This is a genomic window from Streptomyces iakyrus, from assembly GCF_000717055.1.
GTDB classification, from domain to species: domain Bacteria; phylum Actinomycetota; class Actinomycetes; order Streptomycetales; family Streptomycetaceae; genus Streptomyces; species Streptomyces iakyrus.
Genome location: NZ_JNXI01000014.1, coordinates 1 through 55,496 on the forward strand (window position 1 = coordinate 1; position 55,496 = coordinate 55,496).

At 73.7% G+C, this 55,496-nt stretch carries 55 protein-coding genes and 3 pseudogenes (1 of these 58 running past the window's edge); 34 read left to right on the forward strand and 24 right to left on the reverse strand.

Going from position 1 to position 55,496, the window contains the following annotated elements:
- The first annotated feature begins 245 nt into the window (after positions 1-245).
- Positions 246-974 carry an Ig-like domain-containing protein gene (locus OO68_RS21255; protein ID WP_033310010.1) on the forward strand — a complete coding sequence of 243 codons (729 nt, stop codon included), beginning with the start codon at positions 246-248 and terminating at the stop codon, positions 972-974.
- On the opposite strand, the gene OO68_RS21260 is transcribed toward OO68_RS21255, so the two are convergent.
- Positions 968-1,456, reverse strand: a complete 489-nt coding sequence (locus OO68_RS21260; RefSeq protein ID WP_033310011.1) for a hypothetical protein — start codon at positions 1,454-1,456, stop codon at positions 968-970. The two genes, OO68_RS21255 and OO68_RS21260, sit on opposite strands and share 7 nt — an antisense overlap.
- A 48-nt stretch (positions 1,457-1,504) precedes the next feature.
- Positions 1,505-1,879, reverse strand: a complete 375-nt coding sequence (locus OO68_RS21265; RefSeq protein ID WP_033310012.1) for a DUF6479 family protein — start codon at positions 1,877-1,879, stop codon at positions 1,505-1,507.
- Positions 1,880-1,932: 53 nt separating this feature from the next.
- Here OO68_RS21265 and OO68_RS44230 point away from each other — a divergent pair.
- Positions 1,933-2,114 (forward strand): annotated as a pseudogene (locus OO68_RS44230) (hypothetical protein); the annotation flags it as partial.
- A 129-nt stretch (positions 2,115-2,243) separates the two neighbouring features.
- Positions 2,244-2,657, forward strand: a complete 414-nt coding sequence (locus tag OO68_RS21270) for a DUF5994 family protein (protein WP_033310013.1) — start codon at positions 2,244-2,246, stop codon at positions 2,655-2,657.
- A gap of 1 nt (position 2,658) precedes the next feature.
- Here OO68_RS21270 and OO68_RS21275 read toward each other — a convergent pair whose 3' ends face one another.
- Entirely contained in the window at positions 2,659-3,021 is a 363-nt protein-coding gene (locus tag OO68_RS21275; RefSeq protein WP_033310014.1) for a DUF1304 domain-containing protein, read from the reverse strand.
- 114 nt (positions 3,022-3,135) lie between these two features.
- On the opposite strand from OO68_RS21275, the gene OO68_RS21280 reads away from it, so the two are divergent.
- The 7 genes from OO68_RS21280 to OO68_RS21310 all read left to right on the forward strand — a co-directional run bounded on the left by OO68_RS21280 (position 3,136) and on the right by OO68_RS21310 (position 10,254).
- Complete coding sequence (locus OO68_RS21280) at positions 3,136-3,777, forward strand: ATP-binding cassette domain-containing protein (RefSeq protein WP_280922519.1); 642 nt, start codon at positions 3,136-3,138, stop codon at positions 3,775-3,777.
- A 155-nt stretch (positions 3,778-3,932) separates the two neighbouring features.
- A complete protein-coding gene (locus OO68_RS21285) occupies positions 3,933-5,189 on the forward strand; it encodes a serine hydrolase domain-containing protein (protein ID WP_033310016.1) in 1,257 nt (418 codons plus the stop codon).
- A 73-nt stretch (positions 5,190-5,262) separates the two neighbouring features.
- On the forward strand, positions 5,263-7,188 hold the full coding sequence (locus OO68_RS47175) for a hypothetical protein (RefSeq protein ID WP_051814746.1): 1,926 nt from the start codon (positions 5,263-5,265) through the stop codon (positions 7,186-7,188).
- A 153-nt stretch (positions 7,189-7,341) separates the two neighbouring features.
- Complete coding sequence (locus OO68_RS21295) at positions 7,342-7,893, forward strand: tellurite resistance TerB family protein (RefSeq protein ID WP_033310017.1); 552 nt, start codon at positions 7,342-7,344, stop codon at positions 7,891-7,893.
- Between the two features lie 351 nt (positions 7,894-8,244).
- A complete protein-coding gene (gene bla / locus OO68_RS21300; protein WP_033310018.1) occupies positions 8,245-9,216 on the forward strand; it encodes a class A beta-lactamase in 972 nt (323 codons plus the stop codon).
- Complete coding sequence (locus OO68_RS21305) at positions 9,213-9,575, forward strand: DUF952 domain-containing protein (protein ID WP_033310019.1); 363 nt, start codon at positions 9,213-9,215, stop codon at positions 9,573-9,575. The genes bla and OO68_RS21305 overlap by 4 nt, the downstream gene beginning before the upstream one ends.
- Positions 9,576-9,582: 7 nt before the next feature.
- Positions 9,583-10,254, forward strand: a complete 672-nt coding sequence (locus tag OO68_RS21310; protein WP_106974390.1) for a DUF4328 domain-containing protein — start codon at positions 9,583-9,585, stop codon at positions 10,252-10,254.
- Here OO68_RS21310 and OO68_RS21315 read toward each other — a convergent pair.
- Complete coding sequence (locus OO68_RS21315; RefSeq protein ID WP_033310020.1) at positions 10,248-11,099, reverse strand: putative RNA methyltransferase; 852 nt, start codon at positions 11,097-11,099, stop codon at positions 10,248-10,250. The genes OO68_RS21310 and OO68_RS21315 overlap by 7 nt on opposite strands.
- 282 nt (positions 11,100-11,381) lie before the next feature.
- Between OO68_RS21315 and OO68_RS21320 the strand changes: the two genes are divergently transcribed.
- Positions 11,382-12,353, forward strand: a complete 972-nt coding sequence (locus OO68_RS21320) for a cytochrome c oxidase assembly protein (protein ID WP_051814771.1) — start codon at positions 11,382-11,384, stop codon at positions 12,351-12,353.
- A gap of 10 nt (positions 12,354-12,363) precedes the next feature.
- Here the strand turns inward: OO68_RS21320 and OO68_RS21325 are convergent, their stop codons facing one another.
- Genes OO68_RS21325 through OO68_RS21340 form a run of 4 tightly spaced genes read right to left on the reverse strand, consistent with a single transcriptional unit; the run spans position 12,364 to position 14,378 of the window.
- Positions 12,364-12,891, reverse strand: coding sequence for a hypothetical protein (locus OO68_RS21325; RefSeq protein ID WP_033310022.1), 528 nt, complete (start codon positions 12,889-12,891; stop codon positions 12,364-12,366).
- A complete protein-coding gene (locus tag OO68_RS21330; RefSeq protein ID WP_031113208.1) occupies positions 12,875-13,366 on the reverse strand; it encodes an RNA polymerase sigma factor in 492 nt (163 codons plus the stop codon). Before OO68_RS21330 ends, OO68_RS21325 begins: the two co-directional genes overlap by 17 nt.
- Positions 13,363-13,977, reverse strand: coding sequence for a class F sortase (locus OO68_RS21335; RefSeq protein WP_033310023.1), 615 nt, complete (start codon positions 13,975-13,977; stop codon positions 13,363-13,365). The genes OO68_RS21330 and OO68_RS21335 overlap by 4 nt, the downstream gene beginning before the upstream one ends.
- Positions 13,974-14,378 (reverse strand): hypothetical protein, encoded by a 405-nt coding sequence (locus tag OO68_RS21340; protein ID WP_033310024.1) that lies wholly within the window; start codon positions 14,376-14,378, stop codon positions 13,974-13,976. The genes OO68_RS21335 and OO68_RS21340 overlap by 4 nt, the downstream gene beginning before the upstream one ends.
- Positions 14,379-14,599: 221 nt before the next feature.
- Between OO68_RS21340 and OO68_RS21345 the strand changes: the two genes are divergently transcribed.
- From OO68_RS21345 to OO68_RS21355, 3 genes are all read left to right on the forward strand, one after another.
- The gene (locus tag OO68_RS21345; RefSeq protein ID WP_033310025.1) at positions 14,600-15,937 is read left to right on the forward strand and encodes a hypothetical protein; all 1,338 of its coding nucleotides are present in this window, start codon (positions 14,600-14,602) and stop codon (positions 15,935-15,937) included.
- A gap of 92 nt (positions 15,938-16,029) precedes the next feature.
- A complete protein-coding gene (locus OO68_RS21350) occupies positions 16,030-17,277 on the forward strand; it encodes an AAA family ATPase (protein WP_033310026.1) in 1,248 nt (415 codons plus the stop codon).
- 236 nt (positions 17,278-17,513) lie between these two features.
- The gene (locus OO68_RS21355; protein ID WP_051814748.1) at positions 17,514-18,794 is read left to right on the forward strand and encodes a vWA domain-containing protein; all 1,281 of its coding nucleotides are present in this window, start codon (positions 17,514-17,516) and stop codon (positions 18,792-18,794) included.
- 6 nt (positions 18,795-18,800) lie between these two features.
- Here the strand turns inward: OO68_RS21355 and OO68_RS21360 are convergent, their stop codons facing one another.
- From OO68_RS21360 to OO68_RS21380, 5 genes are all read right to left on the reverse strand, one after another.
- Complete coding sequence (locus tag OO68_RS21360; protein WP_033310027.1) at positions 18,801-19,439, reverse strand: response regulator; 639 nt, start codon at positions 19,437-19,439, stop codon at positions 18,801-18,803.
- The gene (locus tag OO68_RS21365; protein ID WP_209442604.1) at positions 19,436-20,626 is read right to left on the reverse strand and encodes a sensor histidine kinase; all 1,191 of its coding nucleotides are present in this window, start codon (positions 20,624-20,626) and stop codon (positions 19,436-19,438) included. The genes OO68_RS21360 and OO68_RS21365 overlap by 4 nt, the downstream gene beginning before the upstream one ends.
- 5 nt (positions 20,627-20,631) lie before the next feature.
- Positions 20,632-22,833 carry an MMPL family transporter gene (locus OO68_RS21370; protein ID WP_033310029.1) on the reverse strand — a complete coding sequence of 734 codons (2,202 nt, stop codon included), beginning with the start codon at positions 22,831-22,833 and terminating at the stop codon, positions 20,632-20,634.
- A gap of 113 nt (positions 22,834-22,946) precedes the next feature.
- The gene (locus tag OO68_RS21375) at positions 22,947-23,834 is read right to left on the reverse strand and encodes an amidohydrolase family protein (protein WP_033310030.1); all 888 of its coding nucleotides are present in this window, start codon (positions 23,832-23,834) and stop codon (positions 22,947-22,949) included.
- A gap of 113 nt (positions 23,835-23,947) precedes the next feature.
- The gene (locus OO68_RS21380) at positions 23,948-24,454 is read right to left on the reverse strand and encodes a hypothetical protein (RefSeq protein WP_033310031.1); all 507 of its coding nucleotides are present in this window, start codon (positions 24,452-24,454) and stop codon (positions 23,948-23,950) included.
- A gap of 112 nt (positions 24,455-24,566) precedes the next feature.
- On the opposite strand from OO68_RS21380, the gene OO68_RS21385 reads away from it, so the two are divergent.
- The gene (locus OO68_RS21385; protein WP_033310032.1) at positions 24,567-25,910 is read left to right on the forward strand and encodes a BTAD domain-containing putative transcriptional regulator; all 1,344 of its coding nucleotides are present in this window, start codon (positions 24,567-24,569) and stop codon (positions 25,908-25,910) included.
- Between the two features lie 243 nt (positions 25,911-26,153).
- Here the strand turns inward: OO68_RS21385 and pip are convergent, their stop codons facing one another.
- Positions 26,154-27,116, reverse strand: a complete 963-nt coding sequence (gene pip, locus OO68_RS21390) for a prolyl aminopeptidase (RefSeq protein ID WP_033310418.1) — start codon at positions 27,114-27,116, stop codon at positions 26,154-26,156.
- Positions 27,117-27,202: 86 nt separating this feature from the next.
- Between pip and OO68_RS21395 the strand changes: the two genes are divergently transcribed.
- Positions 27,203-27,682, forward strand: coding sequence for a MarR family winged helix-turn-helix transcriptional regulator (locus OO68_RS21395; protein WP_245237092.1), 480 nt, complete (start codon positions 27,203-27,205; stop codon positions 27,680-27,682).
- A gap of 179 nt (positions 27,683-27,861) precedes the next feature.
- Here the strand turns inward: OO68_RS21395 and OO68_RS21400 are convergent, their stop codons facing one another.
- Positions 27,862-28,212 (reverse strand): winged helix-turn-helix transcriptional regulator, encoded by a 351-nt coding sequence (locus OO68_RS21400; RefSeq protein ID WP_033310034.1) that lies wholly within the window; start codon positions 28,210-28,212, stop codon positions 27,862-27,864.
- 70 nt (positions 28,213-28,282) lie between these two features.
- Between OO68_RS21400 and OO68_RS21405 the strand changes: the two genes are divergently transcribed.
- Positions 28,283-29,215 (forward strand): NAD(P)-dependent oxidoreductase, encoded by a 933-nt coding sequence (locus OO68_RS21405; protein ID WP_078625395.1) that lies wholly within the window; start codon positions 28,283-28,285, stop codon positions 29,213-29,215.
- Between the two features lie 188 nt (positions 29,216-29,403).
- Positions 29,404-29,635 (forward strand): annotated as a pseudogene (locus OO68_RS44235) (Cif family virulence factor); the annotation flags it as partial.
- Between the two features lie 100 nt (positions 29,636-29,735).
- Here OO68_RS44235 and OO68_RS21410 read toward each other — a convergent pair.
- Complete coding sequence (locus OO68_RS21410) at positions 29,736-31,790, reverse strand: glycoside hydrolase (protein WP_033310035.1); 2,055 nt, start codon at positions 31,788-31,790, stop codon at positions 29,736-29,738.
- A 277-nt stretch (positions 31,791-32,067) separates the two neighbouring features.
- Between OO68_RS21410 and OO68_RS21415 the strand changes: the two genes are divergently transcribed.
- Positions 32,068-33,063, forward strand: a complete 996-nt coding sequence (locus tag OO68_RS21415) for a LacI family DNA-binding transcriptional regulator (RefSeq protein ID WP_033310422.1) — start codon at positions 32,068-32,070, stop codon at positions 33,061-33,063.
- Between the two features lie 130 nt (positions 33,064-33,193).
- Here the strand turns inward: OO68_RS21415 and OO68_RS46305 are convergent, their stop codons facing one another.
- A complete protein-coding gene (locus OO68_RS46305; protein ID WP_157852741.1) occupies positions 33,194-33,331 on the reverse strand; it encodes a hypothetical protein in 138 nt (45 codons plus the stop codon).
- Between the two features lie 23 nt (positions 33,332-33,354).
- Between OO68_RS46305 and OO68_RS21420 the strand changes: the two genes are divergently transcribed.
- Positions 33,355-33,621: a hypothetical protein gene (locus OO68_RS21420; protein WP_033310036.1), complete on the forward strand. Its 267-nt coding sequence runs from the start codon at positions 33,355-33,357 to the stop codon at positions 33,619-33,621.
- Positions 33,622-33,636: 15 nt separating this feature from the next.
- Here OO68_RS21420 and OO68_RS42370 read toward each other — a convergent pair.
- Both OO68_RS42370 and OO68_RS21430 read right to left on the reverse strand, forming a co-directional pair.
- Positions 33,637-34,852 (reverse strand): annotated as a pseudogene (locus OO68_RS42370) (DEAD/DEAH box helicase).
- Between the two features lie 152 nt (positions 34,853-35,004).
- Positions 35,005-35,208, reverse strand: coding sequence for a cold-shock protein (locus tag OO68_RS21430; protein WP_003991681.1), 204 nt, complete (start codon positions 35,206-35,208; stop codon positions 35,005-35,007).
- Between the two features lie 347 nt (positions 35,209-35,555).
- Here OO68_RS21430 and OO68_RS21435 point away from each other — a divergent pair, with 347 nt between their 5' ends.
- The 3 genes from OO68_RS21435 to OO68_RS21445 all read left to right on the forward strand — a co-directional run bounded on the left by OO68_RS21435 (position 35,556) and on the right by OO68_RS21445 (position 39,774).
- Complete coding sequence (locus OO68_RS21435; protein WP_033310037.1) at positions 35,556-37,763, forward strand: MMPL family transporter; 2,208 nt, start codon at positions 35,556-35,558, stop codon at positions 37,761-37,763.
- Positions 37,764-37,870: 107 nt separating this feature from the next.
- Positions 37,871-39,103 carry a sensor histidine kinase gene (locus tag OO68_RS21440; RefSeq protein WP_033310038.1) on the forward strand — a complete coding sequence of 411 codons (1,233 nt, stop codon included), beginning with the start codon at positions 37,871-37,873 and terminating at the stop codon, positions 39,101-39,103.
- Positions 39,100-39,774 (forward strand): response regulator transcription factor, encoded by a 675-nt coding sequence (locus OO68_RS21445; RefSeq protein ID WP_033310039.1) that lies wholly within the window; start codon positions 39,100-39,102, stop codon positions 39,772-39,774. Before OO68_RS21440 ends, OO68_RS21445 begins: the two co-directional genes overlap by 4 nt.
- Positions 39,775-39,783: 9 nt before the next feature.
- On the opposite strand, the gene OO68_RS21450 is transcribed toward OO68_RS21445, so the two are convergent.
- From OO68_RS21450 to OO68_RS21465, 4 genes are all read right to left on the reverse strand, one after another.
- Positions 39,784-40,950, reverse strand: a complete 1,167-nt coding sequence (locus tag OO68_RS21450; RefSeq protein ID WP_033310040.1) for a serine hydrolase domain-containing protein — start codon at positions 40,948-40,950, stop codon at positions 39,784-39,786.
- 96 nt (positions 40,951-41,046) lie between these two features.
- Entirely contained in the window at positions 41,047-41,760 is a 714-nt protein-coding gene (locus OO68_RS21455) for a response regulator (protein ID WP_033310041.1), read from the reverse strand.
- Positions 41,757-42,929: a sensor histidine kinase gene (locus OO68_RS21460; protein ID WP_033310042.1), complete on the reverse strand. Its 1,173-nt coding sequence runs from the start codon at positions 42,927-42,929 to the stop codon at positions 41,757-41,759. The genes OO68_RS21455 and OO68_RS21460 overlap by 4 nt, the downstream gene beginning before the upstream one ends.
- 85 nt (positions 42,930-43,014) lie before the next feature.
- On the reverse strand, positions 43,015-43,398 hold the full coding sequence (locus tag OO68_RS21465) for an ArsR/SmtB family transcription factor (RefSeq protein WP_033310043.1): 384 nt from the start codon (positions 43,396-43,398) through the stop codon (positions 43,015-43,017).
- A 97-nt stretch (positions 43,399-43,495) separates the two neighbouring features.
- On the opposite strand from OO68_RS21465, the gene OO68_RS21470 reads away from it, so the two are divergent.
- Positions 43,496-44,794 carry an MFS transporter gene (locus OO68_RS21470; protein ID WP_245237095.1) on the forward strand — a complete coding sequence of 433 codons (1,299 nt, stop codon included), beginning with the start codon at positions 43,496-43,498 and terminating at the stop codon, positions 44,792-44,794.
- A 126-nt stretch (positions 44,795-44,920) separates the two neighbouring features.
- Here the strand turns inward: OO68_RS21470 and OO68_RS21475 are convergent, their stop codons facing one another.
- Complete coding sequence (locus tag OO68_RS21475; protein ID WP_033310044.1) at positions 44,921-45,574, reverse strand: ScbR family autoregulator-binding transcription factor; 654 nt, start codon at positions 45,572-45,574, stop codon at positions 44,921-44,923.
- Positions 45,575-45,778: 204 nt separating this feature from the next.
- On the opposite strand from OO68_RS21475, the gene OO68_RS21480 reads away from it, so the two are divergent.
- The 10 genes from OO68_RS21480 to OO68_RS42375 all read left to right on the forward strand — a co-directional run.
- Positions 45,779-46,813 (forward strand): ScbA/BarX family gamma-butyrolactone biosynthesis protein, encoded by a 1,035-nt coding sequence (locus OO68_RS21480; protein WP_051814749.1) that lies wholly within the window; start codon positions 45,779-45,781, stop codon positions 46,811-46,813.
- Positions 46,807-47,937, forward strand: coding sequence for an acyl-CoA dehydrogenase family protein (locus OO68_RS21485; protein ID WP_051814750.1), 1,131 nt, complete (start codon positions 46,807-46,809; stop codon positions 47,935-47,937). Before OO68_RS21480 ends, OO68_RS21485 begins: the two co-directional genes overlap by 7 nt.
- Positions 47,934-48,737 carry an HAD family hydrolase gene (locus OO68_RS21490; RefSeq protein WP_051814751.1) on the forward strand — a complete coding sequence of 268 codons (804 nt, stop codon included), beginning with the start codon at positions 47,934-47,936 and terminating at the stop codon, positions 48,735-48,737. The genes OO68_RS21485 and OO68_RS21490 overlap by 4 nt, the downstream gene beginning before the upstream one ends.
- A gap of 83 nt (positions 48,738-48,820) precedes the next feature.
- Entirely contained in the window at positions 48,821-49,432 is a 612-nt protein-coding gene (locus tag OO68_RS45570; protein ID WP_051814752.1) for a TetR family transcriptional regulator, read from the forward strand.
- A 276-nt stretch (positions 49,433-49,708) separates the two neighbouring features.
- Positions 49,709-50,605, forward strand: a complete 897-nt coding sequence (locus tag OO68_RS21500) for a LysR family transcriptional regulator (protein WP_063739332.1) — start codon at positions 49,709-49,711, stop codon at positions 50,603-50,605.
- Positions 50,606-50,919: 314 nt separating this feature from the next.
- Positions 50,920-51,900 carry an NAD(P)H-dependent flavin oxidoreductase gene (locus tag OO68_RS21505; protein ID WP_033310045.1) on the forward strand — a complete coding sequence of 327 codons (981 nt, stop codon included), beginning with the start codon at positions 50,920-50,922 and terminating at the stop codon, positions 51,898-51,900.
- A 100-nt stretch (positions 51,901-52,000) separates the two neighbouring features.
- Positions 52,001-52,591 (forward strand): YciI family protein, encoded by a 591-nt coding sequence (locus OO68_RS44245; protein ID WP_051814755.1) that lies wholly within the window; start codon positions 52,001-52,003, stop codon positions 52,589-52,591.
- Positions 52,592-52,630: 39 nt separating this feature from the next.
- A complete protein-coding gene (locus tag OO68_RS21520) occupies positions 52,631-54,067 on the forward strand; it encodes an FAD-binding protein (RefSeq protein ID WP_033310046.1) in 1,437 nt (478 codons plus the stop codon).
- A gap of 32 nt (positions 54,068-54,099) precedes the next feature.
- The gene (locus OO68_RS21525; protein WP_033310047.1) at positions 54,100-55,032 is read left to right on the forward strand and encodes a hydroxymethylglutaryl-CoA lyase-like TIM-barrel protein; all 933 of its coding nucleotides are present in this window, start codon (positions 54,100-54,102) and stop codon (positions 55,030-55,032) included.
- A 17-nt stretch (positions 55,033-55,049) separates the two neighbouring features.
- Positions 55,050-55,496: the beginning of an alpha/beta fold hydrolase gene (locus OO68_RS42375; RefSeq protein WP_043458421.1), read on the forward strand. Its footprint extends 471 nt past the window's final position; the window shows 447 of its 918 coding nt (coding positions 1-447); the start codon lies at positions 55,050-55,052; the stop codon falls past the right edge of the window.

The window sequence follows — 55,496 nt, forward strand, 5'->3', positions numbered from 1 at the left end:
CCGGGGTGTCGTGCGGGTGCGGCGGGGTTGTGGCCGGGCGTGCAGTTCCCCGTGCCCCTTGAGGGGTGCTTCGCCGTGTCGCGTGTGGCTGCGGCGGGGTTGTGGCTTTTTGCGCCGTTTCCCCCGCCCCCCCGGGGGCGGGCGGGGGCGCGGGGGCTCGTGTGGCGTAGTCCGGGGTGCCGGGGGTGGGGATGGTCGGGAGGATTGTTCTGCCGACCGTGTCCGGACAGGGAGTTCCGACCGCCATGAACAGGTACAGCAGGACAGCAGCCGTGGCGGGGGCCCTGGTCGTGGGGGCGCTCGCGGTTCCGGGTGAGTCCGCGGCGGCCCGGGGCGGCGGTCTGTGGGGAGCCGCGACCATCGCACCCGGACGGGAGGGCATCGTCGAGGTCGCGGGCGTCCCGGAGACGGCCGCGGGCGCGACGCTGACACTGACCGCGCCCCGGGGCGCACGGGTGACCGGCACGCCCCTCGACGCGTCCGGCTACCGCGGCTCGGTCGCCGCCGACGGGCGCAGCGCGACGTACACCGTCACCGGCGGCGCGGCCCGGCAGGACCGGGTGTTCCCGTTCGTGCTGGCCGTCGCCGCGCACGCCGTTCCGGGCACCCTGCTGCGGGACTGCGCCCTGCGGCTCACCGACGGCCGGGGCGTCCCGCGGGCCGTCGGCCGGTGTGCCGTGACCGTGGGCCTGGCCGGCCCGACCCTGACCAGCCCGCTGTCGGGCGTACCGCTGGCCGCCCGGCCGGAGATCTCCGGCACCGCACACCCGGGAGCCCAGGTCACCGTCCGGGACAAGGACGACCGGGAGGCCTGCGCGACCACCGCCGCTCCCGACGGCACCTGGGCCTGCACTCCGGGGGACGGCCTCCCGGCGGGTGCCAACCGGCTCCAGGCGGTCGCCACGCTGAACGGCGTGAGCGCGATGAGTGAGCAGGTGGACATCTCGGTCGTCCCGGACGACGGGGCTCAGTAGCGGACCGCCCGGGCCACCTCGGTCCGGACCTCACCGGACAGGTCGTGGGTGCTGCGGGCGGTGGCCGTGGCGGACTGGCCGGCCTGCACGTGGTCCACCGTCACGATGACCGTGTCGGTCAACTGCCCCCCGGCGTCCCGGAAGTCGATCTGGACGGCGAAGGACCGGGACGAGTCGTCGGTGTTGCGGACGGTGACGTCCGTGCGGACCCGGCCGTCGGAGCCGGTGACGGGCTTCCCGGCCGTCACGTCGCCCTTGACGTCGGCGCCGTCCTGGATGTCGTCGAGCCGCCGGCCGGCCTCGGCCGAGGCGGACTCCACCGCCTCGGCGGCCTCCGAGGCGATCGACCCCACGGCGGACTCCGCCTTGCTCGCGACGTCCGCGGGGCTGTCGTCAGAGCCGCAACCGGCGAGCACCGCGGACAGGGCCAGCGCCGTGGCCGCCCCTCCCGTCGCCCAGCGCGTCCGGTGGCGGGCAGCCATGTCGCCTCCCTGGGGTCTGCCGGCCCTGCCGGCCCCGGCCCTACGGCCTCATGTGCGGCCGAGTCCGCCGCCGCCGAAGGATCCACTGGATCCGGGCGACCAGCGGCGCGGTTTCTGGTCCTTTCCGGTCCTGGTGCTCGCACGGTGGAGCTCGTGCGGCATGAGCCGCTGACCGTCGCGCGCCACGACCGGCACGTCGTCGGGCTCCCGCATCTCCCGCATCTCGCGGACCGGACCGGTGTCCGGCAGGTGCGGCTGCTCCTCCGGGGCGGGGTGATGGGTGTCCTTGTCCATGACCCGCATCCCGACCCGCACGGCCCAGATGAGCGCGCAGGCCACGATCAGCCCGCCGACGAAGGCGATGGTCACGGCGACCGCGTGATCTGACGAGGCCGCCAGTTCTGCATACGTTGCCGTATTCATGCCCCAAGTATCACCGACGGAATGCGATAAAGCGCCCGGAATGCCCCTCGGGCAACATTCACATCTACCTGCACGAGGTGCGGCACACCTTCGCCTCGACGACTTCTACGACTGGTCGCCGACCGGCCAGTGCGGCTTCCTGATGAAGGCGGGCAGCGCCGCGCAGATCACCGAGTTCGACCCGTGGATGCTGCGCGACTTCCGGCGCCATCTGAAGAGCCGCTACGGCCTGTGACCGAGCGGTGGGCGGTACGGGCGGCCCCGGCCTCCGTACCGTCCCACGGCGTACGGTGGATATGCCGAGGGTATGTCGCAACCGGTGGCCGAACCGGTCTCGCCGCCCCTCCGCAGCAGGAGCCCCTCGATGACGTCCGCCTCTTCGCCCCCGCCGCCCGTCCCCGCCCCGTCCGAGGTCCGGCTACGGATCGCGGACCAGGCACGCCAGGACCGCACGGCCCGCCGCATCGACGGGGCGTGGTGGCCCCGCTCGTACGACCTGGCCGCCGAACTGCCCGGGCTGCTCGGCGGGCTGCCGGCTGCCTGGGGCCGGATCAGCAGCGTCCTGGTCAACGGGGACACCTGGCCGGAGTGCCCGGAGCGGATGGATGTAGCGGGCCAGGCGGTGCACGTGGGGCGCACGGACTCCCCGACCGCCCCGCACACCGTGTGCCTGCTCGCCCCCGGCCGGGGGCGCTGGGACCTGCTGGTGGTGCCGCCCGCCACCGGCGAGGCGGAGGCCCGCCGGGTCATGGAACGGGCCGTCACGCAGGACGTCTGACTCAGCGCGCGAGCAGCACCAGGGCCAGGGCGGCCAGCGCCGGGACGGTCTGGACGAAGAGGATCTTCCTGCTCGCCGTCGCGGCGCCGTAGACCCCCGCGACCGCCACGCACACCAGGAAGAAGACCGACACCTGGAAGCCCACCGGGTCGGACGCCACCGCGCCCCACACCAGGCCGGCCGCGAGGAATCCGTTGTAGAGCCCCTGGTTGGCCGCCAGGGCCTTCGTCGAGGCGGCGAACTCCGCACTGGTACCGAAGGCGGCCCGGGCCCGCGGCGAGGTCCACAGGAACATCTCCAGCACCAGGATGTAGGCGTGGAGCGCGGCGAGGGCCAGGACCGCGACGGTGGCTAGCATCGACATGCGCACATCATCACAGACCCCACGGGCCCCCTCCCCACCGAACCACTCCTACCGGGCGGGAGGCCCTCGTCCCTCCCCGTTCGGGCCCGCCCCGGAGGCGGGGCGGTGGTGTGGGTGGCAGATTACGGCCAGAGGAAGGCCGGGTCCGGCCGTCGCGTCCCCGCGTGTGCCGCTCGGGAGCCGGGCCCGGTCTTCCCGCCCCCGACCACCAGCACGCCTAGGGCGCGATCGCCTTGCGCAGGGTGTGAGATCCGCTCGCGCCTGGCCTACGTCGAGCAGGACACCCCGGTGGTGCCCGGGACGATCCGCGACAACCTGCTGCTGGCCCGCCCCGGCGTGACTGACGGGGAACTGCGGCGCGTTCTGCGCGAGGTGCGGCTGGCCGAGAAGGCCGACGCTTCGGAGGAGGGCCTCGACGCACCCCTGTCCGGCGCGGCGGTCTCCGGCGGTGAGCGGCAGCGCATCGCCCTGGCCCGGGCCCTGCTGCGCACCCCGGACGTCCTGCTCCTGGACGAGGCGACGGCCCAGCTCGACGGGCTGACCGAGGCCGCCGTGCAGACCTGCGTACGCGCCCGCGCGGCGACCGGCGCGGTCGTCACCATCGCCCACCGGCTGTCGACCGTGATCGACGCGGACACCATCGTGGTGATGGAGGCGGGCCGGGTCCGCGCCCGTGGCGGCCATGCGGAGCAGCTCGCGACGGACGCGCTGTACCGGGAGCTGGTGGAGGCGCTGCGCATCACGGCGGACCCGTAAGCGGTGTGACGGGCCGTCAGCGGTCGTCGGCCGGTTTTCGATCATCCCTCCGAAGGATGTAAGGATCGTCCGCCGCCCAAGACGATGATCCCGACCTGTTCGAACACACGCGGTCGAAAAGCGACGCACTCGAACACCACGGAAGGGACAAGCAGTTGCGCATCGCACGGCTCCTCGGAACCGTCCTGGGCACCACCTTGCTGACCACCACCGCCGTCCTGACCGCGCCCGCGCAGGCCGGACCCGCCGCTCCCCGGGACGCCGTGTCCCTGGACGGACCCGCGCTGCGCGACTCGCTGGACGCCGTCCACGAGGCGGGCATGTACGGCGTCTTCTCGTCCGTCCGGGACGGCGGCGAGAGGTGGACCGGCGCCTCGGGGGTGGCCGACGTGGCCACCGGACGGCCCGTCACACCGGACATGCGCCAGCGGGTGGGCAGCATCAGCAAGACCTTCACCGCCGTCGGCATCATGCAGCAGGTGGAACGCGGCCGGATCCGTCTCGACGCGCCCGTCGGCGACTACCTCCCGGACCTGATACCCGGGGAGCGCGGTCGGCAGATCACCGTCCGCATGCTCCTCAACCACACCAGCGGCATCGGCGACTACATCCTGAGCGCCTTCCCCTCCCTCGCCAAGGGCTCGACGGACAGCCTCGAAGAGGAACGCTTCCGCTCCATACGCCCCGCGGAACTCGTCCGGATGGGCCTCGCCGCCCCCGCCACGGGACGCCCCGGCGCGGTGCCCGGCTCGTACTCCAACACCAACTACGTCATCGCCGGTCTGCTGCTGGAGAAGGTCACCGGCCAGAAGGCCGGCGCCTACCTCACCCGCCACGTCATCGACCGGGCCGGGCTGCGCCACACGTCCCTGCCGCGCACCCCGTACATCAAGGGCCCGCACCCGCGGATGTACGAGTCCTGGTTCGGAGTCCTCGACCCGCCCCGCGACTTCAGCGTCTACGACATGTCGTGGGCGTCCACCGCGGGCTCGGTCGTCTCCACCACCGACGACCTGAACCGCTTCTACCGCGCCCTGCTCGGCGGTAAGCTGGTCGGCAAGGCCTCCGTCGACGAGATGACGCGCACGGTCCCCGTCTCCGGCCTGGACTACGGCCTCGGCATCTACGCCCTCGAACTGCGGGGCTGCGGCCGCTTCTGGGGCCACGACGGGGCGGTGTTCGGAGCCGGCACGATCGCGCTGTCCAGCCGGGACGGCAAGCGCCAGGTGGCTCTCGCGCAGAACCTGATGAAGTACCAGGAGCTCGACGAGGACGGCCGCCCGAAGCAGCACCCGATCGACGATGCCGTCGCCAGGTATGTCGTCCGCGCGCTCTGTCCGGATGCCCCCGCGTCCGGAATCAACCCTTCTCGGTTGACCAAGAGCCTCAGGTTTGATCAGCTGTCCCACTAGTCATGTTCGATTCTTATCGAGCACTTCATGGCTCCCTGGGGGGGAGCTTGTGACGAGTTGGGGAGTCTCCTTGATGCATCACGGTTCCGCCGTGCCCCGCCGCGCCGGATTCCGGCGCGGCGCCGCGGTGCTGGCCTTCGTGGCCCTGTCCGCCGGCACCGCCCTGACGGCTGTGCCGGCCGCGACGGCCGCCGGCAGTGCGGCGCTCGCCGGGAAGGCGTGCACACCGACGGAGGGCTTCTCCGGCTGCCGGCTGTTCGATCCGACGACGGCCCAGCAGGAGTTCACGGTGCCGTCCGGCGTGACGGGCCTGGACGTCCGGGCCTGGGGAGAGGGCGGCGGCGGCAACTCCATGACGAGCGGCGGCGCGGGCGGCTTCGTCGGAGGCACCCTGAAGGTCAGCCCAGGAGAGGCGCTGAGCATCGCCGTCGCCGGGCCGAACGCCGGTGACGCCCGCGGCGGCAAGGGCGGCAGCAACCTCGCCGACCGCGGCGGCAACAGCAGCGCCATCCGCACCAGCGGCGGCTCGCCGCTGGTCGTCGCCGGCGGCGGTGGCGGCGGGGGCGGCGACATCGCCCACGGCCAGGCGGGCGCCGCCGGTGGCGAGTCCGGCCAGGACGCCTTGGAGAAGGGGCGGGGCGGCAAGGGCGCCACCGGCGCGCAGGGCGGTGCGGGCACCGGCAACGGCGCCGCGGGCGCGGACCACGCCAAGGGCGGTGCCGGCGGGGCCGGCGGGGCGGGCCGCTACGGCGGTGGCGGCGGCGGTGCCGGCTACGCGGGCGGTGGCGGCGGCACGGGTGCCGAGACCGGCTCGTCCACCGGCAACGACCCCACCACCGGCAGCGGTGGCGGCGGCTCCAGCTACGCCGAACCGGCCCGGGTGGACGACGCCCGGCTCGTCGTCGGCAGCGGCAACAAGGCACCGGAGAAGAACGACCCGTTCTGGGCCCCCTCCGGCGACCCGGTCAACTCCGGCGTGGCCGAGGGCGGCGCCAACGCGCCCGGTGGCCCCGGCCGGATCGTCCTGCAATGGCGGGGCCTGCCCGTCGACCGGCTGGCCCAGGTCACCGGCACCGACGTGACGACCCAGCCGGGCACCGACGTCAAGCCGCTGGCCGTGGTGGCCCAGGGCAAGGACGGCAAGCCGGTCGCGGACGCGTCCGTGACGTACACCATCGAGGACCCGGACGATCTGAAGCCGCTCTTCTACCTGACCGGCGGCCCCGACGACGACAAGACGGTCGTGGCGACCGACGCGCGGGGCCGTGCCCCGTCCCCGTGGATCGGCCTGGGCAGCCGCAAGGAGGGCTCGTTCACCGTCCGGGCGAAGACCCTGGGCGCGTCGACGGCCTTCACCGTGCGGGTCAAGGAGTCCCCGTACGTCGTGAGCGCCGCCGAGGGCGACAAGCAGAAGGCGGAGCAGGGGCAGGACTTCGCCGACGCGCTGGTCGCCCGGGTGGTCAAGTCGGGCGCTACGGCACCGGCCGGCACCGAGGTGGAGTTCCGTGTCGAGGACACCTCCGAGGACGCTCCCCGCTTCGAGGGCGAGGACCGGGTGGTCCGCGTGAAGACCGACGCGTCGGGCGAGGCGACGGCCCCGGCCCTGACCGCCGGTGAGGGCAAGGGCACCTACACCGTGGCCGCCTCGGTCGGTGACGCCATGACCCAGTTCGCGGTCGAGGTCGTCGAGGGCGACGGCTCGGAGGAGCCCGGCCCGGGCGACGGGTCCGGCTCCCCGTCCCCGAGCCCCACGGCCGACCCGAGCCCGTCCGCCGAGCCGAGCCCGTCGCCGAGCGACTCCACCTCCGGCACGACCGGCGGTGACGGCACCTCGACCACGGGCGGCACGTCGACCGACCTCGACGGTGGCAGCCTCGCCTCCACCGGCGCGGGCGGCATCGGCCTGCTCCTCGCGGCGGCCGCGGGCCTGGCCGCGGTGGGCTTCGCCGCGTTCCGCTTCGCCCCGCGTCTGAGGCTCCGGTCGCGCGACAACGCCTGACGCCCGGCCACGGAGACTGCCCGGCCCCGGGTTCGGGGGCGGGCGGTCTCCGTTTCGTTTTGCGGAACCTTTGCCCGTGGGTCGGGCGTTGGAGGGGTGTGCGCGCGTGAGCGGGTGCGCCAGGTGATGCCGACTAGTACCGAGGTGACGTCAATGGCAGTGTGGGACCGGCTCAAGGACCAGGCCAAGGCTCTCCAGCAGAACCAGGCCGGCCGGGGTGCGACGACCGGCGGGCACAGCGGCGGGGCGAGGTCCGGCGGTGGCAGCAAGGCCCAGCTGGTCGGCCTGCTGAAGACGCAGCTCGGGTCGCTGAAGAACGAGCTGAAGAGCGGTGCCTACCGGGACGCGAGCATGGCGATGTGCGCCCTGGTCGCGGCGGCCGACGGGCAGGTGGATCCGGCCGAGCGCCAGCAGGTCGAGTCGATGATCCTCAGCAACGACGTGCTGCAGAATTTCCCGCCGGAGCAGCTGCGCACGCGGTTCAACAAGCATGTGGACCAGCTGACGGCCAACTTCCAGTACGGCAAGACCGAGGCGATGCAGGAGATCGCCAAGGCCGCCAAGAAGCCCACCGAGGCCAGGGCCGTGATCCAGACCGGCATGGTCATCGCCGGTGCGGACGGCCACTTCTCGCAGGCCGAGGCGGCGGTCCTGCGCGAGGCCTGCGCGGCGCTAGGGGTGTCCCCGGCCGAGTTCCAGCTCTGACCGGGTGAGCCGGGCCTCTGCCGCTCAGGGAGCGAGCAGGTCGTCCACGACCGGACGGACCACCGCACGCGGCGGCTCCGCCCGGCGGGTCGTCCGGGGGCTGTTCGCCGCTGTCCCGGGCGAGTCCGCACGGGGCGGTACTCCGCGGTTGCGCCGGGGGCGGCACCGAGGCGTGCTCCCAGGTCGGCCTGCGGCGGCTCCGCCGGGCCGGTCGTCCCGGGGGCCGCTCGCCGCGGTTGCGCCTGCGGCGGCTCCGGGGCTTGCGCCTGGGTTCGCCTGCGGCGGCACTCCTCGTTGCGCCAGGGCAGTACCGAGACTCGCGCCCAGGTCCGCCGTGAAGGAGACCGTCGTATGACCGCCGATCGGACCGACCCGGCCCGCCGGGCCTTTCTGGCCGCCGCGGCCGTGCTGCCGCTCGCCGCGTGTGGCACGGACGACCGCCCCGCCGGCGGTCCGGACCGCACCCCCAGCCCCACCGGCGCGCCGTCGCGGCGAGCGCCGGTCCACCGTCCCAGGCTGACGGACCTGGAGCGTGAGTACGGTGCCCGCGTCGGCGTCTACGCCCTCGCGACCGGCACCGGTGCCACGGTCGTCCACCGGGCCGGCGAACGCTTCGCGTTCTGCTCGACGTTCAAGGCCCTGGCCGCCGCGGCGGTCCTGCACCACCGCACCGTCAGCGGCCTGGACCGGCGTGTCACCTACACCGAGGCCGACCTGCGCTCCACCTCTCCGGTCACCGGCCGGCACGTCGCGACCGGGATGACCCTCCGTGAACTCTGCGACGCCGCCGTCCGTTTCAGCGACGGCACGGCCGGCAACCTCCTGATGCGCGACATCGGCGGCCCGCCGAAGCTCACCGCCTACGTGCGAAGCCTCGGCGACGAGATCAGCCGCATGGACCACTACGAGCCCGAACTGCACGACGTACCGCCCGGCGACCCCGCAGACACCACCACCCCGCAGGCGATCGCCGCCGACTTCCGCAGGCTCCTCCTCGGGACCGCCCTGCCCGCCCGGGAACGCCGGCTCCTCATGGACTGGCTCTCGCGCAACGCCACCGCCGTCGGAGCCCGTCGCATCCGGGCCGGACTCCCCGGTGACTGGAAGGTGGCCGACAAGACCGGCACGGGCGACTACGGCAGGGCCAACGACATCGCCGTCGTCCACCCGCCCCGCACCGAGCCGCTCGTCCTGGCCGTCATGACCGACCGGCCCGGCCGCGACGCCGAACCCTCGGACGCCCTGATCGCCGAGGCCACCCGGCGGACCATCGCCGCCCTGCGGCTCCCGGGGATCCCGTCGCCGTCTATAACGGGGCCATGATCTATCACGTCGTACCGAGCACCGTCTGGGCCGGCGCCACCGGCCGGACCTACGCGCCCGACTCCCTCGCCGAGGAGGGGTTCGTGCACTGCTCCCCGGACCAGGCGACCACGCTGGCCGTCGTCAACGCCTTCTACCGGGACGCGCCCCGGCCCCTGCTGGTGCTCGCCCTGGACGAGGCGCGGCTCGCCGCCAGGGTGGAGTGGGAGGCGGCGGCCCCGGCCCCGCCGCCCGGGGTCGCCGGGGACGTCCTGTTCCCGCACGTGTTCGGCCCCCTCGACCGGGACGCCGTCGACCACGTCCTGGAGGTGCGCTTCGACGGGGAGGGCCGGGCATCGGAGCTGCGTACGGCAGGATGACCGCGTGATCGAACAGAAGTCCGCACCGCCGCCTCTCTCTCCCGCCCTGCGCCCCGTCCGGGGAGCGGCCCGCTGCGCCGTCGCGGCCCTCGCCCTCGCCGGAGCCGCCTGGGTGGCCCGGGCGGTCTGGCACGTCCGGCTCGCCACGGCGGGACAGCCGGCGTCCGGCCCGCCCGACCAGGGCGGCGGCGTGCACCGGCCCCTGAACAGCCTGGAGGACTCCTACCACCTGGTCGCCTCCGTGGGCAGCGCCGTCACGGCCGTCTGCGTGATCGTGTTCCTGCTCTGGCTGGACCGGATGAGGGACAACGCCAAGGCCCTCTCGGGCACGGACCCGCGCTACGGCTACCCCTGGATCTGGGTGGGCTGGATCGTGCCCGTCGTGAACCTGTGGATACCCCGGGGCATCGTCGCGGACGTCCACCGCTCGGTCTTCCCCGAGCGGCGGCTGCCGGCCGTCGTGAACTGGTGGTGGGGCCTGTGGCTGGCCGGCCTGGCCGGCGGCGTGGGGATCATCTACTCGGACGACACGGACGAGGTCATCGCCCGCGCCTACAGCGGCGTCCTGCCCCTGCTCGCCGCCGACCTGGTGATCGTCGCCGCGGCCGGTGCCGCCGCCCTCATGGTCCACACGCTCACGACGGCACAGCAGCAGCACATCGCCGGCCGGGACTACTGACCGGTCCGCCGCGGCCGGTGCACCGACACCGCGAAGGAGGCCGTGACCGGCACCGGCGTCCCCAACCGCCCGGTGCGGTCACGCAGTTCCGCGGCGGTGAGGTGACGCGCGGTCGGGCTCATGCCCACCAGGCGGGTGATGTCCTCGGCCGTGAGCCTCATCGCGTACTCCAGCGGCTCGGTGCGATCGAGCCGGAAACGGGCGTCCAGGGCCCGGCGCAGACGCTCCTCCTTCCTCGGGTCGACCCCCAGCAGCCCGACCGGACCGCGCAGTTCCCGCAGGTGCCGGGCGGTGGGGGTGACGACGAGCAGCGCGCCGTCCGGGCCGAGGACGCGGGCGAACTCGGGCCCGTTGCGGGGTGCGAAGACGTTGAGGACGAGGTCGGCGCAGCCGGTGCGCACCGGCCAGGGCTGCCACACGTCCCAGCAGGCGGCCTCCGCACGGGCATGCGCGCGGGCCGCCGCGCGCAGGGCGGGCACGGAGCTGTCCAGCCCCAGGCCCAGGGCCCCGGGCAGGGAGTCCAGGACGGCCGCGAGGTAGTGGCCGGAGCCCGTCCCGGCGTCCAGGACGGTGGCGTCGGGCGGGGCCAGCTCCCCGGCGAGTCGCGCGAGGGTGCGGGCGAGCGGGTCGTAGTGCCCGGCGCCGAGGAACGAGGCGCGGCAGCGGACCATGTCGGGGGAGTCGGCGCTCGGGGCGCGCCGGTGGCCGGTCAGCAGGCTGACGTAGCCGTGGCGGGCGATGTCGAAGGTGTGCCGGTTGGCGCAGCGCAGGGCACCGCGGGTGTGTTCGAGACCGGCTGGGCACTGGGGGCAGGTCAGGACGGACAGGAGTCGGTCGGACGGCATGCGTGCTCCTCGGAACGCGGCGCACCGCCGAGTAGCGGGGGTGCGCCGCGTGCGGCGGCGGACGGTGGGGCGTCGGCGCCCGCCGGACGGCTGCCGGGAAGGGCAGCGGGGGCGGGAACGCCGAGGAGGGCGACGTGAGCGCTTCACGTCGCCGTCCTCACCGCGGCGTCAGAGGAAGCAGTGGGGCAGGGCGTTGCATGCCAGAGCCATGCGGACAGGTTACCGGCCCACCCTGCCGCCCCCCTCCTGAACTTCGGGGGTTATCGTCCGCTCGTGAGCGAACTGTCGGCTGTGTACCTGCCGGAAGCGACCGTCGGGCGGCTGCTGGGGTCGTGGCAGCCGGACGTCCCCGCCCTGCTGCTCGTCGCCGTGCTGGGCGGGCTCTACGGCTGGGGGGTCGTCCGGGTGCGCCGGCGGGGCGGGGCCTGGCCGGCGGCGCGGCTGGCCGCGTTCGTGGTGCTCGGGCTCGGGGCGATCGTCGTGGCCACGATGTCCGGCCTGGCCGTCTACGACCATGAGCTGTTCTGGCCGGCCGCCGTGCAGAACGTCGGGCTGGATCTGCTCGCTCCGCTGGGCCTCGCCCTGGGGGATCCGCTGCGGCTCGCGGTGGAGGCGCTGCCGGAGCGCAGCGCGGGCCGGGTGCGGCGGGTGCTGACCGGCCGTCCGGTGCGGCTGCTGACGTTTCCCCTCGTCAGCACGGTCCTGGTGCTGGCCACCGAACTGGCCGTCTATTTCACGCCGTACTTCGCCACCGCGCTGCGGGTGGGCTGGCTGCACGAGCTGATGTACCTGCACCTGCTGGCGGCCGGCTGTCTGTTCGTGCTGCCGGTGCTCACCCGCGAGCAGGCCCTGCCCGCCTGGTGCACCCACCCGGTCCGGGCGGCCCTGGTCTTCCTGGACGGGGTCGTCGACGCGCTGCCCGGGCTGGTGGTCATGACGCACGGCACCCTGATCGCGGGCGCCTGGTACCTGCACCACGCACCGCCCTGGTCCCCCGACGTCCACCACGACCAGCAGCTCGGCGGCGGCGCCATGCTGGGCATCTCCGAACTGGTCGCGCTCCCCTTCCTGCTGGTGGTCCTCGCGCAGTGGGTGCGGGCCGAGCGGGCCCGGACGGGCGTACTGGACCGGCGTCTCGACGGCGAACTCGCGCCCGCCGTCGCGCAGGGGGCCGCCGAACTGGTCCGGCCCTGGTGGGAGACCGAGGGCGGCGAGGTGGCGGAGCGGGTGCGGCGGCAGGCGCGCGGCGACTGACGCGGGCCGGTCAGCGGCTGCCGTCGGCCGACCGGTCCGTGCTCGGTCGGGCCGCCGAGGGGACGGGGCGTACCGAGGTGGGGGTGGCCGACGGGGCGCGGGACGCCTCCGCCGGGCCGGTCACCTCCCTGTCGGCCGTGCCGGGGCCCGCCGCACGGGGGTCGTCGGTCGCCGGGCGGCGCGTGCCCGGGGACGACGGGCGCGACGACTCGGACGGGGACGGTGCCGGGGTGGGTGACGCCGAAGGGGTGGGCGGCGCCGTCCGCGTGGCGGGCGGGGCCATCGGGATGGTCGGGGTCGTGGGACGTTCGGGCGCCGTGTGGCGCAGGGGGATGCTGATGAGGACGGCCGCGACGCAAGCCAGGCCCGCCCCGGCCGCGGTGCGCAGCAGGCGGCGGCGGGTCGCCCGGCGGCGGATCGTCTCGAACTGGCCGGGGGGCGCGCCCAGATAGTCGGGGGAGGAGGAAGGGCGCAGGATCACGGCGAGCGGGTCGTCGGGGCCGGGCTCCGGGCCGTCGTCGTCAAGGCGTGTGGTCAAGGCTTCTCCTCAGGTGGACGCGGAGCAGTTCCCGGGCCGCGTGCAGGTCGGCCTTGACGGTTCCTTCCTTGCGCCCGGTCAGTGCGGACACCTCCCGGATCGGCATGTCAGCGTAGTAGTGGAGGAGGATCGGGACGCGCAGTCGTTCCGGCAGGGACTGCACGAGCAGCCGCACCGACGGGTCCGCCTGTTCGGGGTGGGGGCGCACCGCGGCCTCCGAGGTGACGCGGTGCATGGCCCGGCGCTCGCGCTCCAGTTTGCGCCAGTGGTCCCGGACCAGGTTGGCCGCGGTGACGTAGAGGAAGCCGCGCGGCTCCTCCACGGACGTCCAGCGCGCCCAGAGCCGGGTGAACGCCTCCGAGGCGATCTCGTGGGCCGTGCCGTCGTCGTCGACGAGCCGGCGGCACCAGCCGGCGAGGCGCGGGTAGAGGGCGGCGAACAGCTCGGACGCTGCCTTCTCGCGGGACCGTTTCAACGCTCTCCTGGGGTGGGGGACTTCGTACCGCTCAGCGCCGCGAACACGATCACGTTGTCCGCGTAGCCGTCGCCGGTCCGCGCTCCGCCGCACGTGATCAGCCGCAGCTCCGGGCGGTCCACGTTCCCGTAGACGTCGTCCGCCGGGAAGTCGGTTTTGGGGACGGTCCGCACCGCCGTGACGGCGAACTGTGCCGCCGTGCCGTTCTCCAGGCGCGCCGTGATCCGCTCACCCCGGTGCAGCCGGGCGAGGTGCCGGAAGACGCCGTCGCCGTACGGGCCGACCGTGACATGGCCGAGGAGCACCGACGGGCCGCTCTCGCCGGGCGTCGGCGAGTGCCGGTACCAGCCCGCCCGGTCGTGTGCCGTGACCGGCGGCACCTGCACCGTGCCGTCGGCCGCCAGGCCCAGCCGGAGGACCGGGGTGTCGACGCCGATCGACGGGATCAGCAGCCGCACCGGGACCGAACGGGCCAGGGGCCGTGCCCGCCTGGCCGGGACCGGCGAAGCGGTGGTGCCCGGCCGCGGCGCGTCGGACCCGCGGCCCGCGCACGCCGTCAGCAGGGACGCCAGGGCTCCGGCCGTGAAAGCGCGCCTGGAGAACGAGTTCATGCCCCGGTCGCCCGGCGGCGGTGTACGACGAAGACCGTGCCGCCGCCCAGGGCGAGCACCGCGGCGGCGCCCGCGCCGAGAGCCGTGCCGCCGCTCCCGGAGCCCGGGGACGCGGCCACACCGGTGTCGGGCGCACCGCTCGGCACGCGGGAGACCTGCCCCTCGGCGGGCGCCCGGGTCGGTTCGTCAGTGGCCGGCGCCGGGGTCGGTTCGGCCGCCCGGGTCGGTTCGTCGGTGGCCGGCGCCGGGGTCGGTTCGGCGCTCTTCTCCGGCTGGCTGGTGGGCGCGGCGGACGCCGGGACCGGGCTCGGGGTAGAGGGCCCGTCCGCGAACGCGGGCCCGGTGCCCATCAGTACGGCGGTGCCCGCGAGGGCCAAGGCACTGAGGACAGTTCGGCGCATGGAATCGCACTCCTTCGTCGGTCCGCCCGGGGTCGGGCGGGGTGACAGATCGTGCGGAGAGACGAGGCGGCGCCGCGGCGGGTTGTAAAGAGATGGCAAAGCCGCCGCAGGGGCTCCGAAATAACCTGTCGCGCGCGGGAGTCGGGGCCGTTAGCATCCGTGGCGATGACGACTCACTCTGTGAACAGATTGGGGGACCCGTCCGCGCAAGGTGAGTGCTGATGCTCACCGACCTCGCGAACGGGGACTTCCCGCTTTCCTTCTGGCCGCGCGTGCGCGAGTTCGCCGTGCCGGCCTCCATGATCGAGACCGCGACCGCGCGCCGCCGTGCCGGTGACTGGGCGGGTGCCTGCGCCGCCGCGAACATCGACGTCGACCTCCAGCCGCGTCTCCTGGCCCGGCGCCACGGAGGGGAGTTCGCCGCCCGGCTCCGCGCCGACCTCCGGCACCTCGCCCCCGACCTGCTGCGCTGGCACATGCCGAGGATAGCCCCCGACGGGCTGCTGCGGCCGGGCCTGACCCTCACCCTGGCCCGCTACGGCACCACCGGCCCGGGAGCACTGCACCTCGTCGTGCGGACGCCCCCGGCCTGGGCGGACGCCGGTCAGCGGATCAGCCTCGCCCTGTGGGACGCCTCCCGGGCGCGGGAGGCCCACCGGCATCATCCGCACCCGCGCCCCAGCCGGCGCTTCCGGCTCGACCTGCACCGCCACCTGTGGGACGCGCGCCGGGCCGGTGAGCTGCGGGCGCGGTCCGGCGAGGGCGGTGCGGACCCGGAAAACGCCGGGCCGCTGCCCCCGGGACAGCGGTGCGCCGTCGACCGGTGGGCGGCCGAGGCGCAGATCCTGCTGCGGGCCGAACGACGGTCCGGCGGCCAGGTCTGCGTGCGTCTCGGGGCGCGCCACCGGGTCTTGCTGGAGGTGTCCGACGACGGTGCCGGGACGGCGATGTCGTACGCCCGCGCCCCCGACGCCTCGCTCCCCGTGCTGCCCGACGCGGCGACCTGGGTGCTGCCCGACCTGGAGCTGTTGCGGGCCGGGGCGATCGACGCCGGGCGGCTGCATCCGCTGGTCGCTTCGGCGCTGGGGGCCGAACGGACCGGCAGCCCCGGCGTGCCGCGCCGGGCCGGGGACCCACGGGTGGTGGAGTGCCGGGGCGCCCGGCACCGGATCGGCCTGGTCGACGGCGCGCTGGCCGCCCTCGACCACGACCCGGACGAGATCCGGCGGGAGGAACTGCTCGCCGCCTTCGGCGGTCCGCCGCTGCCCTGTCTGCGGGCCGTCGACGCGGCACACCGCCACCCCGACTGCCTCCCCGGCGTCCGCGAACGCCTCCATCACGGCGACATCGCCGGTGCGCTCGCCGCGGTCGAGAGTCTGCTCGGCCCCGAGGCGGTGCTGCGCGACGGCCCGCTGCGGGACGCGCTGGAGACGGCCGCGCGACGGCGCATCGCCCACGGGCTGTACCGGGCGGGCCTCGAAGGCCCCTCGCCCGGCAGCCGGCGCCCCTGGGACCGCCGCCGCTCCCGCGACGACGGCCCGCACCCGCGCCACATGTGACCCGGCCCGACCCGACCGGGGCGAACGCCCTGCCCCCGCCCCGCCCTTCATCCCACCGAGACGGCTCACCGCCGGCACACAGGTGATCACTCATGCGCTCTCACACCCCGTTCCCGTCCGACACCGCCGCCCAGCTCGACGTGGCCGGCGACCTGCTGGCCCTGCTGCGGGACACCACCACCGAACCCCGCCCCGACACCCAGCTGGAGGCCCTCACCCTGGCCGTCGCCGCCGACCTGCCCGTGCTGCTGTGGGGCGAACCGGGCATCGGCAAGACCGCGGCCCTGACACAGCTCGCCACCGCCCTGGACCTGCCCCTGACCACGGTGATCGCGAGCGTGCACGAGCCGTCCGACTTCTCGGGGCTGCCGATCGTCGGTGACGACCCCGCCGAGCAGGGCGTGCCGATGGCTCCGCCGGACTGGGCCGTGCGCCTGGTGCGGGCCGGACGGGGGCTGCTCTTCCTCGACGAACTCTCCACCGCGCCGCCCGCCGTGCAGGCCGCTTTGCTCCGGCTCGTGCTGGAGCGGCGGATCGGCGCGCTGCGGCTGCCGCCGGGCGTGCGGATCGTGGCCGCCGCCAACCCGCGCTCCTCGGCCGCGGACGGCTGGGAACTGAGCCCGCCCCTCGCCAACCGCTTCGTCCACCTGCAGTGGACGCACGACACCGACGTCGTCGTGCGCGGCCTCGGCGGGATCTGGCCCCGGGCGACGCTGCCCCGGCTCGACCCGGACAGGCTCCCGGAGGCCGTGGACTTCGCCCGCCGGGCCGTGTGCGGGCTGCTCACCGCCCGCCCCGGCCTCGCGCACCGGCTGCCCAGCGGGGAGACGCGCCGGGGCGGACCGTGGCCGTCCCCGCGCAGCTGGGAGATGACGCTGCACCTGATCGCCTTCGCGACCGCGGCCGGCTCCTCCCGCGACGTCCTCTCCCTGCTGGTGAGGGGCACCGTCGGGGACGGGCCCGGGCTCGAACTGCTGGCGAGCCTGGACCGGATGGACCTCCCGGACCCCGAGACACTGCTGGCCGACCCGGCCGGTGCGGTGCTGCCGGAGCGCGGGGATCTGCGGCAGGCCGCGCTGGACGGCGTCGTGGCCGCTGTGCGCAACCGCCCGGAGCGGCTGCGCTGGGACGCGGCCTGGGCGCTCCTGGTGAAGGCCCTGGAGACCGGCCCCCCGGACGTGGTGGTCGTCCCCGCCACCACGCTCGCGGCCCTGCGCCGCGACGACTGGGACGTCCCGGCCTCCATCGAACGGCTGGCCGGAGTGGTCTCCCTGTCCCGGCGGGCGGACCGGACCACGGCCGCCGTCGCGGCCGCCGCCGCGGCGAAGGCGGGCCGGTGACGGCCGCCGGCCGGGGTCGCGACCGGGGCGGGCCGACGACGACCGACGCGCCTGAGGCGGCCCTTGGGCCGACGGCGACCGGTGCGCCAGAGGTGGCCCTTGAGGCCGCCCGTGGACCGACGGCGACCAGTGCGCCCGGGGCGGCCCCTGGGTCGACGGCGACCGGTGCACCTGAGGCCGTTCCTGGGTCGGCGACGGGTGGGCCCGAGGCCGCTCCCGGACCGACGGCCACCGGTGTGCCCGAGGCCGCTCCCGGACCGACGGCGACCGGCGCGCCCGGGGTCGCGCCCGGGGCCCTCGACCGGGACAAGCTCTTCACGGCCCGTCTGCACGCCGCCCGCGTCCGCCCCTACCTCGCCACGGCCCTCTTCGCCCTGCACGTCGTCGAGTCGCGGCGGGTGCCGACGATGGGGGTCGACCGCTACTGGCGGTGCTACGTGTCGCCGGCGTACGTGGACCGCACGCCCGTCGAGGAACTGGCCGGTGTGTGGGTGCACGAGGTGTCGCACCTGCTGCGCGACCACCACGCCCGTAGCGACCGGGTCGCCCGCGAGCGGGGCCTGAACGGCCCGGGGGAGCGTCTGCGGATGAACATCGCCGCGGACTTCGAGATCAACGACGACGTCTACGGCGACGGCCTGGCCCGCCCGGAAGGAGTCGTCGAACCAGGCCATCTCGGCCTGTCGGAGAACGAGTTGATGGAGGAGTACCTGCGGCAGTTCACCCTGGGCCCGGGCTCACAGGACCTGGCCTGGCTCGACTGCGGCAGCGGCGCCGACGGCCTGGACCGGGAGTGGGAACTCGGCCCGGACGGCGCGCACGGCCTGAGCGAGCAGGAGCGCGACGCGGTCCGCTTCCGGGTCGCCCAGGGCATCAACGGCCGCCCCGGCAACGCCCCGCGGGGCTGGCGGCGCTGGGCCGAGGAGGCCTTCCACCCGCCCCAGCCGTGGCGGCAGCTGCTGGGCGCCGCGGTCCGCTCGGCCGCGTCCGCCCCCGGCGCGGGCGAGGACTACACCTACGGCCGCCCGGCCCGCCGCTCCACCGCCCTGCCCGGCACGGTCCTGCCGAGCCTGCGCCGCCGCCCGCCCCGCGTCGCCGTCGTCATCGACACCTCCGGCTCGGTCAGCGACGCCGAACTGGGCAGCGCCCTGCTGGAAGTGGCCGCGATCGCCCGGGCCGTGGGCGGCCGCCGTGACCTGGTCACCGTCGTGCCCTGCGACGCCTCCGCCGGTCTGGCCCGCCGTCTGTGCAGCACCGAGGGCATCCCGCTGACGGGCGGGGGCGGCACGGACCTGCGGGCCGGCTTCACCCGCGCCCTGCGCACCCGCCCGGCCCCCGACGTCATCGTCGCCCTCACCGATGGCCAGACCCCCTGGCCGGGCACCCGGCCCCCCTGCCGCACGGTGATCGGCCTGTTCCCGCGCCCGTACCGGAGTCACGCCTACGACGAGTCCGACCCCGAGTACGTCCCGGACACACCCCCGGCGTGGGCCCGCGTCGTCGACATCGGCTCCTGAAACGCCCTACGGCCGGTGCAGCAGCCCCCGTTCCATCGCCACCACCACCGCCCTCGTCCGGTCGTTCACGTCGAGCTTGGCGAACAGGCGGAGCAGGTGCGTCTTCACCGTGGCCTCGGCGATGACCAGGCGGCGGCCGATCTCGGCGTTGGTGAGGCCGTCCGCGACCGCGTTCAGGACGTCCGCCTCGCGGGCCGTGAGGGGGACGGGGGCGGGCTGGCGCATCCGGGCGACCAGGCGCTCGGCGACCCGGGGCGCCAGCACGGTCTCCCCGCGGGCCGCCGCGTGGATCGCGTCGGCCAGCTGCTCACGGGTGGTGTCCTTCAGGAGGTAGCCGATCGCCCCGGCCTCCACCGCCCGCTCGATCTCCGCGTCCGTGTCGTAGGTGGTCAGGATCAGCACCCGGGTGCGGGGGAAGCGCGCCACGATCTCGGTGGTCGTGGCCACGCCGTCCAGGACGGGCATCCGCAGGTCCACCAGGGCGACATCGGGTTCGTGGCGTGCGACGAGGTCGAGGGCGGCGCGGCCGTCGCCCGCCTCGCCGACGATCTCGATGCCGGTCCCGGAGGCGAGGAGGGCCACCACTCCGGCGCGCATGACGGTGTGGTCGTCGACGACGACGATGCGCAGCGGTCGGTCCGTCACGTTGTGGCCCCCAGCGGTATCAGCGCCATGACCCGGGTCCCGTCCCCCACCGAACTCGTCACTGTCAGCCTCCCGCCCAGTTCCGCCAGTCGCTTGCGCATGCCGTCCAGACCGAAGCCCGAGGACTCCTCCACCGCGAACCCCGCCCCGTCGTCGGTGATCTCGAGCTCCACCCCGTACGGCTGCCGGGCCAGGACCACGCCGACCGTGGAGGCCCGGGCGTGCTTGCGGACGTTGGCCAGGGACTCCTGGGTGCAGCGCAGCAGCGCGATCCGGGTCTGCTGGTCGCACTCCAGGTCCTCCAGTTCGGCGTCGACGGTGAGACCGGTGTCCTCGGCGAAACGGTCCAGGGTGCGGCGGAGGGTTTCCGCCACCGAACCCGCCACGGTCTGGTCCGGCCGCCGGCCCGAGCCGACCAGCTCCCGCGCCTCGGCGAGGTTCTCCCGGGCGGTGGACTCGATCGACCGCAACTGCTGGGCGCTGCGGGCCGGATCGGAGCCGAGCCCCGCCCGGGCCGCCTCGGCGAGCACGATGATCGAGGCGAAGCCCTGCGCGAGGGTGTCGTGGATGTCCCGGGCCATCCGCTCCCGCTCGTCCGCCGCGCCCTGGCGCTGGTGCGCCTCGGTCAACTCGGCCTGGGTTTCCTCCAGTTCCGCGAGCAGCCGGGCCCGTTCGGCGCTCTGCGCGACCACGGAGTGCGCCCACAGCCCGATCAGCGCGCCCACGGCGACGACGAGCAGCGTCGACACGAGCGTCTCGGTGAAGAACTCCACCGTCCAGCCGTCGTCCCGCAGCACGCTCCCGGCCAGGGTCGCGGCCGTGGCGAGCCCCAGGAACACCATCGAGACCCTCGGCGTCCGCCCGAACATCCAGTAGTGCGGCAGCGTCACCATGAACAGGGCCGCGTAGTTGCCGCGCAGGTACGCCATCCCGCCGAGCGCCACCACCAGCACCGACAGATACCCGTCCGGCCGGACGACGGGGTTGGCGGGGAAGCGGTACAGGACCGCGTAGGACACCACCACCGCGCCCAGCAGGGCCAGCGCCGCGTACTTGCTCCCGCCGGGCCGGTCGATGGCGACCAGGCCGACGCCCATCACGGCGAACAGCGGCCAGCACACCGCGTTCCAGCGGCGCAGCGTGGTCGTCCAGAAGGTGTCGGAGGCGGCCCCGGCGAGAGCGGTCATACCGATCAACGTACGTCGACCGCCGGACGGGAGGAGGGGGTTTTCTCCGGGGCGGCGAGTGCCCGGCGCACCGCCCGCGAGGGCCACCAGGTCGACTCGCCCAGCAGCAGCATCGCCGCCGGCAGCACCATGACGCGCACCACGAACGCGTCGATCAGCACGGCCGCCGCCAGGACGAAGCCGATCTGCTTCATCTCGATGATGTGCAGGAAGACGAAGCTCGCGAACACGGTCGTCATCACGACCGCGGCGCTGGTCACCACGCTCGCCGAGGACCGGATCCCGTCCAGCACCGCCTGCCGCGTGGGCACCCCGGCGAGCGCCGCCTCCCGGATCCGGCTCACCACGAACACCTGGTAGTCCATGGACAGGCCGAAGAGGATCACGAAGAGAAACAGCGGCACGCGCGACCCGATCGACCCGGTGGACTCGAAGGCCAGCAGGCCCTCCGCCCAGGTCCCCTGGAAGACCAGCACGAGCAGCCCGAGCGCCGCCGCCGCGGACAGCAGGTTCAGAGCGACGCCGAGCAGCCCGAGGACCACCGAGCGGAAGGCGTACACGGTCATCGCGAACGTCACCAGCAGCAACGCGCCCAGCACCACCGGCAGTTTGCCGTTCTGGTGGGCGGGATAGTCGGCGTAGCGGGCGACGTCGCCGCTCACCCCGTACTCGGCGCCGCCGATCCGGCCGACGGTGGCGGGCAGGAAGTCGTCCCGGAGCCGGTGGAGGGAGTCGTACGCCTCCTCGGAGTTGCCGAGGTAGGGCACCTTCAGTTCGAGGGTGCCGGTGCGGTCGTCGGCCGAGGTCCGGATCCGCGACGCCCCGGTGAACAGCGGGTCGGCCTCCGCCCGCCCGGCCACCTCTCGCAGGGCGGCGGTGACCTCCGCCGACCGCGAGGCGTCGGCCCGCACGACGACCTGGTGGGTCACCCGCTGCTCGGGGAACGCCTCGTTGAGCCGGTCGTACACCTGCATCGCGGGGATCTCGCGGGAGTGCGTGTCCCGGCTCATCTCGGTGATCTTCAGCCCGGCCAGCGGGAGGACCAGCGCCAGCAGCGCCACGACCGATACGCACAGGGTGGCCAGGGGATGCCGGGCCGCGGGTCGCAGCAGCGCGTTCCACATCCGGCCGCCACCTTGGCCCCGCACCCTGCGGACGGGCTTCCCGCGCTCCGCCCGCCGCGATGCCCGGCGTTCCGCCCGCCGCCCCAGCTTCACCAGCAGCGCGGGCAGGGCCGTCAGCGAACTGGCCACCGCCACCAGGACGACCACGATGGTGCCGGTCGCGAGGGACGAGAAGATCACGTCGGAGGCCAGGTACAGCGTGGCCGTGGAGGCGACCACAGCGAACCCGGAGACCACGACGGCCCGCCCCGAGGTCGCCGCGGCCAGCTCCACCAGGGCCTCGGAGGACAGCCGGCCGCCGGAGCGGGCCCGTTCCTCCCGCTCGCGCTTGAGGTAGAAGAGCGTGTAGTCGATGCCGACCGCGAGGCCGATCATCAGGATGACGTTCGTCCCGACCCCGGCGTCGGGCGACACGTGCGAGACGACCATCGAGAGGCCGACCGCCGCCGCGATCGACGACAGCGCCAGCAGCAACGGCACCCCGGCCATGGTCACCGACCCGAACACGACCAGCAGGGTGAGGAGGGTGACGGGCAGAGTGATCGCCTCGGACAGCGCCAGGTCGTCACTGCGCTGCTGGTCTACCCCCTTGCTGACGGAGGGACTTCCGGTCTCCTCCAGCAGCAGCCCGGGGTGGCTCTTCTGCACCGCCGCCGTCTGCGCCAGCAGCGCGTCGACCTTGTCCTTGGCGTCGCGCTCCTCGCCCTTCAGCGTCACCTCGACCATCAGAGTCCGCCGGTCGCCGGACAGCAACGGGTCGGCCACGCCCGCCACTTCGGGCAGCCGCCGCATCCGGTCGGTCAGGTCCTCCGCGGCGGCCCGGGCGGTGCCCTGGTCCAGGGCACCGCCCGAACGGGAGGAGATCAGCACCTGTTCGGCGGACCGGCGTTCCAGCCGGGCCTCGGCCGCGAGGGTCTCGGCCCGGCCGGCCTCACCGACCCGGTAGTCCGCCGTCTTCGCGCTGTTGATGCCGACGGCACTGCCGGCCCCCAGGCACAGCACCACGAACACCAGCCAGCCGACGATCGCCCGACAAGGATGTCGCGCACTCCAGCGCGCCACGCGCACAGTCAGTGAGTTCATGCCCAAAAGCGTTGCCGAACAGGGCAATTGCCGGACAGAGGCACTCGGTTGAACCTGCCGTCCACCGTTCGGTGGACCCGGGCCCGGGGGGTCGCCCCACCCCCGCCGGGGGATCAGAGGCCGAAGAGTTTCGCCGCGTTGTCGTGGCACACGGCCCTCAGCCACGCGTCCCCGAGGCCCAGCCGCTCCAGGGCGTGGAGCTGGTCCAGGTACGGGTAGGGGATGTTGGGGAAGTCGGAGCCGAGCAGAATGCGGTCGCCGGCGTCCGCCAGCCGGGGCAGGGCCCGGGGCGGGAACGGCGCGAGCCGCTCGGCGAAGTCGGTGAACGCCATCGTCGTGTCCAGCCGCACCTCCCCGTACCGCTCGGAGAGGTCGAGGAACTCCTCGTACTCGGGCATCCCCATGTGGGCGACGATCAGCCGGAGCCGGGGGTGCTCCGCCAGCACGCGTGCGATCGGCCCGGGGCCGGTGTGCTTGCCGGGCGCGGGGCCGGAGCCGCAGTGGATCACCACGGGGACCCCGGCCTCGGCCAGCACGCCCCACGCCGGGCGGAGCAGGTCGTCGGCCGGGTCGTAGGCCCCCACCTGCACATGTGCCTTGAAGACCCGTGCGCCCGCTTCGACGGCTTCCCGGACGTACGCCTCGACGCCCGGCTCGGGGAACAGGGTCGCGGTGTGCAGACAGTCCGGGGTGCGGCGCGCGAAGTCGGCCGCCCAGCCGTTCAGCCAGCGGGCCATGCCGGGCTTGTGCGGGTAGAGCATCGCGGTGAAGGCCCGTACGCCGAACCCCCGGAGGATCTGCGCGCGTTCGGTCTCCGCCTCCCGGTAGGTGATGGGCCACTCCAGTCCGCCGGTGAGCGGCCCGAGCGCGTCGAAGTACTCCCAGACCTTGTTCAGGACCCGCTCGGGCATGAAGTGCGTGTGCACGTCGACGAGGCCGGGGAGCCCGAGCCGCCCCCAGAAGCGGCGGATGTCGTCGGGCTCGTCACCGTGATCGTTCATGGTGCCCACGATCGGGTGGGAGGGGGTGGCGGGGCCAGGGCCGTGCGCGGGGGATCCGTGAGGGATCGGTCACGCCGCGGCAGCCCACAGCCCCGCCCGTGTGCCGTGACGCGTCAGCCGATGCGGGCGCACAGGTCGTCCGTGCTCCCGTGGAGGAGGTGCACGGACTTGTACCCGGTGGCGCCGATGTCCATCGTGTAGACGCCGTCGACGATGTACAGGCCGCGCGGCAGGGTGCCACCGCCCTCCCCGACACCGACGAACACCGGGCCGTGCACGGCCCAGCGCTGTGAGCCGTCACGCCGGTACTCGACGACGGCCGAGCCGCTCGCGTCGGCGTCGTGGGTGGCGCCGGTCCCGGTGTTCGTGAGGCGGATGACCAGATCGCCCTGGTAGGCGACCCGCCGTGCGGAGCCGTCGGGGTAGCTGCTCAGCACCCGCCGCACGACCTCGTCGACGACGGGCTCGCCGTGGACGGGGAAGTCGCACCGCGCACCGGCGGCGACGTCCCACGGTGCGGAGGGCGCGGGCTCCCAGCCGGTCCCGGTCGCGGCGGACGCGGGCTGCGGGCCGAGGAGCACGGCCACAAGTGCCAGGGGGGCGAGGGCGGTTCGGCGCATGGTTCTCCCTGTGCGGAGGGGCGGAAGGACGGTGCGCCGAAGTCTGGACCCGGCCTCTGACCAAAGCCTCACCACGCGCGGCCCCGCCGCCCGGTTACCCTGCCGGACAGCCATGGATTTCCAGCTGCTCGGTCCGTTCGCCGCCCGTCACGAGGGGCGGCCGGTGCTGCTCGGCAGCCGCCGGCAGGAGCGGTGCCTGCTGGCGGTCCTGCTGCTGCACGCCGGCCACTCCGTCCCGACCGGCCGCCTCATCGACCTGCTCTGGGACGACGCCCCGCCCGCCTCGGCCCGCGCCACCGTCCACACCTACGTCGGCAGGATCCGCGCCGCACTCCGGCCGTACGGGGTGTCCGTCGAGACCCGGCACGACGGCTACGCCGTGGAGCGGGGCCCGCACCGGATCGACGCGCGGGAGTTCACCGAACTCGTCGGGCACGCGGCCGACGCCCGTGACCCGGTGGAGCGCATCGGCCACTACGACCGTGCCCTGGCGCTCTGGCAGGGCCCCCTGCTCGCGGATGTCGCCGACGACCGGCTGCGCTCCCGGCTCGACGGCGGCCTGGGCGAACTGCGGCTGTCGGCGGTGGAACGACGGGCGGAGGCCCAGCTCGGCATGGGGCTGCCCGAGCGGGTCGTCGCGGACCTGGCGCCGCTGCTCCCGGAGCATCCGGCCCGCGAGCGCCTGGTCGCCGCGCAGATGACCGCCCTGCACCGCACGGGCCGCCGGGCCGAAGCGCTCCGGCTCTACGACCGCACCCGCGCCCTCCTCGCGACCGACCTCGGCATCGGGCCGAGCCGCGAACTGCGCACCCTGCATGAGCGGATGCTGAGCGGCGACCCCCGGCTGGACCGGCCGCCCGGGCCCGTCTACGCGGTGCGGGTCGACGACCAGTGGCTCCCCTGGAGCACGAGCGGACACCCCGCGCTGGAGTTCTGCAACACCTACGCCGGGTGGGGCGGGGACCGGCTGCCCGGGTCGGAGTGGCTGACCGGCTACGCCACGCTCGCCGTGTGGGCCGGGCACCTGGACCTGATCGAGCACCGGCAGACCGCCCGGCTGCGGGAACGGGCCCTTCGCCGGCCGGACGAGGCCGCCGCCGCCCTCGACGAGGCCCGGCGGTTCCGCACGGACCTGTACGCCTGCCTGACCGACCCGCAGGACGGCCGGGCGTTCAAGGCGGTCGCCGCGGTGGTGCAGGAGGCCGCGGGTCTGGCGGTCCTCACCCGGGGCGAGGACGGCCTGGGCCGCTGGCAGCCGTCCCCGTCCGCCGGACTGCGCCTGCCCCTGCACGCGGTGGCCCGCACGGCGGGCGAACTCCTCACCGATCCCCGCCGCTTCACCGTCCGCACCTGCCCCGCCCCCGACTGCGGCTGGCTGTTCCCCGACGAGAGCGGCCGCCGCAGATGGTGCAGCCTGCGCACGTGCGGGGCGGGACGGGGCTGTGCTGTGAGCTGAGGGACGGCGGGGTCGGGCGGCGCGTCGCCGGGCGGAGTGGACGGGCGGCCCGCTGCGGTGGTCCGCCGAGGGCGGACGGGGACTCTCACGCGTCCCGGACCGGCCGACGTCGGCGGGAGTTGGCGTGCGTTGAGGGCGGAGCCGCAGCGGTCCGTCGCAGGGCGGAACCGCTGCGGCCGCCGGACGGCGGACCGTGCAGCCCTCAGAACCCTGGCGGCTCGCCGCCAGCGGGTGGCGGGATCCTCAGGCGTGCCGGAACCGGTCCGTCGCCGCCACCACGGCCGCCGTCGAGGAGGTTCCCGACAGCCCGTGTCCCTCGCCGCCGATCAGGACGAGTTCCGCGTCCGGCCACACCTGTGCCAGGTGCCACGCGATGTCCGCAGGCCCGCTGATGTCCATCCGGCCGTGGATCAGCACGCCCGGGATGCCGGCCAGCTTCCCGGCGTCGCGCAGCAGTGCCCCGTCCTCCAGGAAGGCCGCGTGCCGCCAGTAGTGCGTGACGAGCCGGGCGAAGCGCATCCGGAAGCGCGGGTCCTCGTAGCGCGGGTCGGGCCGGTGCCCCGGCAGGGTGGAGACGTGCACGTCCTCCCACCGGCACCACTCCCGCGCGGCCCGCTCCCGTACGGCGGGATCGGGGTCGGCGAGCATCCGGGCGTAGGCGTCCACCAGGCTCCCCTCGCGCTCGGCCTCCGGCACGGCGTCGCGGAACCGGGCCCACTCCTCGGGGAAGATCCGCCCCATGTCCCGGGTGACCCACTCCACCTCGCGGCGCGTGGTGCTGGTGACGCTGAAGAGCACCAGCTGGGACACGGACCCGGGGTGCTGCTCGGCGTAGGCCAGGGCGAGGGTGACGCCCCAGGAGCCGCCGAGGACCAGCCACGTCCCGATGCCGAGGTGCTCCCGCAACAGCTCGATGTCCGCGATGAGATGGTGCGTGGTGTTGGCGGCGAGCGAGGTCCCGGGATCGGCCGCGTCGGGCGTGCTCCGCCCGCACCCGCGCTGGTCGAGGAGCACGATGCGGTACGCCGCCGGGTCGAACAGCCGGCGCCAGAAGGACCCCGCCCCGGACCCCGGCCCGCCGTGCAGCACGAGGGCGGGCTTGCCCGCGGGATTCCCGCAGGCCTCCCAGTACACGCGGTTGCCGTCGCCGACGTCGAGCATGCCGTGCGCGTACGGCTCGATGCCGGGCGGATAGGGCTCGGGCATGGGCATGCGTGACGTCCTCTCCTGACCTGCCGCGGATGACGTGCCTTGGAGGTACTCAGATGTAACAGCGCTGTTAGATTATCAGCGTGAGGAATCAACCGGATCCGGCCGCCGTGGGGACGCTGCTCCGCCACGTCCTGGAGCTGCTCGACGGCGATGTGGCCGCGGTCTACGAGGAGCAGGGCATGGCCGGGTACCGGCCGCGCTTCTCCCCGGTCGTCCGTGCGCTCGTGGCGCAAGGACCGCTCTCCGTGCGCGACCTGGCCGAGGCCATCGGCGTCACGCACTCGGCGGCGAGCCAGACCGCGGCCCAGATGGCCCGCGCGGGCCTGGTCGTCCACACCCCCGATCCGCTGGACGCCCGCCGCCGGCTGGTCGGCCTCACGGCCGAGGCCCGGTCGCTGCTGCCGCGGATCGAGGCGGAGTGGGAGGCGACGGCTGCGGCGATGGCCGAGCTGGACGCGGAACTGTCGATGCCACTGGGGGAGTTGCTGGCCGAGGTCGCGCAGGCGGTGGGGCGGCGGCCGTTCCGGGAACGGGTGGCGGCGGCTCGCCGGACCGGGTGACCGGGGCAGGCACGGCCCGCCTGCTGCGCCCGGGAGACGCCGGCAGGCGCCGGACGTGATCGCCCGGCGCGAGTACCCACCTTTTTGTGGGGACTTGGCAGTGCGCCGGTGCCGCGCGAACCTGGTGGTGGGCGGCCGGTGAGGCACAGGATCCACAAGGGACGGAGGTGGCACCCGCCTCAGGAGGCCGGCCGGGCGGCCTCGGCCAGATTCTTCAGGTGCCGGTGGCCCCAGTCGGACAACGGCGCCAGCGCCTCGGAGAGTTCACGGCCGAACGCGGTCAGGGAGTAGACCGTCTTCGGCGGCAGCACGTCGTACACCTCCCGGTGCACCAGCCCGTCCGCGGCCATCTCGCGCAAGGCCTCGGTCAGCACCTTCTCGGACAGGCCCGGCAGCTTCCGGCGCAGTTCCGCCGGGCGGTGCGGGCCCGATTCCAGCAGCCAGAGCAGAGCCGTCTTCCACTTGCCGTCGACCACCGCGATCGCGGCGGTCACCCCGCACACGTCCGGATCCTGCCGCCGACGCGTCATTTCCGCCCCTTTTCTTATGCATTGTCATTGTCATGCAGGACAACTGCCCTGCGCAACAGAGGAGTTCACGATGACTTCGTACAGCGCTTCCACCGCCCCGGCGCATTCCGCCCGGCGGCCCGCCGGTCACCGGGTCACCACGGTCACCGTCCTCGGTCTCGGCCCGATGGGCCGTGCCCTGGCCGGCGCGCTCGTCGACGCGGGCCTGCGCACCACCGTCTGGAACCGCACCCCGGGCCGGGACCGGGAACTGCTCGGCCGTGGTGCGGCGGGTGCGGCCTCCGCGGCGGAAGCGGTGGCGGCGAGCGAGGTGACCGTCGTCTGCGTGGTGAACTACGACGCCGCCGACGCCGTGCTGCGCCAGGACGGGGTCGCGGCGGCCCTCAAGGGCCGTACAGTCGTGAACCTGACCGCCGACACACCGGCCCGGGCCCGCGCCACCGCCGGCTGGGCCGCGGAGCACGGCGTCCGCTACCTCGACGGCGCGATCATGACCCCGACGACCACCATCGGCACGCCCGACGCGGTGTTCCTGTACAGCGGTCCGGAGGACCTCTACGAGGAAGTCGCCTCCCTACGACAGGCCTTGGGCGGTTCCCACACCCACCTCGGCGCGGACCCGGGCCGGGCCGCCGCCTACGACATCGCCCTGCTCGACATCTTCTGGACGGCGATGTCGGGCTACGCGCACGCCCTGGCGGTGGCCCGGGCCGAGGGCGTCACCGCGACCGAACTGGCCCCCTTCGCCCAGGGCATCGGCGCCATCCTCCCGCCGCTGTTCGGGGAGACCGCCGCGGACGCCGACGCCGGGACCTACTCCGGCGACGGCAACCCGCTCACCTCGGCCGCGTCGTCCATGTCCCACATCGTCCACGTCTCCGAGTCGCACGGCATCGACGCCGGTGTCATGCGCGCGGCCGAGGGCATGGCCCGCCGCACCATCGGCCTGGGCCACGGGCAGGACGGCTTCCTCCGCATCGCGGAGGTCATCGGACGACGCTGACGGCTAAGGGGTCCCTTCACCCGCCCGGGTCGGGCGCTCATCGTGAAAGGACCCCTAAGCCGGGCCGCCGGGCACGCCGAACGCCCGCCCGCACTGCGCGAGGAGCTCCCGCACCGCGGGGCTCCGCCCGCTGCGCCAGACCAGGGCGAGCAGCGCCGGTGTCCGGACGTCGTCGATGGTGCCGGCGCACGGTGGGCCGCGAAGCGATCCGCACCCTCTGGGAGAAGGTCCTGGCCGACCGCCCGCACCTCGAACCCGAAGAGCCCCTGCCGACCCTGGTCCCCGGCGACATCGCCCTCACCTCCACCCCGCCGAAGGACGGGGCGGGGGCCCGGGCGCAGGTGGTCCGCAGGCAGGCAGGCGGACGGAAGCCGGCTGCGGGTGCTGGACCAGCCGGAGTTCGCGCCGCCGGTCCGCTGACCCGGCACCGCGGGGGCAGGACACGACGGCGCCCCCGCCCGCCATCGGCATCCGATGACGGGCGGGGGCGCGGACAGCAGGCCGGGCGGGACGCGAAGCGCTAGCCGCCGGTCACCTCGGTGACCCTCCAGCGCTGGTTGGAGCCGGAGTTCGGCTGCCAGACGCCCACGGAGGCGCCGTCGTTCGTGGACTGGCCCCCGACGTCCGGGAGCTGGCCCGTCGCCGCGTTCACCAGCGTCCAGGTGCCGTCGCCGGTCGTGGACGCGATCCACTGCGCGGCGGCGTCGCGCCGGCCCGCGTCGGGCTCGGCGACCAGGGCGCCGTCACGGACGGCCAGGCGCTTGTCCGAGCCGGTCTCGGTGAGGACGTAGCGCTTGCGGTTGTCCTCGCCGCGGATCTGCTCGACCCGCCACTGCTGACCGCTGGGGTCGGAGGTGTTCGGGGTCTTGATGACCAGGCCCGTGCCGTTGCCGGCGATGGTGAGGTCCTTGCCGCTCTGGACGCCGGTCAGGCGGTAGGTGTGGCCCTTGCGCAGCTCGGCCGCGTCCTTCGCGACACCCGAGACGCCCTTGACGAGGAAGGACGTCACCGACTGGGCGGGCACCGTGAGGGTGGCCTGCTTGCCGGTCACACGGACGGGCTTCTGCTTCTCCAGCTTGCCGTCGGCGCTGGTCACCACCGGGGTGACCGTGGCGCGGGAGGAGACCCGGCCGAACTTCGACAGGTCGAGCGTGACGTCGTGCGCCTCGGTGGCGCTGTTGACGTGGACGACGGTCGCCGCGTCGCCCTTGCGGGAGACCGCCGCGGTGCTGGACGTGTCGTTCGTCTTGATCAGCCGGTCGCCGGGCTTGATGAAGTGCGTGAAGTTGCGGGCCGTGTCGAACTTGGTGTTGGTGTAGATCGGGCAGGACTTCAGGGTGTCCTTCGCGGTGCAGCTGAACGGGATCTGGATCTCACCCCAGTTGCCGCCCTTGGCGGACTCGCCGCCCGGCTTCATGTTGTCGTAGTCCTCGACGGGCTGCCAGAACACCCAGGCCTTGGGCTCCAGTTCCCGCAGGTCGTCCACCATGCGCTGGGCGAGGCCCAGGCCGGGCCGCATGTCCGTGAAGCTCTGGCCGTCGCCCCAGTCGCCCTCGACCTCGCTCATCCACAGCGGCTTGTCGGCGGCCTTGGCCAGGTCGCGGACGGTGGTGCGCTGGCCGGTGCCGTAGGTGTGGACGTTCATCTGGGCGACGAGGTCGCGGACCTCCTGGGGGTAGGAGTTCCAGTTCGTCGCGAAGGTGCCCGGGTTGGTCTCGTCCATCGCGGATATCTCCGCCTTCGAACGGGACTTGTCCAGGACCGGGGCCAGTGCGCGGAGCACCTTCTGCTGGAGCTCGGGGCCCATGTGGGCGCCCTCCTGGCGGCCCCCGACCGGCTCGCCGTCGGGGCCGAGCTTGGTGCCCCAGTAGTTGGTGTTCGGCTCGTTGAAGGGGTCGAGGGTGTCGACCTTGATGCCGTGCGCCTTCTCCAGACGCTCGGTCGCACCCACCAGGTACTTGGCGAAGTCGTCGACGGAGTCGGTCTTCAGCTGGTCCTTGCCCGCGTCGAAGTTGCCGGAGACGTAGCCGCTCTCGGTCATGAACCAGGGCGGGGAGTTGCTGAAGGTCTCCCAGTGGGTGATGTCCTTCTTGATGCGGTCGACCCACCAGCGCTGCGTCTTGTCGGCGTTCTTGTTCCAGTCGGCCGGGTCGTCCGCGTCCCACCAGTCGACGTCCTCGCGGGTGGTGCCCGCCGGGGCCTTCCACCAGCCCTCGACGGCGCCGCCGGCCCGCAGGTAGTCCTTGACGTCGGGGGCGTTGCCGCCGCCGATGTTGTAGCGGGCGATGTTCAGGTTGAGACCGTCGTCGCCGAAGAGGAGCTTGTAGAGCTTCTCGCGGACCGCGGGCGGGTAGTCGCCGGTGGCGTTCGCGAACCAGACCAGGCTGGTGCCCCAGCCCTCGAACGTGTCCCCCGCGTAGGAGGGGTCGGGCCGGACGGTGACTCCGGCGGCGGCCGGCTGAGCCGGCTCGGCGTGCGCGGCGGGCAGGGTCGTCGTGGCCAGGAGGGTTCCGGTCGCCACGGCGGTGACGCCGATGGCCCCGAGGAGCCTTCTCTTACGGGTGCGGTGTGCCATCTCGAGTACTCCAGCTCGTGCGACCGGTGCGGGCTTCTGGTGCGGTTTGACGCTTTCTCGTACGGTTTCGACTAGGCAATGTTTACGTAAACATCCACTGGCGGGATGTCTACACTGTCCGAATCTCAGGGGTCAAGGACTCGTTCCGGACCGAAAATTGCGCCGGGTGCGCGGCGAGGGGAACGAGGGGCAGGTGGGCACCGTGGGCGGGGAGAACGAACCGGGGGGCGCGAGCCGTACGAGAAGGCGTGCGGCCCGGCCCCGCCAGGGCGCGTCCATGGCGGACGTCGCTCAGCTCGCCGGGGTCTCCTCCCAGACCGTCTCCCGCGTCTCGAACGGCTTCCCGGGCGTCACCGAGGACACCCGCGCGCAGGTCCTGGCCGCCATGCGGGAGCTGGGCTACCGCCCCAACAGCGCGGCCCGGGCGCTGCGCCGGGGCGAGTTCCGCACCCTCGGCGTGATCACCTTCTCCCTGTCCACGATGGGCAACATCCGCACCCTGGAGGCCATCGCCACCTCCGCCGCCGAGCACGGGTACGCCGTCACCCTGCTGCCGGTGGCCGTCCCCACCCAGGACGAGGTGAACGGCGCCTTCTCCCGGCTGGGCGAACTCGCCGTGGACGCCGTCATCGTCATCATGGAGATCCACCTGCTCGACGCGGCGACGGTGTCCCTGCCGCCCGGTGTGCAGGTCGTGGTGGCCGATTCCGACGCCGGCGACCGCTACACGGTCGTCGACACCGACCAGGCGGGCGGCGCCCGGGACGCCGTACGGCACCTGCTGGATCTCGGTCACGACACGGTGTGGCACCTGGCCGGTCCCGAGGGCTCCTTCGCCGCCCAGCGCCGCGCCAACGCCTGGCGCACCACCCTCACCGGGGCGGGCCGCACCCCGCCGCCCCTGGTCCGCGGCGACTGGTCGGCCGCCTCCGGGTACCGGGCGGGCCTGCTCCTCGCCGACGAGCCGGAGTGCACGGCGGTCTTCGCCGCCAACGACCAGATGGCCCTGGGCCTGCTCCGCGCCCTGCACGAACGCGGCCGCCGCGTCCCCGACGACATCAGCGTCGTCGGCTTCGACGACATCCCCGAGTCCGCGTCCTTCCTCCCGCCGCTCACCACGATCCACCAGGACTTCGCCGAGGTGGGGCGGCTGTGCGTGGAGGGGGTGCTCAGCAAGATGCGGCAGGACGGGGTGGAGCACGGGACGACGACGCTGGTGCCGACGCGGCTGGTCCGACGGGCGAGTACGGCCGCGCCGCGGCCCGGGCGGTGAGGCGGCGACACGCCCTCGGCAGCGGACCAGGCGCCGGGGTGCGTCCCCATTCAGATGGCGTGGCATCCGGGTCGGGGTCTGATGACCGCGGGTATGGCCTCGTGGCCGAGGGCGGCAGGGGGCCGGTCGGTCACTCCCCGTGTCCCGCCCGTCGGCGGACGGCGGCACCGGGGCGGGTGATCGCGGCGGGCGGCGGCGCCATCGTCGCCACCGCCTCCGTGGCGGCGCTGCGCGGCAGCGCCGCGGGCGCGGCGTGCACGGTCTCCAAGCGAAGCAGGGTCCGGCTCCGCCGTGCAGGGCGAGGCCCTGTTCATCGTGGACGTCGAGCACCGCAGGCTGTGGCCGGTGTCCCTGACCACGGGCGGCGCCGCGTCGAGGCCGAGGACCTGGGCGGTCGGGCCCCCGGGCGTCGAACGCCGCCCCGGCCCGGCCCTCTTCGCCCACGGCGTCCCCGGCGTGGCCCCGCGCTTCTCCGGCCCCGCCGCGGCCCCGGACGGCTCCCTGCTCCTGTCGTCGAACGGGGAGGGCACGATGCCGCGGCCGGCGCCGAGCCCGTAGGGCCCGGCGGCCGGTTCAGCGGCGGCGGCCCCGGGACGGCCTGCTCCGCCGCCCGTTCGGGGCGGAACCCGTGCGCGCCGCGGGCTTCTCGGCGGGCGGCGGGGTGAGGACGACGGGCACGCCCGACGGCTCCTGCGCCCCGGTGATGCGGCTCAGTTCGTCCTCGTCCGAACGGACCCGGGTGATCTGCGGGGTGATCCCGGCGTCGGACATCAGCCGGGTCATCTCACGCCGCTGGTGGGGCAGGACCAGCGTGACGACGGTGCCGGACTCGCCGGCCCGCGCGGTACGGCCGCCGCGGTGCAGATAGTCCTTGTGGTCGCCGGGCGGGTCCACGTTGACGACGAGGTCGAGGTTGTCGACGTGGATGCCGCGGGCGGCGACGTTGGTCGCCACCAGGACCGTGACCTGACCGTCCTTGAAGCGGGCCAGGGTCTTGGTCCGCTGCGACTGGGACTTGCCGCCGTGCAGGGCCATGGCGCGCACGCCGACGGCCAGCAGCTTCTTGGCGAGCCGGTCGGCGGCGTGCTTGGTGTCCAGGAACATGATCACGCGTCCGTCGCGGGCGGCGATCCGGGTCGTGGTGGCGTGCTTGTCGTCGTCCTCCACGTGCAGCAGGTGGTGCTCCATCGTGGTGACGGCGCCCGCGGACGGGTCGACGGAGTGGACCACCGGGTCGTGCAGGTAGGTGCGGACCAGCCGGTCGACGTTGCGGTCGGCCGCCGACCACCGTGGCGAGCCGCAGCCGCAGCGCGCGGGCGAACGGGGTGAGGGCGTCGGTGACCTGCTGGGCCAGCTCGCGGGTGGGGACCAGGACGAGGGCCAGGGGCTGCCGGGCCTCGGCCCGCTGCCCGTCGACGCGGGCGAGCAGGGCGAGCCCGAAGGCGAGCGTCTTGCCCGAGCCGGTGCGGCCGCGGCCGAGGACGTCCCGGCCGGCCAGCGAGTTGGGCAGCGTCGCCGCCTGGATCGGGAACGGCGCGGTCAGGCCCTCGGCGCTCAGCGCGGCCTTGAGCCGCTCGGGCAGGTCGAGGTCGTCGAACGCCTCGACGGCGGGCAGCGCCGGGGTGACGGTGACGGGCGGTGCGAATTCCCCGCTGGGGGCGGGGCGGCGCCCTCCGCGTCCGCCGCCCGCGGGGCGGGCGGCGCTACCGGCGCCGCCGGACTTGCGGGGCCGGTACCCGTTGCCACGGGAATGGGGAGAGCCGTTGTTCTTGCGAGCGGTGCGGTCCATGCGGAACCTTCCTCGATGCGGCACGCGTCGAGGAATGCGCGGCGGCGCCGGAGGGCCGCTGGATTCGCAAGAGTTGAGCCGGAGAAGAGCAAAACGAGCCGGGGCCCGCACCGCGAGGGTGCGGGCCCCGGTTCAGGGCGTTCGCGTACGCGTCAGGCGGGAACGATGTTCTCGGCCTGCGGGCCCTTCTGGCCCTGCGTGACGTCGAAGGTGACCTTCTGGCCTTCCTGGAGCTCACGGAAGCCAGAGGTGGCGATGTTCGAGTAGTGGGCGAAGACGTCCGGGCCGCCACCCTCCTGCTCGATGAAGCCGAAGCCCTTTTCCGAGTTGAACCACTTCACGGTGCCGGTAGCCATATGAATCTCCCTTGAGGGCAGTACTCAGGGCCCGCACCTTGCGGACCCGTAGTCGCCGATCTGATCACCCTAAGGAGATCCGAGAATCCTCGGACACAAAAAAGAGTGCTCGTCGACAAAAGGTCGAAAGAGCACTCGAAGTCTCTGGGAACCAAAACTGCAACGCGAACCAACGTAGCACAGGCCGGGTCGGATGGCCCGGAAATCTCGTACCCGGGGTGGATCGGTCCGCCCGTGCGTACTGCGTTTCGAGTACCGGAGATTGTCGGCAGGCGCACGACGACGGGACGACCCCCTCACGGACAGGCTTGGCCCACGTCCGACACCAGATGTGGAGACCTCCTGCCGTGGCTACTTTCCTGTATCGACTGGGCCGTCTGGCCTTCCGGCGGCGCTGGTACGTCGCCCTGGTCTGGGCGGCCGTCCTGGCCGCCGTGGGGCTGGGCGCCCTCAAGGCGCCGGGGGCCGTCGACGAGGAGTTCTCGATGCCCGGCATCGAGTCCCAGAAGGCGTTCGACCTGATGGAGCAGCGCTTCCCCGGCGCCACGGCCGACAGCGCGACGGCCCGGGTCGTCTTCATCGCGCCGGGCGGCGAGAAGGTCACGGCCGCCGGGAACAAGAAGGCCGTCGAGAAGGCCGTGGCCGGACTCGGCGACGGCACGCAGGTCGCGAACGCCGTCGACCCGTTCGCGGCGAAGACGATCAGCGAGGACGGCACGACGGCCTTCGCGACGGTCACCTACAAGGTCGGCGCTGCCGACCTCACCGACGCCAGCCGCGGCCACCTGGAGCGGACCATCGACCAGGCCCGGGACTCCGGGCTGACCGTCGAGGCGGGCGGTACCGCGCTGGCCGCCGAGGGCGGGCCGGGCGGCATGGCCGAGGTGATCGGTGTCGCGATCGCCGCGGTCGTGCTCCTGATCACCTTCGGTTCGCTGGCCGCCGCCGGGCTGCCCCTGCTGACGGCCGTGATCGGTGTCGGCGTGAGCATGGCCACGATCCTCGCCCTGTCCAGTGCCCTGGGTCTGTCCACGACCACCGGCACCCTCGCGATGATGCTGGGCCTCGCCGTCGGCATCGACTACGCCCTGTTCGTCGTCTCCCGCTACCGCGAGGAGCGCGCCAAGGGCCGCACGCCGCAGGAGGCGACCGGGCTGGCCGTCGGCACGGCCGGTTCCGCGGTCGTGTTCGCCGGGCTCACCGTCGTGATCGCGCTGGCCGGGCTCGCCGTGGTCGGCATCCCGATGCTCACCAAGATGGGGCTGGCCGCGGCGGGCGCGGTGGTCGTCGCCGTGCTGATCGCCCTCACCCTCGTCCCGGCGCTCCTCGGCTTCTGGCCGAACGCCGTGCTCACCCGCAAGGCCCGCAAGAGCGGCCGGATCGAGGAGAGCACCGGGGCCAACGCCGGCACCCGCTGGGCGCGCTTCGTGCTGCGCCGCCCCATACCCGTCCTGCTCCTCGGCGTCGTCGGTCTCGGCGCCCTCGCCCTGCCCGCCGCCGACCTCCAGCTGGGCATGCCCGGCGACGAGGCCAAGCCGGTCTCCACCACCGAGCGCCGGGCCTACGACGCGCTCGCCGAGGGCTTCGGGCCGGGCTTCAACGGGCCGCTGACCATCGTCGTGGACGCCAAGGGCGCCGCCGATCCCAAGGCCGCCGCCGGCACGATCGCGAAGGAGATCGGCGGCACCGAGGGCATCGTGTCCGTCTCCCCGGCGCGCTTCAACGAGGCCGGCGACACCGCCGTCTTCTCGGCCGTGCCCGCCACCGCGCCGACCGACGAGAGGACCAAGAACCTGGTGACCACCATCCGGGACGAGCGCCCCGGCATCGAGTCCGGCACCGGCGCGAGCTACGAGGTCACCGGCACCACCGCGATGAACATCGACATCGCCGACAAGGTCCAGGCCGCGCTGATCCCCTACCTGGTCGTCGTGGTCGGGCTGGCGATCGTGCTGCTGCTGGTGGTCTTCCGGTCCCTGCTCGTCCCGCTCAAGGCGGCCCTCGGCTTCCTGCTGTCGGTGCTGGCCTCGCTCGGCGCGGTCGTCGTGGTCTTCCAGCAGGGCCATGGCGCGGAGCTCCTCGGCGTGGAGCAGACCGGCCCGATCATGAGTCTGATGCCGATCTTCCTGGTGGGCATCGTCTTCGGCCTCGCGATGGACTACGAGGTGTTCCTCGTCTCCCGGATGCGGGAGGCGTACGTCCACGGCGAGTCGCCCTCCCAGGCGATCACCTCCGGCTTCCGGCACAGCGCCCGGGTGGTCGTGGCCGCCGCTCTCATCATGATCGCGGTGTTCGCCGGTTTCATCGGCGAGAGCGACTCCATGATCAAGATGATCGGCTTCGGGCTCGCCTCGGCCGTCCTGTTCGACGCCTTCGTCGTACGGATGGCGATCGCGCCGGCCGTCCTCGCCCTGCTCGGCGACAAGGCCTGGTGGCTGCCGAAGTGGCTGGACCGGGCGCTGCCGCGGGTCGACGTGGAGGGCGAGGCCCTCAGCCGGCCGGAGCGGGAACAGGCCCCGGGCACCGCACCCGGCCTGGAGCCGGCGCGCACCTGAGGAACCCCCGCCCAGGGCCGCCCGTGGCGAAGGACACGGGCGGCCCCCGGGGCGTTGCGGCCCGCCGTCGACCACGATGGTTCCAGCCCCACCGACCGGAGAGCCCGATGAACATCAGTCTGGAGCGGCGGTACCAGGATCGCCTCGAGCAATTCTCGGCACGCCACGTGTTCCTCGTCGATCTGGCGATGGTTTTGGGACTGATGGGCTGTACCGCCCTCGGCGCCACGCTCACCATGCCCGGCGCCGGACCGCCGGACCATGACAAGACCGCCACCGCCCTCATGGGCGTGGCCTGCCTCGTCCTGCTCAAGCACCGCACCCACCCGCGCACCGCCGTCGTCGTGGCCGGGGCCTGCACGGTGACCGCGGTCGGACTCGGCTACCTGGTCACGCCCCTGCTGCTGGCACCGGTCATGGCCGCCCTCTACTGGCTGGCCGCGCAAACCGACCGCAGGGTCACCCGCATCCACGGTCTGTCGACCCTGCTGGCCGTGACGCTCGCGGCGGTGTTCTCCGGCTCCATGAACCACGTCTCGCTGCTGCTCAGGACGATCGGCCCGATCTTCTGGCTGATGCTGCCGCTCGCCGCCGGCAAGATGACGCAGCTACGGCGCGCCTACCTCCGGTCGTTGCAGGCCCGGGCCGAACACGCCGAGCGCACCAGGGAGGAGGAGGCCCGCCTGCGGGTCACCGAGGAGCGGGTGCGCATCGCCCGGGAGCTCCACGACGTGGTGGCCCACCACATGGCCTTGGCCAACGCCCAGGCCGGAACGGCCGCACACCTCGCCCTCACCAGCCCCGAACAGAGCCAGAAGATCCTCACCGACCTGACCGGCACCACGTCCTCCGCGCTGCGGGAGCTGAAGGCCACGCTCGGCCTGCTGCGCGACGACGACGCCCCCAGTTCCCTGGGACTGGAGCCGTCCCCCGGCCTGTCCCGGCTGCCCGAGCTGGTCTCGGCGTGCGAGTCGGCGGGGCTGAAGGTCACCGTCGACACGGAAGGGGAGCCGCAGCCGCTGTCGCCCGGCGTCGACCTGACGGCGTACCGGATCGTGCAGGAGGCCCTCACCAACGTCACCAAGCACGCCACGGCCGAGGCCGCCCGCATCCTGCTGACCTACACCGGCTCCCGGCTGCTGATCACGGTCAGCAACGACGGCCCCAGCAAACCGGAGGCCGCCCGCGGCCGCGGCTTCGGCGTGATGGGCATGCGCGAACGCGCCCTGTCCATCGGCGGCGAGCTGTGCGCGGGCCCCCGCCCCCAGGGCGGCTTCGAGGTCACCACCGCGCTGCCCCTGCAACCCTCCGTCCACCTCGCGGAAGGAACCACCGCATGAGCATCAGGGTGCTGCTCGCCGACGACCAGGCGCTGCTGCGGGCCACGTTCCGCATCCTCATCGACTCCTGCCCGGACATGGAGGTGGTCGCCGAGGCCTCCGACGGCGCCGAGGCGGTCGAGCTGACCCGCGAGCTGCGCCCCGACATCGTCCTCATGGACATCCGCATGCCCGGCACCGACGGCCTCACCGCCACCGCCGAGCTGTGCGCCGACCCGGAGCTGTCCGCCACCCGCGTCCTGATCCTGACCACGTTCGAGACCGAGGACTACGTCGCCCAGGCCCTGCGCGCGGGCGCCAGCGGCTTCCTCGGCAAGGACGTCACCGCCGACACCCTCCTGACGGGTCTGCGCACGGTGGCCTCCGGCGAGGCGCTCCTGTCGCCCGTCGCCACCCGCTCCCTCATCACCCGCTTCCTCATGGCTCCGGCCCCCGGCACCGGCCTCGCGTCCCCCGAGCGCCTCGCCGGCCTCACGGTCCGCGAACGGGAGGTGATGGCGCTGGCCGCGGAGGGCCGGTCCAACACGGAGATCGCCGAGGACCTCACGCTCAGCCCGCTGACCGTCCGCACGCACATCCACCGGGCCATGACCAAGCTGCACGCCCGGGACCGCGCACAGCTGGTCGTCATCGCGTACCAGAGCGGGCTCGTACGGGCGGCGCCGGCGTGACGCGGGGCCCTACGGCCTGCCGTAGGCCGCCACCATGACGGTCTCGGCGGTCCTGTTCATGCCCTGGCCCTTGGCGTCGGTGGAGTTGACGCTGTAGACGAGGGTGCGGGAGCCGTCGCGGGTGGAGGCGATGGCGGCGTTGTATCCCCAGCGTCCGCCCGTCTTGCCCCAGACCTCGCGTCCGCCGAGCACCTTCATGGACAGACCGACGGAGTAGGCGGCCGGCTCCCCCGTCCCGATGTCGGTCACCTCCGGCAGTGTGAACATCTCCTCCAGCAGCGGTCCGCGCACGACCCGGCCCTTGAACAGGGCGTCGGTGAAGCGCTCCAGGTCGGCGGTGGTCGAGATGATGTCCCCGGCCGCCCATCCGTCCGTCGCCCGCCACACGGAGACGTCCCGGAGCCCGGTCGTGCCGTCGTCGAGGCGCATTGTCTGGTAGCCGTGGTTGTGCGGCCCGGCGATGCGGGGAGCGGCCCCCGGGAGGTAGGTGTTCCGCAGCCCGAGCGGCCCGAGCACCCGCCGGGCGACCTGGCGCTCGTAGGAGTCGTGGGTGACGCGCTCGATGAGCAGGCCGGCGACGGTGTAGCCGATGTTGAGGTAGTGCTGGCGCTCGCCGGGCGCGAACTCGCGCTTCTTCGCCGTCGCCGAGCGGACCATGTCCTCGGGGTCGTGGATGTGGAAACGGTTCGCGTACGCCTCCTCGACGGTGGTGCCGGGGAAGTCGGGGGCCGGAATCCCGTGCGTGTGGTTGAGGAGCTGCCGGACGGTGACGCCCCCGTACGACGCCGGGATCAGCTCCGGCAGGTAGGAGCGGGCGCTGCGGTCGAGGTCCAGCCGTCCCTCCTGGGCCAGTTGCAGGGCGACCGCGGCGGTGAAGACCTTGGTGACCGACCCGGCGCGGAAGCGGGCGGCCGGATCGGCGGGCCGCCCGGTCCGCAGATCGTGCACACCCGAACTGCCGTGCCAGACACCCTCCTTGCCGCCGACCCGCACGAGGGCGGCGGTGGCGTCGGCGCGGGGAAGGCCCGCGATGGCGGCTTCGAGGGCCGGGCCCGGGGAGGACGGCGCGGCCGTCGACGCGGCGGGGGCGGTGGCGGCGGCCGGGAGGACGGAAGGCCCCACGGAGAGCCCCGCGACGAGCACGGCGGCGGCCAGCAGGCTGGTACGCATCTTCATGGCGAACTCCGTTGACATGAGGCGACGTTGTGCGACGTCCTCATCCTCCGCAGCCGTGCCGTCCCACGGATCGCCCGCGCCGGTGGGCCTGTGGCGTCACTTCCTCGCCGGCGCGGGGGAGGGCCCGGACCCGGCCGCTCCCCCGGGCGGGGGATCACCGGCCGCGACGAGGCCGGTCTCGTAGGCGCAGATCACGGCCTGGATGCGGTCCCGGAGGCCCAGCTTCGCCAGCACATTGCCGACGTGCGTCTTGACGGTGTGGTCGCTGACCACCAGCTCTGCGGCGATCTCGGCGTTCGACAGGCCGCGCGCGAGCAGCAGCAGCGTCTCGCGCTCCCGGGCGGTCAGGACGTCAAGCCGGGGATCGGGCCGGCGGGCCCGGGCGGTGGCGGGCCGGGTGTACTGCTCGACCAGCCGCCGGGCGACCGAGGGGGCGAGCAGCGAGTCACCCCGGGCGACGACCCGCACGGCGTGCACGAGGTCGTCGCGGCGGACGTCCTTGAGCAGGAAGCCGCTCGCGCCCGCGTGCAGCGCGTCGTACACGTACTCGTCGGAGTCGAACGTCGTCAGCATCACCGTCCGGCAGGCGCTCGCCGCGCTGATCGCCCGGCAGGCCTCGATGCCGTCCGTGCGGGGCATACGGATGTCGAGCAGGGCGATGTCGGGCGCGTGCCGGCGCACCGCGTCGACGGCCCCGCCGCCGTCGGCCGCCTCGGCGACGACCTCGATGTCCGGCTGCGCGTCCAGGATCATCGCGAAGCCGCTGCGCACCAGTTCCTGGTCGTCGGCGACGACGACACGGATCGTCACGTCCCCACCTCCGCCGCGGCGGAGAGGGGAATCCGCACCCGCACCTCGAAACCGTGCCCGTCCGCTCCCGGCCCGGCGACCGCGTCGCCCCCGTGCGCGGCGGCCCGCTCGCGGATGCCGACGAGCCCGTGCCCGCCCCGGCGGGACACGGCCTGCGCCCCTCGCCCGTCATCGATCACGGCGACCTCCAACTCGTTCCCCCTCCACCTCAGTTCCACGGTCACGGTCTGCGCCTGCGCGTGCCTGACGACATTGGTCAGAGCTTCCTGGACCACCCGGTAGACGGTCACCCCGACCCCGTCGGCCACCGGCCCGGTGTCCCCCGCGGTCCGGTACACCACGTCGAGCCCGCTCCCGCGCACCCGGTCGAGAAGGCCGGGCAGCGCGGCGAGCCCGGGCTGCGGCTCGCGCGGTGCGGTGCCGTCGCCCTCGTCGGCGCCGTCCCGCAGTACCCCCAGCATGTGACGCAGTTGCGCCATGGCGTCCCGCCCCGTCGCGGAGATGGCGTCGAAGGCGGCCTCGGCCCGCTCGGGCGCGGCCCGTACCGCGACCGGTCCGGCCTCGGCCTGCACGATCATCAGGCTCACGGCGTGGGAGAGGATGTCGTGCATCTCCCGCGCGATCCGGGCCCGTTCGCGCGAGGCGGCCTGTTCGGCCTCGACGCGGTGGGCCCGCTGCCGGGCGTCGGTCAGCCGCCCGAAGACGTAGGCGGCGGCGAACACGAAGACGGAGAAGGTCAGTTCACGCGCCGACCGGGTGTTGAGCCAGACGCCCACCGGCACGGCCACCACCAGCACCAGCCCGGCGAGGAGCCGCCGCGTCGGGCCCGCCAGCGCGGCGATGGTGTACGTGACCACCAGCCCGGCGTACGGCAGCGGCTGCCCGGGCCCGTCGACGGTCAGCCGGTACAGCAGGCTGGTGCCCAGCATCGCGAACAGCACGGCGAGCGGAGCGCGCCTGCGCCAGACCAGGGGCACGACGGTGAGCGTGCTCAGCCCGTACGCGGCCCAGGTCGCCGGCGGCAGCCCGGGCGCACGCGGCACGAGGAACGGCATCGTCATGGCGCCCTGGACGAGCAGCGCGACGCCGATGTCGACCAGAAGCGGATGGGCCGCCGCGAGCACCCGGCCCCGGTCCCACCACCCGCGCAGTTCCCCGCGTATGCCCATGGCGACCTGCCCCCCGTCCCGCGCGGCCCGACCCCGGAACCGTATCGGGGCGGCGGCCTCACCCGCCGGGAGAACAGGCCCTGGTTCAGGGCGTGTCCGGCGGCGTCCAGGCCGCCACCAGGTCCACCAGCCCGGGGAACCGGGAGTTGAGGTCGTCCACGCGGACGTGGCTGCGGCGTTCCAGGCCGTACTGGCGCTGGCGGGTGATGCCGGCCTCGCGCAGGGCCTTGAAGTGGTGGGTGAGGGAGGACTTGGGGCGGTCGAGGCCGAACCAGCCGCAGGAGTGGTCGAACGCCTCCGAGTCGAGCAGGAGTTTGCGCACGATCCGCAGCCGCAGCGGGTCGCTCAGCGCGCCCAGCACGGTCTCCAGCCGCAACTCCCCGACCGCCGGCTCGGGCAGCGGTTCCGGCAGGTTCTCCGGCTCCGGCACCACCTTGATGACCGGCGCCTGTCGAACCGTCGCAGACATAGGCAACTCCCTATAACCGAAATCCTATGTACGAGTTTAATCGTACTGCATGTTAAGTTCGAACGGACTCGTACTTAGCTTGCCGAGGGAGCAACCCATGTCGGAGAGTCGGACCTCGTCCGCCGGGACGGTGGACGAACAGCAGGTGGACGAAGAGCAGGCCGCAGTGCCCAAGCCGGCCACGCCCGCACCGCCGGAGCGGGCCGCCGCGGCCCGCACGCCCACCTGGTGGGTGTGGCTGGCGGCCTGGCCGGTCACCGCCGTCTTCGTGCTGTCCAACGCGGCGACCCCGCTGTACGTGCTGTGGCAGCGCGACATCGGGTTCTCCAAGGGCACGCTGACCGTCGTCTTCGCGTTCTACATCGTCGGACTGCTCGGCTCGCTGCTCGTGTCGGGCGTCGTCTCCGACCGGCTGGGACGCAAGCCCGTGCTGCTGCCCGCCCTCGCGCTCGCCCTGGCCGCATGCGCGATCTTCGCGACCGCCACGACGGTCGTCGCACTGATCGTCGCCCGGTTGTTCACCGGTATCGCCGTCGGCGCGGTCGTCTCCGCCGGAATGGCCGCGGTGACGGACGTGGCGGGCCCGGAGCGGAAGCGGCTGGCCGCGCTGCTGGCCTCCTGCGCGATGGTCTTCGGGGCCGGCCTCGGCCCGCTGCTCGCCGGCCTGCTGTCCGAGACGCTCCCGGCTCCCACCGTCACCGTCTTCGTCGTCGAGGCGGTCCTGCTGCTCACGGCCGTCCTCGCCGTGCTGCGCATGCCGGTACGCCGTCCCGCGGGCCGCGGCAAGGGCGCCTGGGTGCGCGTGCCCGGCGTGCCGCACGGCAACGGCATCCATCTCGCCCTGGGCATCGCGGTGTTCGCCCCCGGCATCACCGCCACGTCCTTCGTGCTGTCGCTCGGCCCCACCCTGCTGACCGAACTGCTCGGCACCACCAGCCGGATCGTTGCCGGAGCCATGGCGTTCGTCATGTTCCTCGCCGCCACCGGCGTCCAGTTCGCCGTGCAGAAGCTGCCCCGGCGCACCATCCTGACCGCCGGTGCGATCAGCACCACCCTCAGCATGGCCGCGCTGATCGCCGCCGTGCACGCCTCGTCGGTCGCGCTGCTCGTCGCCTCCGCCCTGCTCGCCGGGGCCGGCCAGGGCATGGGCCAGCTCGGCGGTCTGTCGCTGCTCAACTCCACCGTCCCGGCGCAGCGCCTGGCCGAGGCCAACGCCGCGCTGAACGTGGGCGGTTACATCCCCGCCGGCCTCCTGCCGGTGTCCACCGGCTACCTCATGGACGCGGTGGGCCTGCCCACCGGCGCGACCCTCTTCGGCACCGTCCTGATGAGCCTCGCCGTCGTCGGCGGACTCGTCGTGCTCTCCGGCCGGCGCCGGGTGGCCGAGCCGGTGTGACGGGTCGGCGCCGGCGCCGGGTCCCCGGGCGTACCCGCGTGGCGGTGCTCCACGGCTTCGGCCGCGGAGCACCGCCACGCACGGGTGGTGCGCCCCGGCGCCCGGAGCCGCTTCCGGGGCCCCGGGTCAGCGGGCCCGGATGGCGTGGAAGAGCAGTTCGCTCGTCTCCGTCCAGCGCTCCACCACGTCCGCGCGTCCCCTGAGCACGTCCGAGATGTGCTGGGCGCCGAAGAACGCCGAGACCAGGGACCTCGCCGCCGCCTCCGGCGAGACGCCCTCCCGCACCTGACCCCCGTCCCGCGCCGCGACGAGCAGCGAGGCGAGGAGCTCGGTCCAGTCGACGTACGGCGTCGGCAGCTCGGCGTCGATGTGCGGGCGCTCTATCTGCAGACGCGCCCCCGCCTGTACGACGATGTCGTCCCGGAACGACACCGCCGCACGCGCCAGCATCTGCTCCGCCGTCTCCAGCGGCCCGTATCCCTCCGTCAGGACCTCTTCCAGGAGCGCCGGCCACCGGGCGTAGTGCTCCTCCACCACCGCCACGGCCAGTGCCTCCTTGGAGGGGTAGTGGAAGTAGACCGCGCCCTTCGTCATCTTCATGCGGTCGGCCACGTCCTTGACCGACGTGTGCCGGAATCCCTGCTCGGCGAACAGCTCGGACGCCGCGGTGAGCACCAGCAACCTGGTGCGCGCGGACCGTTCCTGTTTGGGGTCGGGCCCCCTCCTGGTGACGAACTTCCTCGGCGCGAACGCGGCGATGGCTGGCTGCGGCTCGGACATGCTCGGTTCCTCTGACTCGGCGGCCTCGGCCGGAGCGGGCGGATGTGTTCGGCCGGGGCAGATGGAATCGTTCCGGCCGTACTGGCTCAAAACAATCTCGGCTTCGATACCTTCTGGAAGGTATCTTTTTCGCGTCGCTTCCCGTGAACGACGGGACCATAGCGGGCTCACCCCTGCTTCCGCGACCCGAAAGGGAACAGAACCTTGCACTGCGTACCGTCCCCCGCCGCGCCGCCGGACCTCCACACCCCGGGTCTTCCCGGTGGCGCGCTCCGCTACGACCGCCCCGTAACCCGCGAATCCGTGCACAAGTCCGCCTCCACGGAAGTGCTCCTGACCGACGCCCGGCACCTGGGCGAGGACAGGTTCGCGGTCGCCGCCCGGTTACCCCGCGAGCAGTTCATCACCGCCGACCACCCCGGCGAAGGGGTCCTGGACCCCGTACTGCTGGCCGAGGCGGCTCGGCAGGCGGCGATCCATCTGTCCCACCGTTTCCACGACATCCCCCTCGGGCACCCCTTCGTCCTCGGCGAGGTCGCCGTCGAACTCGACGAGCCGCTGCCGCCCTCGGCCGACGTGACGCTTCAGGCGCGCTGCCGGCGGAGGGCAGAGAACCCCCGCCGCGCCTGCCTGGATCTGGACGCGACGGTGTGGGGGGCGGGCCGGGCAGCCGGCCGGGCGCGAGTCCTCTGGGAGGCCATGGAGGCACGCCGATACGCGGTCCTCCGCAAGCGCGGCGCCGCCCAGCCACCCGTGGTGTCCGGGCCGGTCCACGCCGCTGCCGCCGGGGCCGCCCCGCTGCCACCGGCCAGGGTCGGGCTGTGGCGCGACCGCGACGTCCTCCTCGCCTCCGACACGGAGCGCTCCGGCCGGTGGTGGCTGCGGCTGGACGCCGGCCACCCCGTCCTCTTCGACCACCCGTCGGACCACATACCGGGCATGGCCCTCGTGGAGGCCTTCCGCCAAGCGGCCGGCGTCGCGGCCACCCACGGCGCCGCCGGCCCGGCCGGGGTGCGGGACATCGGTGGACTCACCGTGGCGTACGACTCGTTCGGCGAACCGGACCTGCCGGTGGCCATCACCCTGGAGCCCCGCGGGGCGGGGGCCCGGGAGGCGCACGACGAGCACGCCCGCCTCGTCCACCTGACCGCCACGCAGGGCGACCGCACGCTCGCCCGGGCCCGCATCCGGTGCGGGACGCCCGGCCGTGCCCGCCACCGTACGGGGGCCGCATGCTGATCGACGACCCGGAGCGCACCGCCCTGCGCACACCCTTGCGTGACCTGTCGGCCCTGACGGCGACCGCCCGCCGGGACGCCCCGGTCGCGGAGGAGCGGCGTGCCCTCACGGCCGATGCCGTCGAGGCGTTGACCCGCGCGGGTTTTCCGCGTCACTTCGTGCCCGGCCGGTTCGGCGGGGAGGCGGGGGAGTTCGTCCCGCTGGTGGCCGGCGTGGCGGACGTGGGGGAGGCCTGCGCCGCCACGGCGTGGTGCGCCGCGCTGTTCGCCGCGCACGGCCGGCTGGCCGCCTATCTTCCGCCCGAGGGGCAGCGCGAGGTGTGGGCGGACGGTCCGGACGTGCGGATCGCCGCCGCGGTGGTACCGCCCCAGGGCGCGGCGGTGGCGGTCGACGGCGGCTGGCGCCTCGACGGTGCCTGGCGGCCTGCCAGCGGGGTCGACCACGCGGACTGGACTCTGCTGGCCTCCTGGACGGACGGCGAGGAGGGGCGGGAGCACCGGATCTTCGCCGTTCCCCGTGCGCAGGTGACGGTGGCGGACACCTGGTACTCCTCGGGCCTGCGGGGCACCGGCAGCAATACGGTGCGGTGCGAGGGGGTCGTCGTTCCGCGGCACCGGACGTACACGCTCGCCGCACTCCTGCGGAACCGTGCGGGCGCGGCCCGTTGCCACACCGTGCCGTACCCCATGGTCGCGGCGCTGATGTTCGCCGCTCCGCTGCTCGGAACCGCCCGCGGGGCCCTGCGCGCCTGGACCGGCGAACGGCTCGCCGCCGAGCGCACCCATCCGGCGGCCCACACCGTGCTGGCCGGGGCATCGGCGCGGATCCACGCCGCCGGTCTGCTCCTGACCGGCGCGGCCGAGCGCGCCGACCGGGGCGAGATCACCCCGCTCACCGTCGCGGAGAACCGCAGGGACGCCACCGCAGCGGCCACACTGTGCCGGGAGGCGGTCGACGCGCTGTTCCACGCCTCCGGCCTGCGCGCCCAGTCCCCGGACAGCGCCGTGCAACGCGCCTGGCGGGACGCCACGGCCGTCGCCGCCCACGCTGCCCTGGACCCGGACGCCGCGGCCCGGGCCTACGCGGAAGCGGTGCTGTCCCCGGCGGGAGGTGACGTGCCATGACCCGGGCGGCAGCCGTCCCGGTCGCCTTCTTCGACGTCGACGAGACCCTCGTCGCCACGAAGAGCCTGCTCGACTTCTGGGACTACTGGGTGACGCGGCAGGACGGCGCGGCAGGCACGGGCAGTCGGCCGCACGACCCGCAGCGACGAACGGCGCAGCCGGCGCCACCCGCGACCACGTCCACGGCGGCAGTCGGTCCGCCCGACCGCTCCCGGCTCAACCGCGACTACTACCGCCGCTACACGGGCACGCCCCTGTCGCTCCTCCGGGCCGCCGCCCGCGACTGGTACGCCCTCTACCGCCGCGGCGAGCGTGCCTTCGTCACCGCCGGACTGCACGCCCTCGCCCGGCACCGCGCCCTCGGGCACGAGATCGTCCTGGTCTCCGGCTCCCTGCGCCCCGTCGTGGACGCCGTCGCGGCGGACCTCGGCGCCACCGCCGTACGGTGCGCCGAGCAGACCGTCACCGATGACGGGCTGCTGACCGGCGAGATCGACCGGCCGATGATCGGGCGGGCCAAGGCCGACGCGGTCGAGGCCCACCTGGCGGAGCGCGGCGCCCGCGCCGGTGACTGCCACGCGTACGGCGACCACGACAGCGACCTGCCCATGCTCCGCTCCGTCGGCCACCCCGTCGTGATCGGCGGCGCCCCCGCCCTGCGGCACGAGGCCGCCCGGCTGGGCTGGACGACCCTCCCCTGCGACACCGGGCCACACCCCGGAAAGCTGCCCGTGGCTACCGGTCGACCGCCCCGTTCCGCCGCAGGCCAACGGCGGGATCCGGCCTCCGTGAGTCCCTGATGTACGGCCGACTTTCGCCTCCTCGGAGGAATCCTTCCCAGGGGTATGTTTGTGCTCTCGATCAAGACCGGAGGGCACCCCGCATGGCCAAACAGGAAAGGGCGCTGCGCACACGTGAGAAGGTGCTGGACGCTGCGGCCGAGGAGTTCGCCGCGCAGGGATACGCCAAGGCCACGCTGAACGACGTGGCGAGGCGGACGGGGATGACCAAAGGGGCCCTCTACGGGCACTTCCCGTCCAAGGAGATCCTCGCCGCGACCCTGCTCGCCCAGTCCCGCGTGGCCTGGGAGGAGATGCGGCGTGCCCGGGACGTGCCGGGCGCCGAGCCCCGTGCCGTGCTGGAGGAGCTGGTCCTGGAGCTCGCCCAGCGCCTGCGCTCGGACATCCGGCTCAGGGCGGCCCTCCGGCTCGCCAACGACCTGCCCTGTCTGGCCCGCGCGGCCCCGGACCTCTTCGACGACGTGCGGCGTCACCTGGTCGGCCTCGTCCGCAGGGCGCAGCAGGAGGACGGCATGGCCCCCTATCCGCCGGACCTGGTGGTGGAGCTGCTGCTGACCTCCCTGCACGGCACTCTCCACGCCTCGCAGTGCGACGACCGGTACGGCAGCGCCCCCACCGGGGAGGCGGTGTGGCGTCTCCTGCTCGACGCGCTCGCCGGTGATCGCGGGGGCTGCCGGGGCATGGCCGGGCGGTGAGGTTGTCGTTTCGGACACGTAAAAAATACCATCCCGAAGGTTTTTTCTGTCATGATGATGCTGTCCCGGTCCGCCGGGCCGCCCGCTGCCCGGTCGCAGGCCGGTCCGCGGTCGCGGTCGCCATGAAGTGACGGAGGGAAGCAGATGAGTGTGCTGGATGAAAGGATCGGTCCGTTCCCCCTCGGGCAGGCAGCCTTCGGCGTGGCCCCCGAGGAGTCGCACCAGGAGGAGATTCAGCGCGCTGTCAACCATGCCGAACATGTCGACGACTTCGATATGCGACACCTTCGGTATTTCCTGGCGGTGGTCCGCTCCGGAACTGTCTCCGCAGCCGCCAAAGAATTGCGTATATCGCAGCCGAGTCTGAGTCAGCAGATCAAACGGCTGGAGCAGCGAATAGGCGCGGCGCTATTCGTGCGCAGCTCCCGCGGTGTCGAACTGACGGCGGGTGGCCGGGCCTTTCTCCGGGAGATCCAGAGCATTCCCGGCCAGCTCCGGTCGGCCATCGCTGCCGCCGCCCCCACCCCCGCGCTCTGGTCCGTCGGCGTGTGCGGAGGCGTGCCGGCGGAGGTTCTCGCGGAGGTGCAGAACGGCCTCGCCGGGCAGGGCGCGCACCACGTCGGCAGCAGACCCGGGCCGCACCTGCGCATGCGTTCGGTGGGCGCGGCGGAGCAGCCCGAGATGCTGGAGCACGGCGAGATCGTGTTCGGGATCATGCGGCTGCCGGTGACCGCGCCCCACCTCGCCCGCGCCGTCGTCTGGGACGAGCCGCTCGGCGTCGTCCTGCCCACCGCGCACCCGCTGGCCTCGCAACTTAGTCTGACCTGGGAAGACCTTTCCACGCAGCGCCTCCTCTGGTACGACGAGGGATGCGCCCCGGGCTACGCCGACGCCGTGCCGGCGCAGCTGACGGCGCTGGGCTGGAAGGCCGTGCTGCATCCCGTCGACCAGGACCAGCAGGCTCTGTTCGTGCACGCCCTGCAGACCACCCGCGATCTGGTGGCCCTGCGCCCGAGCACGGCGGTGACGGACGATCCGCAGCTCGTCTGGCGCCCGTTGCCCACCGCCTCCGCGCCCCGTGAACGGCTGGCCGTGACCGCCCTGGCCGGCAGTCGCGCAGCCCGCTATCTGGGCCGGGTGGCCGCTCGGTGCGGGTGGCCCTACCGCGCCTGATCTCCACTTTTTCGGCCATTCGACGGCCGGTCCGGAACTTCTTGTTCCGGACCGGCCGTTTTCTGTTTCCCCGCAGGGAAGGAAAACGAAAGCTTACTCCGAGGTCACCTTACCGGAGGGTCACATTCCGTCATAGTCGGAGCCTTATGGCTACTACGCGGTATAGGTCTTGGACAGGCGAGATCCGCCGAACCTAGTCTCCTGTATGTGACACGAATCCGGTTCGGTCACACAGTAATTTCCGACCGATTTCCCGATGACGTCGGATTCATTCCTGATCCATTCGGCCGCGGCCGGGAAAACAGGGGAGAAGCGTGATCTCCACCAAGCTGACGGAACTGCTCGGCATCGACCACCCCGTCATCAGCGCGCCCATGGGGTCCGTGTCCGGGGGACGGCTCACCACCGCCGTCACCCGCGCCGGCGGGCTGGGACTCGTCGGTGTCAGCTACGGCGACCCCGCCTTCATCGACGAACACGTGGGGCAGGCCGCGCAGGCCGGTGGCGTCTGGGGCGTCGGCTGCGTGATGTTCACCTTCGACGAGCGCCCGGGCCTGTGGGACAAGGTGCTCGGCTACGCCCCGCCGGTCGTAGCCCTGTCGTTCGGCGACCCGGAGCAGGTACGCCGGTACGTCGCCTCCGCCGCCGAGAGCGGTGCCCACGTCGTGGTCCAGGTGCACGATCCCGAGCAGGCGGCCGTGGCCCTGCAGGCCGGTGCCTCCGTGCTGGTGGCCCAGGGCGCCGAGGCCGGCGGCCACCACAAGACACAGGCGACACTGCCGCTGATCCCGGCCGTGCTCGACATCACCCAGGGCGTGGTGCCCGTGGTCGCCGCGGGCGGTTTCGCGGACGGGCGGGGCCTGGCCGCCGCCCTCGCCCTCGGCGCCGACGGCGTCATGATGGGCACCCGCTTCGCCGTCACCGAGGAGTCGTTGGGCACGCCCGGCTTCAAGTCCTCGCTGGTCTCCGGGGCCACGGCGGACCTCGTCGACACCCGGGCCTTCGACGTCGTGCGCGGCATCCCGTGGGACGAGGTCTACCGGGCGCGCTCGGTGAGCAACGACTTCACCCGCACCTGGACCGGCCGCGACGCCGAACTCGCGGCCCGGCGCGCCGAGATCGAGCCCGAGTGGGCCGCGGCGGTCGCCCGCGACGACACGAGCCGGCGGGCGCTGTTCGCCGGTGAGGTCCTCGACCTGGTCCACGACATCCGGCCGGCGGGGAGCGTCGTGCGCGAGACGGTCGCCGAGGCCGAGTCCATCCTGCGCGGCGTGGCCGGGCGCATCACGCCCTGACCCCTCCGCTCCGGCCGGGCCCCGGCCCCCACCCGAATCACCCTGAACGGCCCCGCCTCGACCACCGGCCGGGCAGTCCTTCCTCACACCGGAGAAACCCGTGATCCACGTCCTCACCCTAACCTACCTCCAGCCCCGCGAGACCGTCACCGCGCACCTGCCCGAGCACAAGGCCTGGCTGCGGGACCACTCCGACCGGGGACGGATCCTGCTGAGCGGGCCCCGGCCCGACGGCGGCGCCGTCATCGTCACCGCCGACCTCGACGAGGCCACCGTGCGGGACCTCATCGAGAGCGACCCGTGGCACAAGCTCGGCATCGCCTCGTACGACCAGGTCGCCTTCGAGGCAAAGAACGCCAGCCCCGGTGTCGTCACCGCGGCCGTCCCCGACGACAGCGTCCTGCTCATCAACGTCGCCACCACCGAGGACGCGCCCGCCACGGTCGACGCCCTCGCCGGTGCCGTCGAGCACGTCGCGGCCACCGCCGACGGATTCCGCGGCTCCCGCCTGCTCACCAGCGTCGACGGGGACGCGGTGATCAACCTCGCGGCCTGGACCGACGAAAAGCGGTTCAACGCCATCTTCGACGACCCCGGCTTCACCAGCCGCTACCAGGACTTCGCGAAGACCGTGACCGGCGCCAAGTACCGCCTCTACCGCACCAGCCGGGTCATCAGCCCCAACCGCTGAACCCGCGCCACCCGGCACGCACGACCTCAAGGAGCAACCATGACCGTCCCGTCCACGCCCGTCCCGTACGACCTCGTCGTCGTCGGATTCGGCGCCGCCGGCCTGTCGGCCGCCCTGTCCTTCGCCGAGGCCACCGAAGGGCACGACACGCCCGCCCGGATCGCGATACTCGAACGGTCCACCGAGGACGAACGCGGCGGCGCCACCCGCTGGACCGGTGCCTTCCTCCGCGTCGACGAGCGGCGGCGGCTCGACACCGACTGGGCCGAGCACGTCGGCCGCGTCTCCGGCGGCCTCGCCGACGTCGAGTACTGCCGCACGGTGGAGCGCGAGTCCCCGCAAACCCTCGCCTTCGTGGAGAAGCACGGCGTCGAGATCGACTACGCCGACTTCCCGCTGCCGCACACCTTCGACGGCGGTACCCCCTCCATGACCCCGCCGGCCAGCCCCCGCGGCGGCGGCGCCTCCATCGTCGAACACCTCGGCGCGGCCCTGGAGAAGGACCCCCGCGTCGACATCCACTACGAGACGGAGGCGCTGCGCCTGACCACCGCCGAGGACGGTGCCGTCGACGGCGTCGTGGTGCGCGGCCCCGACGGCCGCACCCGGCGGCTGTCCGGCCGCGCGGTGGTCCTGGCCTGCGGCGGCTTCCAGGGCAACACCGAGATGCTCACCCGCTACGTCGGCGACCGCGCCTGCGACCTGCCGCTGATCGCGCCCGGCATCGCCAACAACCGCGGTGACGCCCTGCGCATGGCACTGGAGCTCGGCGCCGACACGGCCGGCCAGTTCGACGGCATCCACGCCGAGCCGGTCGACCGCCGCACCAGCAAGGCCGACGCGGTGCTGTACGGCTTCAGCTGCGGCATCTTCGTCAACGGCCGTATGCAGCGTTTCTTCGACGAGGGCCGCGACACCTGGGACAACACCTTCGAGCACGTCGGCTACGAGATCTGGCGCAACCAGGACCAGGAGGCGTACTGGATCGCCGACGCCAAGACCCTCGCCATCCCGGGCATCATGAACTCGCTGCTCAGCGACGTACCGCCGGAGCAGGCGGACACCCTGGAGGAGCTCGCCGACAAGCTCGGCATCGACGCCGAGGGACTGGCGAAGACCGTCGCCGAGTTCAACGGGGGTGTCGGGGAAGGAGAGTTCGACCCAACCCGCCTCGACGGCAAGAGCACCGTCGGCCTCACCCCGCCCAAGTCCAACTGGGCCACGCCCCTGGACACCGCGCCGTTCATCGGCGTCCCGGTGACCGCCGCGATCTGCTTCACCTACGGCGGCGTCCGCACCGACCTCGACGCCCGCGTCGTCACCCCGTCCGGCACGGCCATCCCCGGCCTGTACGCCGCCGGTGAGGCCACCGGCCTCTTCTACAAGGCCTACCCGCCGGCCACGTCCGTGCTGCGCTCGCTGATTTTCGGACGGCTCGCCGCGCACCACGCGGTCCAGGCCCGGCCGTCCGCCTGACACCCCCTCATCGTCAGCTTTCTGGAGGACCCATGAGTATGGTCAACATCGATGTCACCCTCCGCGACGGCGGCTATCGCAACGGCTTCGACTTCCCGCTCGGCTACGCCCTGAAGCACGCGAAGCTGAGCGTCGAGGCCGGGTTCGACTGGGTCGAGATCGCCTACCGCAAGGGCTCGCTCGTCCCCATGCCGGGCCTGGGGCTCACCGGCCGGGGCGACGACGACTACATCGCCGCGATGGCCCAGGAGGTCGGCCCCCGGCACGTCGCGATGATCCTGCACCCGAAGAACATCACCCGCGACGACCTGCCCGCCATGTACCAGGCCGGAGCGCGGCTCGTCCGCATCATCCTGCCGGCCAAGGGCTACGAGCCGGGCCTGGACTACATCCGCCAGGCCCGGGACATCGGCTTCACGGTGGGCGTCAACTTCGCCCGGATCAGCCAGTGGCCGGGCCGCGACGTGGTCGAGGTGGCGGCCGCCGCGACCGACGCGGGTGCCGAGTGCGTCTACCTCGCCGACTCCAACGGCAGCCTGTCGCCGGTGGACACCGCACACCTGACCACCCTGACCAGGTCGGTCACCGGGGGCCCGGTCGGGCTGCACGCGCACAACAACCTGGGGCTCGCCCTGTCCAACGCCATCAGTGCCGAGGCCGCCGGCGCGACCTGGATGGACTCCTCGATCCAGGGCATGGGCAAGGGCCCGGGCAACCTCATCGCCGAGCAGTGGCTGGCGCACCTGGACCGCACGGACCCGGAGGCCGCCGCGCGCCTCAACCTGGAGCCCGTGCTGGAGCTGGCGGACCTGCTCCTCGCGAACGTCCCCGAGGGCTCGCCCTCGCTGCCGCTGCCGGATCTGGTGCTGGGCCGGTACGACCTGCCGGTGGAGCACCGCAAGGAACTGGTCGGCCGGCACGGAGAGGTGCTCGCCACCGCGCGCACCCTCGCGGGCGCCCGGTGACCCACACCGGAACTGCTGTGCCGACGGCGGTCCACCCACCCCGGACCGCCGCCGGCCCGGCGCACGCCCACGCCCTGGTCCTCGCCCCCGTCACACCGGCCTGGGACGAGGGAGCGTTCTTCGCCCCGGTCATCGACACCCTGACGGCGGCGGGGGCCGGGCTCCGGGTGACGGTGGTCGACACGCTCGCCCTCCGGGACGGGCGCGTACGCACCCTGGACGACCTCGTCGCCCGCTGGCGGGCCCTGCTCCCCGCCTTCGGCCGCATCGACCTGCTGTGCGGGAACGCCCTGGGCGGAGCCGTGGCCCAGGGACTCCTCCCGTACGTCGCCACCGGCACGGCGGCCCTCCTCGTCTCGGGCCCGGCCCGCTCGGACGCGCTCCTGGAACACCGCCTCACCGAAATCGCCGACCTGGCGGCCACGGGCCACACGGAGGCGTCCCTCGCGCTGCTGCACGAGCGG

Coding starts and splice junctions, on each gene's coding strand:
- OO68_RS21255 (WP_033310010.1), top strand. CDS start 246: ATGAACAGGTACAGCAGGACAGCAGCCGTGGCGGGGGCCCTGGTCGTG.
- OO68_RS21260 (WP_033310011.1), bottom strand. CDS start 1,456: ATGGCTGCCCGCCACCGGACGCGCTGGGCGACGGGAGGGGCGGCCACG.
- OO68_RS21265 (WP_033310012.1), bottom strand. CDS start 1,879: ATGAATACGGCAACGTATGCAGAACTGGCGGCCTCGTCAGATCACGCG.
- OO68_RS21270 (WP_033310013.1), top strand. CDS start 2,244: ATGACGTCCGCCTCTTCGCCCCCGCCGCCCGTCCCCGCCCCGTCCGAG.
- OO68_RS21275 (WP_033310014.1), bottom strand. CDS start 3,021: ATGTCGATGCTAGCCACCGTCGCGGTCCTGGCCCTCGCCGCGCTCCAC.
- OO68_RS47175 (WP_051814746.1), top strand. CDS start 5,263: ATGCATCACGGTTCCGCCGTGCCCCGCCGCGCCGGATTCCGGCGCGGC.
- OO68_RS21295 (WP_033310017.1), top strand. CDS start 7,342: ATGGCAGTGTGGGACCGGCTCAAGGACCAGGCCAAGGCTCTCCAGCAG.
- bla (WP_033310018.1), top strand. CDS start 8,245: ATGACCGCCGATCGGACCGACCCGGCCCGCCGGGCCTTTCTGGCCGCC.
- OO68_RS21305 (WP_033310019.1), top strand. CDS start 9,213: ATGATCTATCACGTCGTACCGAGCACCGTCTGGGCCGGCGCCACCGGC.
- OO68_RS21315 (WP_033310020.1), bottom strand. CDS start 11,099: ATGCCGTCCGACCGACTCCTGTCCGTCCTGACCTGCCCCCAGTGCCCA.
- OO68_RS21335 (WP_033310023.1), bottom strand. CDS start 13,977: ATGAACTCGTTCTCCAGGCGCGCTTTCACGGCCGGAGCCCTGGCGTCC.
- OO68_RS21340 (WP_033310024.1), bottom strand. CDS start 14,378: ATGCGCCGAACTGTCCTCAGTGCCTTGGCCCTCGCGGGCACCGCCGTA.
- OO68_RS21345 (WP_033310025.1), top strand. CDS start 14,600: ATGCTCACCGACCTCGCGAACGGGGACTTCCCGCTTTCCTTCTGGCCG.
- OO68_RS21350 (WP_033310026.1), top strand. CDS start 16,030: ATGCGCTCTCACACCCCGTTCCCGTCCGACACCGCCGCCCAGCTCGAC.
- OO68_RS21365 (WP_209442604.1), bottom strand. CDS start 20,626: ATGACCGCTCTCGCCGGGGCCGCCTCCGACACCTTCTGGACGACCACG.
- OO68_RS21370 (WP_033310029.1), bottom strand. CDS start 22,833: ATGAACTCACTGACTGTGCGCGTGGCGCGCTGGAGTGCGCGACATCCT.
- OO68_RS21375 (WP_033310030.1), bottom strand. CDS start 23,834: ATGAACGATCACGGTGACGAGCCCGACGACATCCGCCGCTTCTGGGGG.
- OO68_RS21380 (WP_033310031.1), bottom strand. CDS start 24,454: ATGCGCCGAACCGCCCTCGCCCCCCTGGCACTTGTGGCCGTGCTCCTC.
- OO68_RS21385 (WP_033310032.1), top strand. CDS start 24,567: ATGGATTTCCAGCTGCTCGGTCCGTTCGCCGCCCGTCACGAGGGGCGG.
- pip (WP_033310418.1), bottom strand. CDS start 27,116: ATGCCCGAGCCCTATCCGCCCGGCATCGAGCCGTACGCGCACGGCATG.
- OO68_RS21400 (WP_033310034.1), bottom strand. CDS start 28,212: ATGACGCGTCGGCGGCAGGATCCGGACGTGTGCGGGGTGACCGCCGCG.
- OO68_RS21405 (WP_078625395.1), top strand. CDS start 28,283: ATGACTTCGTACAGCGCTTCCACCGCCCCGGCGCATTCCGCCCGGCGG.
- OO68_RS21410 (WP_033310035.1), bottom strand. CDS start 31,790: ATGGCACACCGCACCCGTAAGAGAAGGCTCCTCGGGGCCATCGGCGTC.
- OO68_RS21415 (WP_033310422.1), top strand. CDS start 32,068: ATGGCGGACGTCGCTCAGCTCGCCGGGGTCTCCTCCCAGACCGTCTCC.
- OO68_RS21430 (WP_003991681.1), bottom strand. CDS start 35,208: ATGGCTACCGGCACCGTGAAGTGGTTCAACTCGGAAAAGGGCTTCGGC.
- OO68_RS21440 (WP_033310038.1), top strand. CDS start 37,871: ATGAACATCAGTCTGGAGCGGCGGTACCAGGATCGCCTCGAGCAATTC.
- OO68_RS21445 (WP_033310039.1), top strand. CDS start 39,100: ATGAGCATCAGGGTGCTGCTCGCCGACGACCAGGCGCTGCTGCGGGCC.
- OO68_RS21450 (WP_033310040.1), bottom strand. CDS start 40,950: ATGAAGATGCGTACCAGCCTGCTGGCCGCCGCCGTGCTCGTCGCGGGG.
- OO68_RS21460 (WP_033310042.1), bottom strand. CDS start 42,929: ATGGGCATACGCGGGGAACTGCGCGGGTGGTGGGACCGGGGCCGGGTG.
- OO68_RS21465 (WP_033310043.1), bottom strand. CDS start 43,398: ATGTCTGCGACGGTTCGACAGGCGCCGGTCATCAAGGTGGTGCCGGAG.
- OO68_RS21470 (WP_245237095.1), top strand. CDS start 43,496: ATGTCGGAGAGTCGGACCTCGTCCGCCGGGACGGTGGACGAACAGCAG.
- OO68_RS21475 (WP_033310044.1), bottom strand. CDS start 45,574: ATGTCCGAGCCGCAGCCAGCCATCGCCGCGTTCGCGCCGAGGAAGTTC.
- OO68_RS21485 (WP_051814750.1), top strand. CDS start 46,807: ATGCTGATCGACGACCCGGAGCGCACCGCCCTGCGCACACCCTTGCGT.
- OO68_RS21490 (WP_051814751.1), top strand. CDS start 47,934: ATGACCCGGGCGGCAGCCGTCCCGGTCGCCTTCTTCGACGTCGACGAG.
- OO68_RS45570 (WP_051814752.1), top strand. CDS start 48,821: ATGGCCAAACAGGAAAGGGCGCTGCGCACACGTGAGAAGGTGCTGGAC.
- OO68_RS21500 (WP_063739332.1), top strand. CDS start 49,709: ATGCGACACCTTCGGTATTTCCTGGCGGTGGTCCGCTCCGGAACTGTC.
- OO68_RS21520 (WP_033310046.1), top strand. CDS start 52,631: ATGACCGTCCCGTCCACGCCCGTCCCGTACGACCTCGTCGTCGTCGGA.
- OO68_RS21525 (WP_033310047.1), top strand. CDS start 54,100: ATGAGTATGGTCAACATCGATGTCACCCTCCGCGACGGCGGCTATCGC.